The organism is Segatella copri (assembly GCF_003465495.1).
In the GTDB taxonomy this organism is placed as follows: domain Bacteria; phylum Bacteroidota; class Bacteroidia; order Bacteroidales; family Bacteroidaceae; genus Prevotella; species Prevotella copri_G.
In genome coordinates this window covers 1-57,671 of record NZ_QSAV01000018.1, presented here as the reverse complement: position 1 = coordinate 57,671, position 57,671 = coordinate 1, and the positions used below count along the sequence as shown (strand labels likewise).

Sequence of the window (57,671 nt, the reverse complement as noted above, 5' to 3'; positions counted from 1 at the left end):
GTAGCTCAGCCTTGTGAGGTGCTTGTGGTGGATGCCTCCGCTCAGGATGGCTATGTTGCGGTTGCGGTCGAAGATGGTATCATTCTCTATGAGGATATCATCTGGGATAGCGTGGGCACGGAGCGCATCGAAGGTATAATCGGTGTTGAGCTGCTTGAGGTGCACCTTGCCATGAGCGGTAATATCGCCTACGAGATTGACGCTTTTCAAATCGCCCACCACATTGAGATGACCATCGCCCCAGGCTTCTACCTGGTTCATGAAACTGCCGCAGAAATTCTCGAGGAATTTCATGCTGGTGCCCTGGGCATCGATACCCAGGTCGATATAGTTGCGCTTAGGCGAGACGTATCCGTTGATGAGCGTCTGATGCTCCGGACCATCATCGGCAACTGCATGAATATCAATCTGTTCGAGCTCCTTGTTGAAGTTGACACCAGCATGGAGTACACCGAGCGGTCCGTTTTCGAAGGTAAACTCCTTCACGTCTAGCTGGGCGTAGGCATCAGGGTCGTTGAAGAGGCTCTTGATGATAGCCTTGCCCGAAGCCTTGCCGGTGAAATCTACCGAATGGAAATTGATGAGGTTCAGCACGTATGCCACATCCACATCCTTCAGGTCGGCTACGATAGAATCGGTCTTCTCGGGTGTGGCAAGACCGGAAACGATGACGTGCTGCTGGTCGTGGCTCACGGCAAAATGGTCTACCAGCAGGCGCTTCTTGCTGTAGATGATGTCGGCAGGATGAACCTTCCACGGTGTGCCGTCGATTCTGATTTCAGACGGGTGTATGGTTACGTGGGCGGTAGAAACATGATCTTCGTTCTTGAAGAACTGCGCCCTCGTATCGATGATGCCCTGGATAGGGAGTTTTGCCGAATGGTTGTTGTAGAAGAGCTTGGCGAAGAGCTGGTTGTCGGCAGCGGCTGCCTTTACGTGGATGCCCGGTCCGTTATCTCCCCATTTGCCCTGCCTGATCTGCGCATCTACCTTGAGCGAATCGTTGATGGTATGCAGTCGCACTTTGGCTCCATGATAGTCTTTTGCGTCATAGCTGAAGTCAGGCACGCTGGCATAGATGTTGACAGTTTTCTCGGCATCGTTCATGAATCCATCGGCAAAGACGGGCTGCTCTATCTTCAGCGGAATGCCCAGCATGCGCTGCAGTATCTCGGTAGAGGTGATTTCTGCCTGGAAGGTGAAATGATTCTTCGCACTCCTGTCTACCTTGCCGATGCCCGGAAGGGTAGGCAGTTTGCTGGCTACCAGGTTGGTGAAGCTCTTGGTGAGGGTAGCGTAATCGTACTCTCCGTTAACATGGATGCTGGCGAACGGGGCTTCGAGGTCGAAATAGCTGTCCTTGCCCTGGTTCTTGGCGCTTACGGTGATGTCATCGAGACTGTAGGTCTTGTCGGCTACCTTCAGTCCCAGGATGGTTGGCAGCAGATGCTGTACATGGGCAGTAGCTGCATACTGCTTGTGCGGGATGGAGTAGGAGCCTTCTACCTGGATGTTGGCGTTAGGGTCGGCGATGGATGCGAGTCCCTCGAGCAATCCCCGGTTATAGCTGCCGTCTATCTGAATGTTGCGGTAGCTGTACTTGTTGAAATCGAAGCGCGGAATGCTGCCCTTGGCATAGAAATGTTGCTTGTTGCCGTGAGCCGAAAGCGATGCTGCCAGGATGCCGAACTGCCCGTTGTCGAGGATTCGGCCCAGGTTGATGCCCTGGGTGTTGATGCTAGCCTTGAGCTCGGAGCCAGCTTTTTCGGCCTTGATGGCTACTTCGCCCACGCCGGTCTTCAGCTGGCCGCGGGTGCCTGCCTTCTTGCCAGCACCATATACTTCACCTATATAATATATGTCGCCCAGGCGCAGCACTTCTTTCGGAATGCTGATGCGTTTGCCCAGATTTCTGGAAACCTCTCCGATGCCATCGCCTGATATCTTGAGGGCTGAGATGTTTGCCTTCCAGCGCAGAAGGCGGTCCCAATCGCTCACACGGCCGTTAGCCCTGAGCATCAGACTGCCGCTCTGAGTCTTGAATTCGAGGTTATGGATGCGGGCAGATGTACTGGTGCCCGAAAACTGGAGATGAAGCTGCAGGGCATCCTTGAACTTGCGGAGTTCAGGCACGAAGCAAGCAATATCGGCAAGCGTGATGACGGATGGCTTGATGCCGCCCTGAAACTGGAGTGTAGGCTCTACGATATGCTTGTTCTTGATGCGGTAGGTAGCGCGCAGGTCATCAAACTGCAATTGCGAATGAGGGAGCTCGATGCTGAAGTCTCTGAGCAGGGCTTGCTGCTGGTCGGCATCGAGTTTGAATCTCAGATTTCTGAGTTGAAGTCCTGATTTATCTTTCAGCGATATCTTCTTGACAGTCAAATGGATATCCTTGTCTGTGAGATGGCCCAGAATAATGTGGGCAGAGAGGTCGGTGATGCCTAGATGCTGCGGCGAAAAGACGCCCGGCTCAGGCGCAATATCGCGCTGGTTGTAGGCAACGGCACCATGGCGGATAATCAGGCTTCCGATGTGCAGGTCGAGCGGAGTATGGCGGGTGGTATCTTTCGAAGCCAGCGAATCGAGCACGAACTGGATGTTCATCGGGCTCTTGGCATCCTGCTTGTAGATGTTGGCATTGAGCCCGAAGAGCTGGGCAGATGAAACCGAAATCTTGCCATCCTTCAAAGGCAGGAAATCGAGCTTTGCCGATACGCGCGAAGCACAGATCATGCTGTCGCCCTTTTGGTCGAGCATCATCACGTCATCTATGATAATGCGGTTGAAGAAGCCCAGATTCACCTTTCCGATACTTACCTGAGTGCCGAATTTCTGAGCCAGCGCACCGGCTACTTCAGAGCCGATGAAGGCCTGTACTGGTGGCACGTGCAACAGTACGACAAGCAAGAAATAGACAGCAGCCAGCGTCCATATAATGCTATTGATGATATGTTTTAAATGTTTCAGAGTTGCTTTCTCTAGTTTACAAAAATGTTACTAATTTGAATTTTGCGACAAAATTACTGAAAAATCGGCATAAAATCGAATAATTCACACAATTTTTCTTTTTTATATCACTTTTTTTCACTATTTTTGCAGCACGTTAGAAGTTTCAGCATAGAAGAAGATAAAATATATGTTTTATGGCAGATGGCCAGTATAGCGTCTTGATGAGGGCGCTGACGCATATATCTTGAAGTGATTAGTAAATTTATATTTAATATTTTTTTAATGTAGTTATGGCAAATGTAATTAAGTTACGTAAAGGCTTGGACATTAACCTTACGGGTAAGGCTTCCAAGGATGTAACGCTCCAGGTGGCTCAGGCTGGCGAGTATGCGCTGGTTCCTGCGGCTTTCGTGGGTGTGACTCCTAAGGTAGTGGTACGCGAGGGCGAGCATGTCAATGCCGGAGATGCCTTGTTTGTGAACAAGGCTTGCCCGGAGGTGAAGTTTGCCTCGCCAGTGAGCGGAGAAGTAACCGCCATTGAGAGAGGTGAGCGCCGAAAGGTGCTCTGCGTGAAGGTGAAGGCCGACGCAGTACAGACCTCTACGGATTTTGGTAAGAAAAACGTTGATGCGTTAGACGGTGAGGCTGTCAAGCAGGCGCTGCTTGAGGCTGGTCTCTTCGGATACATCAACCAGTTGCCTTATGCTGTGTCCACAACTCCCGACACCAAGCCTAAGGCAATTTTCGTTTCCGCCCTCCGCGACATGCCGCTCGCAGCCGACTTTGAGGTAGAACTCAAAGGCAACGAAGAGGCTTTCCAGACGGGTTTGACAGCCTTGAGCAAGATTGCGAAAACTTATCTCGGTGTTGGCGTTGACCAGCACAGCAATGCGCTCGGCGAGGCTAAGAACGTAGAACTCAATGTATTCGACGGTCCTTGCCCGGCAGGTAATGTAGGCGTACAGGTGAACAACATCGACCCGGTAAACAAGGGCGAGGTGGTTTGGACAGTAGATCCAGCATCGGTTATCTTCTTCGGAAGACTCTTCCTGACAGGTAAGGTTGATTTGCACAAGACTGTAGCTGTGGCTGGTAGTGAAATCAAGACTCCTGGCTATGCTGAAGTATTGGTAGGTACACCTTTAAGCAGTTTTGTAGCCAATCAGCTGAAAGCTGCTGACCATGTGCGACTTATCAATGGTAATCCACTTACCGGTGTAAAGACGACCACAGCCGATTTCGTAGGTGGTCATACATCAGAGATTACAGCCATCCCAGAGGGTGATGACAACGACGAGATGCTGGGTTGGATTCTTCCACGTACCGATCAGTTCTCTACATCGCGTTCATATCTCTCCTGGCTCTTCGGCAAGAAGAAGGAGTATAATCTCGATGCCCGCGTGAAGGGTGGCGAGCGCCACATGATCATGAGCGGCGAGTATGACAAGGTGCTCCCGATGGACATCTATGGTGAGTATCTCATCAAGGCAATCATCGCCGGCGATATCGACAAGCAGGAGCAGCTCGGTATCTACGAGGTAAGTCCTGAAGATTTTGCTGTGGCTGAGTTCGTGGATTCATCTAAGCTCGAATTGCAGAAGATTGTACGCGAGGGCTTGGATACCCTGCGCAAGGAGAACGCTTAGTTTTTAGTACTGTTAATTATTTAAATAATGAGTGCATTAAGAAATTATCTCAATAAGATAAAGCCTAACTTCCAGAAGGGAGGTAAGCTGCATGCCTTCGAGAGCGTGTTTGACGGTTTTGAGAGCTTCCTGTACGTGCCTAATACGACAGCGAAGAGCGGAGCCAGCATCCACGATTCCATCGACTCGAAGCGCATCATGAGCTTTGTGGTAATCGCCCTGATTCCTGCTTTGCTCTTCGGTATGTATAATGTGGGATACCAGAATTTCAAGGCTGCAGGTACACTGGATACTGCCAGCTTCATCGAGGTCTTTGGCTTCGGATTCCTGGCTGTCCTCCCTAAGTTGCTGGTTAGCTACATCGTGGGTCTCGGCATCGAGTTTGCCTGGGCTCAGTGGAAGCACGAGGAAATCCAGGAGGGTTACCTCGTCAGCGGTATCATCATCCCATTGATCATTCCTATCTCTACACCGCTGTGGATGCTCGCCCTGGCGTGCGCCTTCGCAGTTATCTTCTGCAAGGAGATCTTCGGTGGTACCGGTATGAACATCTTCAATGTGGCTGTGGGTGCCCGTATGTTCCTCTTCTTCTCATATCCATTGGCTATGAGTGGTGATAAGGTCTGGGTGGCTAAGGATGCTATCTTCGGTCTGGGTAACACCCTGCCTGATGGCTTCACAGCTGCTACTCCTCTCGGACAGCTGGCTCAGGGCAGCATGCCTTCAGCTAGTCTCTGCGATTCTATCATCGGTTTCATTCCTGGCTGTATCGGTGAGACTTCAGTCATCGCCATCGCCATCGGTGCCATCATCCTTCTCTGGACAGGCATCGCATCATGGAAGACCATGGGCAGCGTATTCGCAGGCGGCATCGTGATGGCGCTTATCTTCCAGGCTCTCGGCATGACACCTATCGCCTGGTATGAGCACATCGTTCTCGGTGGTTTCTGCTTCGGTGCCGTATTCATGGCTACCGACCCTGTAACCTCTGCCCGTACAGAGAAGGGTAAGTACTTCTACGGATTCTTCATCGGTGCCATCGCCGTTATCGTACGTGTGATGAACCCAGGTTATCCAGAGGGTATGATGCTCGCTATCTTCTTTGGCAACATGTTTGCTCCACTCATTGACTACTGTGTAGTTCAGGGCAACATCTCACGCCGTGCTAAACGTGCTATTAAATAATGTAGGAGGAATGTAGATATGAAGACAAATTCAAATAGCTATACTATTATCTATTCGGTTATCATCGTGGTAATCGTGGCATTCCTGCTCGCGTTCGTGTCTTCTTCGCTGAAGGCAACACAGGATGCCAACGTGGCTCTTGATACTCAGAAGCAGATTCTCAACTCGCTGAACCTGCGCGACCTTGACAACGCTACTGCGGCTGCCAAATATAAAGAGGTGGTGAAGGACGAGAAGGAGAAGGACGGCATGAAGTATTACGAGTGCGAGATTGATGGTCAGAAGAAGACCGTTTACTCTGTAAAGGGTATGGGTCTCTGGGGCGGCATTTCAGGCTTCATCGCCGTGGATGCCGACAACAACACCATCTATGGCGTATATTTCAACCACGAAGGCGAGACTGCCGGACTTGGTGCTGAAATCAAGGACAATCTGAAGTGGCAGCAGAAGTTCCAGGGCAAGAAGATTCACAAGGATGGAGTAGAGGGCATCGCTCTGGGCGTTGAGAAAGACGCTCCTGCCGGCGACCCTAACAATGTAGATGCCGTTACCGGTGCTACATTGACATCCGATGGTGTGGATGCAATGCTCAAGGAAGGTCTTGCTAAATTCATTAAATAATTAAGCGAAATTATGGCATTATTTAGTAAACAAAATAAGGAGGCATTCATCAAGCCACTGAACGGCGACAACCCTATCCTCGTTCAGGTGCTTGGTATCTGTAGTGCCCTGGCTGTTACTTCCCAGCTGAAGCCAGCCATTGTGATGGGACTTGCCGTTACTATCATCACGGCATTCTCTAACGTGATTATTTCCATCATCCGCAACACCATCCCTCAGCGCATCCGTATCATCGTCCAGTTGGTGGTAGTTGCTGCCCTGGTTACCATCGTGAGCCAGGTGCTGAAGGCTTTCGCCTACGACGTGAGCGTGCAGCTCTCCGTGTATGTGGGTCTGATCATCACTAACTGTATTCTGATGGGTCGCTTGGAGGCTTTCGCCATGATGAACAAGCCTTGGCCTTCATTCCTCGATGGTGTAGGTAATGGTTTGGGTTACGCCCTCATCCTCGTGATTGTGGGTGCTGTTCGTGAGTTTCTGGGCCGCGGCTCATTGCTCGGTTTCCAGCTGATACCGGAGGGAGCTTACAACTTCGGATATGTTAACAACGGTATGATGACCATGCCAGCCATGGCATTGATTCTCGTTGGATGTGTAATCTGGGTACATCGTGCCTATATTTATAAGGAGGAGAAGTAAGATGGAGCACGCAATAAGTTTGTTTTTCCGTTCGATTTTCGTCGATAACATGATCTTCGCCTACTTCCTGGGTATGTGTTCATACTTGGCAGTATCCAAGAACGTGAAGACCTCTTTGGGCCTGGGCTTGGCAGTAACCTTCGTGTTGCTCATCACCGTGCCTGTAGATTACCTGTTGCAGACCAAGGTGCTCAGCGCCGATGGCATTCTGGGTGTTGACCTCACTTACCTGAGCTTCATCCTCTTCATCGCCGTCATCGCCGGTATCGTGCAGCTGGTAGAGATGATTGTAGAGAAGTTCTCACCATCGCTCTATGCAGCGCTGGGTATCTTTTTGCCATTGATTGCCGTAAACTGTGCCATCATGGGTGCATCGCTCTTCATGCAGCAGCGCATCCTGATGGAGCCTACCAATACTCAGGCTATCACCTCTGTATGGGATAGCATCGTTTATGCCGTAGGTTCCGGTCTGGGTTGGACTCTCGCCATCGTTCTGATGGGAGCCATCCGTGAGAAGATGCAGTATTGCGACGTGCCAAAGCCATTGCAGGGACTTGGCATCACATTTATCACAGTAGGCCTCATGGCAATGGCTATGCTTTGCTTCTCAGGCTTGAAAATCTAAAATAGGAGGACTATAGATATGGGTAATACATCATTTATATTGGCTAGTATCGGAGTTTTCCTCGTGGTGATTCTCCTGCTGGTTATCATCCTGCTCGTGGCTAAGAAGTATCTGAGCCCTAGCGGAAATGTAAATATCGTAATCAATGGCGACAAGACCATCAACGTGCCTCAGGGCAGCAGTTTGATGACTACGCTGAATGAGAACGGCATCTTCCTGCCTTCTGCCTGTGGCGGTAAGGCAAGCTGTGGCCAGTGTAAGGTTCAGGTGCTCGAGGGCGGCGGTGAGATTCTCGATTCAGAGAAGCCTCACTTCACCCGCAAGCAGATTAAGGACCACTGGCGCCTGGGATGCCAGTGCAAGGTGAAGGGCGACCTGAAGATCAAGGTGCCTGAGAGTGTGATGGGCGTGAAAGAGTGGGAGTGCGAGGTTATCTCCAACAAGAACGTTTCATCATTCATCAAGGAGTTCAAGGTGGCTCTGCCTCCAGGCGAGCACATGGACTTCGTTCCGGGTTCTTACGCTCAGATCAAGATTCCTGCATACGACTGCATCGATTACGACAAGGATTTCGACAAGGATCTCATTGGCGAGGAGTACATCGGAGCATGGAAGAAGTTCAACATCTTCTCTCTCAAGGCTCACAATCCAGAGCCTACCGTTCGTGCTTACTCTATGGCGAACTATCCTGACGAGGGTGACATCATCACCCTGACCGTACGTATCGCCACAACTCCATTCTTGCCACGTCCACAGGTAGGATTCCAGAACGTACCAACAGGTATCGCTTCTTCTTACATCTTCTCTCTGAAGCCAGGCGACAAGGTAATGATGAGTGGTCCTTACGGAGACTTCCATCCTAACTTCACATCAGGCAAGGAGATGATCTGGATTGGTGGTGGTGCCGGTATGGCTCCATTGCGTGCGCAGATTATGCACATGACCAAGACCCTGCACACTACCGACCGTGAGCTTCACTTCTTCTACGGAGCGCGTGCATTGGGTGAGGCATTCTTCCTTGAGGACTTCTGGGAGCTTGAGAAGGAATTCCCTAACTTCCACTTCCATCTTTCATTGGACCGCAAGGACCCAGTGGCAGATGCTCAGGGCGTGAAGTACTACGAGGGATTTGCTGTTAACTGCATCCGTGATACCTACTTGAAGGATCACGAGGCACCAGAGGATTGCGAGTACTATCTCTGTGGACCTCCAATGCTGATCAAGACAGTAACAGATTATCTGGATTCTCTCGGAGTAGATCCTGAGAGCATCATGTACGATAACTTCGGATAAAACGATAATTCAATTAAAAGAGCAATGCTTGTTCTCAAAAAAAGAGAGGCAAGTGTTGCTCTTTTTTTATTTTTCTGAATATATACAATATAATAGAGATAATTACGTTTTTATCTTGAAAGTATAGATTTAATTATGAATAAGATAAAGGTAGGTGTATGTTTTTCCCTTTGCAGTCTGGCAGCCCCATCTATGGCACAGTATATGTGGCAAGAGGAGGATGGCACGGAGAAGATAGATCTTCGGGAAGATATACAATATGGTGTTGAGATGCAAGGGTCGTTTTCGAAAGGTAAAACCCCATTGTGGCTTAACGCAAACAAACATGGATTAAGTTCTTTAGAGAAGAATAACGGCTATCTTAGAGGTAGTCTGGTTCGTCCGCTTTCTGCAGATTCTGCTCGCCGCTGGGCTGTAGGATATGGAGTAGATGTGGCAGTACCGGTAAACTATACCAGCAATGTAGTGGTGCAGCAGGCTTATGTGGAGGCCCGCTGGCTTTATGGTGTGCTGACTGCAGGTGCCAAGGAATATCCGATGGAGCTAAAAAACCAGTCGCTCTCCAGTGGTAGCCAGTGTCTGGGTATCAATGCCCGTCCGATACCTCAGGTTCGTCTGGCGCTTCCTGAATATTGGACGCTTCCGTTTGGTAGAGGCTGGCTGCAACTGAAAGGTCATCTGGCTTATGGTATGACTACGGATGATGGCTGGCAGCATGATTTTACGAAACGGCAGACTAAATATTGTGACCACATGCTCTATCACAGCAAGGCTGGTTTCTTGCGTATCGGAAACGAGAATGCTTTCTGTCCGCTCAGCATAGAAATGGGCTTGGAAATGGTTGCTCAGTTTGGTGGCAATGCATATCGTCCAATAGGTGACAGTATGGTACAGATTCCTACCGAGAAAAATCTGAAAGGCTTCTGGCATGCGCTGTCGGCAACGGGCTCTGATGCAGGTGAAGGGGCTTATGCCAATGTTGCCGGCAACCAGTTGGGCAGTTGGCTGATGCGTATCAATTATGACACTGACAGTTGGAAAGCTTCCATCTATGCCGATCATTATTTCGAAGATCACAGCCAGATGTTTCTCCTCGACTATAATGGATATGGTGAGGGCGCAGACTGGAATAAGAAAGTAAAACGCCGTTTCTTCATGTATTCGCTGAAGGACATCATGCTGGGCTTCGAACTGAATCTGAAGTATTCACGCTGGCTGAAAAATGTGGTGCTGGAGTATCTCTATACCAAATATCAGAGTGGTCCGTACAATCATGACCGTACATCGAGTATCGCAGACCATATAGCGGGTACTGATGATTATTATAACCACAGCATCTATCCTGGATGGCAGCATTGGGGCCAGGTGATAGGAAATCCACTCTACCGTTCGCCTATTTATAATAACGACGGATATATTGATATCAGAAACAACCGTTTCATAGCTTATCATCTGGGCTTTGATGGTCAACCTACACAGCGGTTGGGCTATCGTATATTAGGCACCTATCAGAAAGGTTGGGGTACATATAGCAACCCGTTTACAAAAAAGCATCATAATGCAAGTTTTCTGGTAGAGGCCCATTATGATTTCCCGCATCAGTGGCAGTTGAAGGCAGGCTATGCGATGGATTTCGGTAGCGAAAAGATGCTGGGACATAATGCCGGTATGCAGATAACCATCAGCAAAAGAGGCTTGCTGACGAAAAGAAATAATAATCGATAAGATAGAAAATATGAAAAAGATAATAGGGGTGCTTTCCCTTGCTGTTATGATGCTCACTCTAAGCTCATGTGAGGTAGAAACAAGCCAGAATGGTGATTTGGATGGTTTCTGGCATCTGGAGCAGGTAGATACTTTAGCTACAGGGGGTACTTGTAACTTTGCTGATAAGCGCGTGTTCTGGGGCTGCCAGTATAAGTTGATTCAGGTTGCTGATTATGATTACTTTGGTGATGGTAGAGGATTTTATCTGCGTTTTGAGCAAACCTCCGACAGTTTGCTGATTACATCTGTTTATCGTAATAAATGGCATGAAGATTATGGAGGCGATGTGCTTTTAACAGAAATGAATGATTCTTTGCGTAGCTGTGGCATCAATCATCTGAATGAGCATTTTGCCAAGGAGGTAATGACCGGAGGTAAGATGCAACTGAAGAGTAAAACCCTGAGATTGCGGTTCAGAAAATTCTGAAAAAAAGCCCTCGATGCATGTAGCACCGGGGGCTTTTTTGTATGCTCGGTTTCTTACTTCTTCCTTTCTGATTCCTTGATGAAACCATGTCGGTAAGCATAGAGAAGCTCCTTCAGGTCTTCTATCTGCTTACGGAGTTCGCAACCTATATCTGTGTCGGCTACCAGCATTCGGCGGTTCGACATTTCTACAATCTGTGTGGTACTCTTGATGTCGGTACCTCGCTTGATGGCATCTTCCATACTCGTAAATGGCTCGTGCTGGACCAGCTGAAATCCGCGGGAGTGATATACTAAGGTGTAGCCGGCAATGCCAGTCTCGTTGTGGTAGGCTTTAGAGAAACCTCCATCGATAACCATCAGCTTGCCGTTTGCCTTGATAGGGTTCTCGCCCTTGGTTGTGCGAACGGGCACGTGCCCATTGATGATATGGCGGTTAGGACCGGTTACCCCAAACTCATCCATAATATGGTCGATAACCTGTTCGTTATCGCGCAACAGGAAGTAGTATCCCTTCTCTTCTTTATGAGTCTCCTTATCGGTAATGAAATAGCGTTCGAAGGTGGCCATCTTACTCTTGTCGAAGAGCGGACTGTCAGGACCGCACCATAGGTAGATGAAATAATCGATGGCATATTCCTTTTCATTCGGATCAGAATCTGATTGGAAAGCTGTGCGTATCTGCATGCCCGTATGATGCATCAGGGCTCTGCCGCTGAATTTCTTGCCAGGATATATTTCTACCTCTTTTAATGAACCATCTTCGTTGAGCGGACAGGAAGCATGGAAAAGCAGGTTGTTATTGAAGATAGCGTACATGCAACCATGCTGCAGCATAACGTTGATATGCTTGTGCAGCTTCTCGCAGACCATAAACGAATGATGCAGTTTCTGAATCAGAATTTCCTCTTCTTCAGATAGTTTGTCAGGATTGTCCGGATCGATGGTAGGGAAGTGGCATGAGGTCATGTCATACTCTTTTCCGTCAATCTCTACCTTGCCTTTCCTGTAATCGATATGGTCAAAAAGACAACGGTCTTTCATCTTCCATTCCGGATGCTTCTTGAAAAGCTGGCTCTCTAATTTAAACTGGATGACAGCTATAGCCTTGTGCATCTGAGAGGTGAGCCGCTGGGTCTTTTCATCCATTGCCGCTGCACCTCCGCTGAGCTTAGGCAGAAATTCTTTGCAATCATCCTCCTTGTAGGTTTCCATCGCAAAAGTAGCGAGTGGTACGAGGTTGATGCCATAGCCTTCTTCCAATGTCGAGAGGTTGGCGTATCGCAGGGAGAGACGTATCACATTACAGATGCAGGCATCATTGCCGGCAGCTGCTCCCATCCATAGTACATCGTGATTACCCCACTGGATGTCCCAACTGTGGTAGCGGCGCATCTTGTCCAAGATGATGTGGGCTCCTGGACCTCTATCGTAGATATCGCCCAGAATATGGAGCTGGTCGATAGCCAGGCGCTGGATGACGTTGGCTATAGCGATGATGAAATCATCGGCTCTGCCTGTGCTGATAATCGTATCAACAATAACATTGACATAGGCTGTCTTGTCATGATCTTCGGTGTGCTCGTGCAAAAGCTCCTGGATAATATACGAGAAATCGCATGGCAGCGATTTGCGCACCTTGCTTCGGGTATATTTGCTGGAAACATCACGGCATACAGCCACCAACTGGTGCAGGGTGATGTGATACCAGTCGTTGATGTCGGGTTCGTTCTGCTTGACGAGTTCCAGTTTCTGCTCAGGATAGTAAATAAGAGAGCAGAGTTCTCGCTTCTCCTGTTCGCGAAGGGTATTGCCAAAGAGTTCGTTCACCTTACGCTTGATATTTCCTGATGCATTTTTCAGTACATGCAGGAAGGCCTCATACTCACCATGGATGTCGGCAAGAAAATGCTCGGTACCCTTTGGCAGGTTGAGGATGGCTTGCAGGTTGATAATCTCGGTGCTCGCCTCTGCTATAGTAGGGAACGACTGAGAGAGCAACTGCAAATATCTCATGTCTTGTTCTATATTATAATGTTTCATGTTTTTTTCCATTTTCTTAGAGCCTTTTTACTATTTATCTTTTGCAAAGATAGTATAAATAATAGATAAAACAAAGGAAAAAAGTATTTTTTTGAAAAATCTTTCTGCTTTTTCAGATTTTTGCAGTACTTTTGCAGAAGAAATATAATAATTCTTCAAACTAACTATATTTGATTATGAAACAAACTATTCTTGTTACAGGTGGTACAGGCTTCATAGGTAGCCATACTACAGTAGAGTTGCAGCAGGCAGGCTACAATGTTGTTATCGTAGATGATCTCTCAAACTCAAAGATTGAAGTACTCGATGGTATCGAAAAGATTACTGGTATCCGCCCTGCTTTTGAACAGGTTGACTTGCGCGACAAGGCTGCTACCGAGGCAGTATTCCAGAAATATCCAGATATTAAGGGTATCATTCACTTTGCTGCAAGCAAGGCAGTAGGCGAGAGCGTACAGAAACCATTGTTGTATTATCGCAACAATATCGTATCGCTCATCAATCTCCTGGAACTTATGCCAAAGTATCAGGTAAAGGGTATCATCTTCTCTTCTTCTTGTACCGTTTATGGTCAGCCGAAGCCTGAGAATTTGCCTGTAACAGAAGAGGCTCCTCATCAGAAGGCTACTTCACCTTATGGCAATACTAAGGAGATTAATGAGCAGATCATAGCAGATTATATCCATAGTGGTGCAGCCATCAAGAGCATTGTATTGAGATATTTCAATCCTATAGGTGCACATCCTTCTGCTGAGATTGGTGAGTTGCCAAATGGTGTGCCAAACAATCTGATTCCATACGTTACTCAGACAGCTATGGGTATCCGCAAGGAACTCACTATCTTTGGTAATGATTATGATACTCCTGATGGAACCTGTATCCGCGACTATATTTATGTTGTAGACTTGGCTAAGGCACATGTAGCTGCTATGGCACGTGTTCTTGATAAGGAGACTGAGCCTATCGAATATTTCAATATCGGTACAGGTAATGGAAACTCAACTCTCGAAATTGTTGAGACTTTTGAAAAAGCTACAGGTGTGAAACTGAATTGGAAGTATGGTCCACGAAGAGAGGGCGATATTGAGAAAATTTGGGGTGATTGCACCAAGGCGAACAAGGTACTCGGCTGGAAGGCTGAGGCTAAGCTTGAAGATGTGTTGGCTTCTGCTTGGAAATGGCAGCAGAAACTTCGCGCTGATGGCATCATGTAAAATGTTGGTTGTTTTAGAAAATAATGTGAATTGGCTTCTTTTTTCCTCTGAAAGGTTAAAAAAGCTAATTTTTGGGAAACTTATCGTCGGGAAGATGGTAAGTTTCCTTTTTTTTATATATCTTTGCAGAAAGAACTATTGGTTTAACGAAACTTGAAAATATATGAAACGGACTTTACTTTCAATATTAACAATTGCAATGTTAGCACTTTCTGTTCCTTCGGATGCTATGGCCAACGAGGGAAACATAGAATGGACAGACCTTGATGTGGCAGATATCAACTTGAACTATGCTGGGGGCGTGATGCATATCACAGGCGCTAGCGGGCAAGTGGTGAGAATATATAATGTGGCAGGTGTTACTATCAAGACCTTCCGCATAGAAGGTAATGACAAGCGCGTAAACTTGCCATTGGCTGATGGTATCTATATTGTAAAGGTGGGGAATACCTTTACGCGCAAAATTTGCGTAAAGCATTAATAGTACTATAGAGGCCTTAGAATGCCGTTTAACTTTAATCAGAAAGTGAAAGTCTTTCATTTTTCGTTACTTATCATTTCTTGCTGTTTGATGTTCTGTTCTTGCCACGACAGGGTGCCAAACAGCAATTTCCAATTATCGTTAGATGATTATCAGGACTTACGTTCTTCTGCCTATGCTATCAATTCGAGGGCGGTAAGGAATCTGATAGACAGCATCATGCGAAATGATAAAGACCGACATGCTGCTGATTTGCATACCCGTCGCTATTATCAGAATGAAGGTAATCTGCTTTGGATTACACGTCATGGGGTAAATAGTCAGGCTGACTCCCTGGTGACTTGCCTGCGTACTGTAGCGGATATGGGATTTGATAAACGTCGGTTCTATGTGGATGCTATTGCCCGAGATATTGACAGGTTACGAGATTTAAATCTAGATTCAGCTGATAATCAGATAAATCAAGTGATAGCCCGACTGGAGTATCGCTTGACCAAAGCTTACTTCAGATATACGATGGGGCAGAATTTTGGATTTATGAATCCTAGTTTTGTTTTCAATCGTTTAGATACTCTTGCTCCCAATCCTTATGATAGTGTCAAGAGACCCGTTAGGTTCAGAGGTCTGTTTGATGTAAAAATGGCTCATGCAGATGATGCGTTCTATCAGAAGGCTATGCAAATGGTTAGATGCGACTCGGTGGCTTCCTTCCTGAAAGAAGTACAGCCTAAGAATCCTTTCTATTATCAACTGCTGGAGAAATTGAAGGCTGGAGGACTGGGCAAGGCGATGAGAATCAAAATTCTCTGCAACATGGAACGTTGCCGCTGGAGACAGTATGCTAATCCCTGGCAACACGAAAAATATGTGGTTGTCAATATACCATCGTTCCATCTGATGGCTATTGATCATCAGGATACGCTCTCGATGCGCATAGGATGTGGAGCCAGTAAAACCAAAACCCCGATATTGAACAGTCATATCAAACGTATGGAGTTGAATCCTCAATGGTTTGTTCCCCGTAGTATCGTTCTCCATGATATGATACACCGGGTGGGGAATCATGGCTACTTTCGCGCGCGTAACTACTATGTAAGGGAAGTGGCAACAGGTAAGGAGGTTGACTTAAACAGAGTAACTCGATCTATGCTTATTTCTGGTGCTTATGGCATCGCCCAGCGGGGCGGAAAGGGGAATGCTCTGGGAAGAATCATCTTCCGTTTTGATAATAATTTCTCGGTCTTCCTGCATGATACTAACAGTAAGGGCGTGTTTGGACAAGAGGATAGAGGAGTATCGCATGGATGTATCAGAATAGAAAAACCATACGATTTCGCTGTCTTCCTATTGGCTGACAAAAACGAGAAATTGAAGGAAAAGATATACTATTCGATGACAGCAGATTCGCTGGCCAATAAAAAACTTGTTGTGAATAACGTAAAGGTTAATCCTCAAGTTCCTCTCTTCATAACCTATTATACACTCTATCCGTTAGCAGGAGGCAGAATAGCTGAATATTCTGATGTGTATGGATTTGATGCGGTAATATTCGATATGTTGAGAAAATATCTATAAACAACACATTTGTAAAAGCAATGATAAACGATAAAGAACTCTTGGCGATGATTAGGGATCCTAAGACCCAACGCGAAGGCTTTGCTGTACTGGTAAGTCAGTATAGCGAGCCGTTGTATTGGAAGGTTCGCCATATTGTTTTAGATCATGATGATGCTGATGATGTGTTGCAGAATGCCTTTTTTAAGGCTTGGACCAATCTGGATTCGTTTCAGGGAAAGTCTTCGCTCTCAACATGGCTTTACCGTATAGCAATTAACGAAGCGCTTGATTTCTTGAGACGCAAAAAGCAGATGGTAAATGTCAGTACCGAAGACGAGCCGGGCTTGGCTTCACGTCTTCTTGCCGATGACTATTTTGATGGTGACCAGATTCAGGCAGAACTGCAAGAGGCTGTAGCCCTACTGCCTGATGTTCAACGCACAGTTTTCACTCTAAAATATTATGATAATATGAAATATTCAGAGATGAGTAAGGTGCTGTCAACAAGTGAAGGAGCTCTGAAAGCTTCCTATCATCTTGCAGTGAAAAAAATTACAGATTATTTCAATCGTAAGGATTAAACCTTTTCGGTTAGTTTTCGTCTATTTAATAAAGTATAAAAGAAAGGAATGAGGAATATGTTAAAAGAAGACAATATATTGAATAGCCGTTTTGGTAAGAAAAACCATTTCCAGGTGCCGGCTGGTTATTTCGACCAGCTGACGGATAGGGTGATGGCAAATTTGCCGGAGCAGGAACCCCGCATCATTCACATGCAGCCTAGCTTATGGCAGCGTATGCCGATTCGAAAGATTGCGGCGGCTGTTGCTGTATTGGCTGTGATGGGAGGTGGCTCGGTACTGGCGCTGAAATATACGGGAAGCAGTAAGCCTGCTATGGCACATGTGGACCATATGGTTCAGAAAGCTGCTGTGAATAATAATGAAGATGCTACTTTTAATGAGATGGCCGATTATACGATGATGGATAATGAAACTATCTATGCATCGCTGATTGCAGAAAATTAATGGTTGGTATTTCTTTTTGTCTACAGATAAAGATTTTAAAAAAAAGATAAGGTATGAGAAAGATAATGCAACATAGGTTTCTTGCGCTTTTAGCTATGCTGATGATTAGTCTGGTTTCGCTTGCTTCACAGCCTCAGGGTAGAAAACATCATGATGGATTTGATCCTAAAAGGTTTCAGGCTGAACTAGAACAGTTTATTACGACTAATGCCTGTCTTACGCCGAGAGAAGCTGCTAAATTCTTCCCGGTATATAGACAGATGGGTAAGAAAATGCGTATGATATTCGATGAAATGCGCCGATTCCGTCATGTGAATCCGAATGATAATGAGGCATGTGCCGAAGCTATCAGAAGACAGGATGAGTTGGATATTCAGCTGAAACAGTTGCAGCAAGAGTATCATTCTAGATTTATGACCATCTTGCCACCTAATAAGGTGTTCAGTGTCATCAAGGCAGAGGAACGGTTCCATCGGCAGGCATTCAGACGGATGAAGAAATAAATCTCTAAAAAAGTAGAGATAAAACTATTTAATATGTATTTATGTGACTTTTGGTCACATTAATAGGGTCGCGAAGATATTTTTAATAATATTTTCGCGATTTTATTTTGTCCTTTCCGTTATTTGTTGTACTTTTGCACTTTGGAAAATAATAATATAATATAATAAGGTATGTACAGAAGTAATACGTGTGGAGAGTTACGTCTCTCTGATGCCGGCAAGGAAGTGACACTTGCCGGTTGGGTACAGCGCTCAAGAAAGATGGGTGGTATGACATTCGTCGATTTGCGCGACCGTTATGGTATCACACAGTTGGTTTTCAATGAGGCTGATAACAAAGACTTGTGTGATGCAGCTAACAAGCTAGGTCGTGAATTCTGCATTCAAATAAAGGGTGTAGTAAGTGAACGACAGAGCAAGAATCCTAAAATGGATACTGGTGACATCGAAATCCTGGTGAAGGAACTCAATGTCCTCTCTCAGAGTCAGACCCCTCCTTTCACTATCGAAGATAATACTGATGGTGGTGATGATATCCGTATGAAGTATCGTTATCTTGATTTGCGTCGTCCTGCAGTGCGCAAAAATCTGGAGTTGCGTCATCGTATGTGCATCTTGATTCGTAATTTCCTCGATGCACAGAACTTCATGGAGGTTGAAACTCCTATTCTTATTGGTAGTACACCAGAGGGAGCCCGCGACTTTGTTGTTCCTTCCCGTATGAATCCAGGTCAGTTCTACGCTCTTCCACAGAGTCCTCAGACTTTAAAGCAGCTCTTGATGGTTGCTGGCTTCGACCGCTATTTCCAGATTGCCAAGTGCTTCCGTGATGAGGATCTTCGTGCTGACCGTCAGCCAGAGTTTACACAGATTGACTGTGAAATGAGTTTTGTTGATCAGGATGATGTCATCAACCTTTTCGAGGAAATGGCTCGCCATTTGTTTAAGGAGATTCGTGGTGTAGAACTTCCTAAGTTGGAGCAGATGACCTGGCACGATGCTATGCGCCGTTTCGGTAGCGATAAGCCAGACTTGCGCTTCGGTATGGAATTTGTTGAGTTGAAAGATGCTTTCACAGGTAAGGGTAATTTCTCTGTATTCGATGAGGCTAAGTATATTGGCGGTATCTGTGTTCCAGGTTGTGCTGATTATAGCCGTAAGCAGTTGAACGAATTGACCGATTTTGTTAAGCGTCCTCAGGTTGGAGCCAAGGGCTTGGTTTATATTAAGTACAATGCAGATGGTACCGTGAAGAGTAGCATAGATAAGTTCTATTCTCCAGAGGAACTTGCTGAAATCAAGACCGTAATGGGAGCCAAGGATGGTGACCTTGTTTTGATTTTGAGCGGTGATAATGCTAACAAGACACGCATTCAGCTTTGCTCTTTGCGTTTGGAAATGGGTGACCGTCTTGGTCTTCGTGATAAGAACGTATTCAAGTGTCTTTGGATTATCGACTTCCCTCTCTTTGAGTGGAGCGATGAGGAACAGCGCCTGATGGCAACTCATCATCCTTTCACTATGCCAAATCCTGATGATATCCCATTGCTCGATGAGCATCCTGAGCAGGTTCGTGCCAAGGCATACGACTTTGTTTGCAATGGTATCGAAGTAGGTGGAGGTTCTCTCCGTATCCATGATACTCAGTTGCAGGAGAAGATGTTCGAGGTTCTCGGCTTTACTCCAGAGCGTGCTGAGGCCCAGTTCGGTTTCTTGATGAACGCTTTCAAGTATGGTGCACCACCTCATGCAGGTCTTGCTTTCGGTTTGGACCGTTTCGTCAGCATTATGGCTGGTCTCGACAGTATTCGCGATTGTATTGCCTTCCCAAAGAACAACTCAGGTCGAGATGTTATGCTCGATGCTCCTTCAGAACTTGACCCTAAGCAGTTGGATGAATTGGAGATCAAACTTGATTTGAAGGCTGAATAAAAATAGAGAAACGAAGGTATTCACTCCATAAAAGAGTATGCGTAAAATGCCTTGAGAAAAATTCAATGATTTATAATAAGTAATTGATTTTTAGTAAATAAAGTGCTGCGCTTCTTGACGTAAATCAAGAAATGCAGCACTTTTGTTTATAAGTAGTAGTTTTTTCTATTTTTCTAACACTATTTCGAAATAAAAGTTATAAATTTGCAGCAGATATTAAGGTTGAGCTGACGAAATGAGGCTCAATAGACTCATAAAATTCTTAAAACATGGTAGAAAAGAAAGCGACAACTAAGACTGCTGCAAAGAAGCCAGCAGCAAAGAAGGCTCCAGTAGCAAAGAAGGCTCCTGCAGCAAAGAAGGACGTTCTTTACTTGAACGCAGAGAACGCAGGTTTTAGAGCTGGTGATGTATATCAGGCATTGGCAGCTTCAGAAAAGGCTCTCACAGTAGCAGAAATTGCTAAGGCTGCTAAGATCAGTACAGAGGATGTAATCCTTGGTATCGGTTGGCTCTTCAAAGAGGGTAAGATTAAGGATGAGGACAACAAGGTTGCTCTCGCTTAAATAAGGTTTATTTTTCAAAGAGCCGCGGTTGCTTGTAAGTGAGTAACCGCGGTTTTTTCTTTTTCTGTCTTCTCTCTTGAAAGAGGACGAATGTTATGATTATTATATGAAACTTGATCAGGAGATATTCAATGTTCTTTTGGCTGCGGGTGCAAAAGGGTTGAAAGTAGAAAAAATAGCTCGTCATGTATATAATTCCTGTAATTCGATTTTTACACCTCTGAATTACAAGGATGTTCATAGCTATGTTACACAATATCTCACCAGATGCGCTAAAGACCCACAATCGCTTATAGAAAAAGGTAAGGGGTATGGTGTATATCATGTTAATTTTGATTCAAAGGCCGTACAGCAACTGATGCTTAATTTTTCTTCTTCTGTATTAGAAAATAGTAATGAAGGGGAGGACAAGGCTGACGATAGTGCTCCTCAAAGTCTTTTTGATGAGAATATGTTCTAAATTATTTTTTTTATGAGGGGAATGTTGTAGTATGTTCGTATAATATATGTAGACTTTATAATAACTGATAAAAGTTAAACAATAAACATATAAACGAATAAACTATGGCTAGTAGATATTTATTAGGTTTTGACGTAGGCTCAAGTTCTGTAAAGGCTTCGCTTACTGATGTTGACAATGGAGAAATCGTAGCTTCAGCATTCTATCCGGATCATGAAGCACCCATTATGGCTGTAAAGACCGGTTGGGCAGAGCAGGATCCTCAGATGTGGTGGGATAATGCTAAGCTGGCGCTTAAGAAAATCATGGCAGAATCTGGTGCCAAGGGTGAAGATATCCTTGCTATTGGTATCTCGTACCAGATGCATGGCTTGGTTTGTGTTGATAAGAATCAGCAAGTTTTGCGTCCTAGTATCATCTGGTGCGACTCTCGTGCCGTACCTTACGGCGAGAAGGCTTTTCATGATTTAGGTGAGAACTTCTGCTTGCGTAATCTGCTCAATTCTCCTGGAAACTTTACTGCATCTAAACTTGCATGGGTAAAGGATAATGAACCGGAACTGTTTGATAAGATTGATAAGATTATGCTTCCTGGTGATTATCTGGCAATGAAACTTTCAGGTGAAGTTAAGACTACTATCAGTGGTCTTTCTGAAGGTATGATGTGGGACTTCAACCAGAAAAAGCCTGCTAAATTCCTGCTTGATTACTTTGGCTTCGATGAAAGCATTCTGGCTGATATTGTTCCTACTTTCTCTGTACAGAGTGTAGTAAGTAAAGCGGCAGCTGAAGAACTTGGTCTGAAAGAAGGTACACCAATATCTTATCGTGCGGGTGACCAGCCAAATAATGCTGTGAGTCTGAATGTGTTCAATCCGGGTGAAATAGCAAGTACTGCAGGTACATCAGGAGTTGTATATGGTGTATTGGGTGATGTTAACTATGATCCAAAGAGCCGTGTCAATACTTTTGCTCATGCTAATTATACTACAGACCTTGACCGTCTTGGTGTATTGTTGTGTATCAATGGAACTGGTATCTTGAATGCGTGGGTTCATCGAAATATCACTCCAGATGTAAGCTATGCGGATATGAATGATCTTGCAGCTTCTGTACCAATAGGTAGTGATGGTGTTAAGATTATCCCATTTGGTAATGGAGCTGAGCGTGTATTAGAGAATAAGGAAGTTGGTTGTTCTATTCGTGGCATCAGCTTTAATAAGCATAATCGTGCTCATATTGTTCGTGCAGCACAAGAGGGGATCGTCTTCAGTTTCTGCTATGGAATGGAAATCATGCAGCAGATGGGTATGGATATCAAGAATATTCATGCAGGTAAGGCTAATATGTTCCTCAGTCCGTTGTTCCGAGATACCTTGGCGGGTGTGAGTGGTGCTACTATCGAACTTTATGAGACAGATGGTAGTGCAGGTGCAGCTAAGGGTGCTGGTATTGGTGCCGGTATCTATAAGGATCATAATGAGGCTTTTGCTTCATTGAAGAAACTTGCAGTCATAGATCCTGATGAGGCTAACCGTTCTGCTTATCTCGAGGCTTATTCTGCATGGAAAGAAGAGCTGAAAAAACTTTAAACGTTTGTAATTTACTTTAGACAAACTTTTTTTATAATATCAGATAAAGGGTGGGAGAAGTCTCACCCTTTATTTTTCTTTTTTCCGATTCTTTTGACTTTTGGGGGAGCTTCCATCTTATTTAAGGATTGGATTTAAATATCTGTAGTTGATTTTCTGAGTATCTATCCACTTATGTTTTGTCATGATGAACCGCTTTAGAAGATAGATAAGTGATTATACAATGAAAAAATCCCCCAGCCCGCTTGAGAAAGCAGGATGGGGGATTGGTATTTTGAATCAAAACAGTTTAATTCTTGAAACTGTGGATTGGAGCCGGAATACGACCGGCACGGTTTACGAATGCTTCGCAACTGAATGGGTTTACAGGCATGATTGGAGCATGACCGAGCAAACCGCCAAAATCTACATTGTCGCCTACCTTCATGCCCACAACTGGGATGATACGTACGGCAGTAGTCTTTTGGTTAACCATACCGATGGCAGCCTCGTCGGCAATGACACCGGAAATGGTGGTGGCTGGAGTATCGCCAGGGATGGCAATCATATCCAAACCTACTGAGCAGACACAAGTCATCGCCTCAAGCTTCTCGATGGTCAGCGCACCTGCCTCTACAGCGTTGATCATACCCTGGTCTTCGCTGACAGGGATGAAGGCACCGCTCAAACCACCTACATAAGAAGAAGCCATGATACCGCCCTTCTTAACCTGGTCGTTCAGGAGTGCAAGAGCTGCTGTGGTACCAGGAGCACCGGCATGCTCAAGACCGATGAGCTCGAGAATATCGGCTACACTATCACCGATAGCTGGGGTAGGAGCCAATGAAAGGTCGATGATGCCGAAAGGTACGTTCAGACGGCGTGAAGCCTCCTTGGCTACCAACTGACCTACACGGGTAATCTTGAAGGCGGTGCGCTTGATGGTTTCGCAAAGAACCTCGAAGCTTTCGCCCTTTACCTTCTCCAATGCATATTTTACAACGCCAGGACCGCTGACACCGACACTCACTACCGCATCGGCCTCAGAAACACCATGAAAGGCACCAGCCATGAACGGATTGTCGTCTGGCGCATTGCAGAGAACAACGAGTTTGGCGCAACCCAGAGAACCTCTGTCCTTGGTTGCCTTGGCTGTATCCTTTACGATTTCGCCCATCAGTCGGACGGCGTCCATGTTGATACCGGTCTTGGTAGAACCCACATTGACTGAGCTGCAGACGAAATCGGTCTGTGCCATCGCCTGAGGGATAGAACGGATAAGGAGCTCATCGCTCTTGCTCATACCCTTGCTTACGATGGCAGAATAGCCGCCCAGGAAGTTGACACCGAGCTCCTTGGCACACTGGTCGAGGGTCTTGGCAATCTTCACGTAATCGTCGGTAGTCTTGCAGGCAGAACCGCCTACCAGCGAGATAGGAGTGATGGAGATACGCTTGTTGACGATAGGCACACCAAACTCCTTGGAGATTTCTTCGCCGGTCTTCACAAGGTTCTTTGCCAGACGTGTAATCTTATTATGAATGTTCTGACAGAGCTCATCGAGATCGGTAGATGCGCAATCCAAAAGGTTGATACCCATGGTGATGGTACGCACATCGAAATTCTCCTGCTCTATCATCTTATTGGTTTCGATAACCTCAGATATATTGATCATATTGTTTGCTTTTTAAATTCTGTGCATCATATTGAAAATTTCCTCGCGCTGGCATTTGATCTGCACGCCCATAGCCTTACCAACATTGGTGAGTTCATCGGCTACTTCCTCGAAAGTTTTCTGCATCTTGCCCATGTCTACGATCATCATCATGTTGAAATATTCCTGTACGATGGTTTGAGAGATATCCAAGATGTTGATACTGTTCTCTGCCAAATAGGTACATACCTTGGCGATGATACCAACGGTATCCTTGCCCACTACTGTAATAATCGTTCTGTTCATGTATTTATTCCTTATTTTAAATTGGTAAGTTTTCGGCTGCAAATTTACAACTATTTTGTTAGACTACCAAATAAAAAGTCAGAAAACTTGTAAAATCACTAACGCTTTGCAAGTTTTCTGACTCATTTTTACCTTTCTTGTTTCCTTATCTTACTTGATACCTCTTTCGTTGAGTGCCTTAGAATATTTGGCTGCATTCTGCAGGTGCTCATCGTAAGTGCGGGCAAAATTATGAGTGCCGCTGAAATCCTCCTTGGCACACATGTAGAGGTAATTGTGATGCACATGGTTGAGGACGGCATCGATACCTGCTACGCTCGGAATACGGATAGGCCCCGGTGGCAAACCTGGGTTCTTGTAGGTATTATACGGGCTCTTGATAGACAGGAGGTTGTTGTAGATGCGCTTGAGGTCGAATCGCTGCCAGGCATATTTAATGGTAGGATCGGCCTGCAATGGCATACCCTCTGGATATTCGGCATTGCGAAGCATCAGACGGTTATAATACATGCCGGCTATCATCGGTTTCTCACCGTTGTTGGCTGTTTCTTCGTCCACGATGCTGGCAAGGGTGATGATCTCAACCGGTGTCAGCTTCATAGCCTTTGCCTTTTCGGTGCGCTCAAAGTTCCAGAACTTGTCGCTTTCTTTCTTCATGCGCTCCAGAAATTTATCTACCGAGATGTTCCAGTAGAGATCGTAGGTGTTAGGTACGAACATGCAGGCGATGGTGGCAGTATCGTAACCATATTTCTGACAGACGCTCTCGTCGCGCAGGGCATGGTAGAGGTCGTTGCTGCCAAACATCATCTTCTTGCCAATCTCATCAGAGAGTTTGTCGAGCGTGCGTACCGAAGGGATGGTAAGGCTAACCGGTTCCTGCAAACCGTTCTTCATGTGGCGCCATGTCTTGAGGGCACCATCGCCCGGAGCAATGGCGTATCTGCCGGTGCGGATATGATCGGCATAGCCGGAATGGAGAGTCAGGGTCTTGAATGCCTGGAACGGAATGCTCTTGGCAAATGGGCGGAGCTTGTTGTATACAGAGTCGATGTTATCATCGCTGTCGATGTAAACATACTCGGTGTTGCTGCTCTTCGAGAAGGAAGAGAAACAGTAGATGTAGCCTACGATGGCGATGACTGCGATGCAGCCTATAGCACCATACAGATAGAGCTTAGAAAATGATTTTTTCTTTTTCATATTCTTCTTGTTTGTTATTTTTCGGGTGCAAAAGTACAGTAAAAATGGGAAATAGCAAAGTATAGGAATTTAAAATAGGTTAATTGTCATCTTTCTTTATCCGTTGTGTCTGCTTTTTTGTTACCTTTGCACTTGACATTGAGAATCAACATGTGTATCGGTGCTTTCGGGCACATTATTATAAAAGGATTATGAAAATGAAGTTTTCGATAGCGTATGCTGCCAAGTGGGGTCATGCCCTGCATGTAGAATTAACTTTTGCCGCTGCTGACGGCTATCAAGATACGATGGACTTGCCGATGACCACCCGGGACGGTTATCACTGGGAGGTGGAAATGGCGTCAAGGCAGAACCGCCATCACCCTTTCGTAGCTGTAGCTTACTGCTACTGCGTGAAAGATGCTGAGGGAAAGGTGCTGCGTAGGGAATCGCTCGCTTCTGCCCGCCAATATGTTTTTGATGAGAGTAAGAATTTCTATTTTCAGGACTATTGGCTGGAGGAGGATAATCCTTACGTGGAAAAAAATGCCTTCGTATTGCAGCAGGTAAAGTTTACTGATGTCAAGCCAGCGCGTCTGCCTCTCTTCGACCGTACTATCATCTTCAAGATTCATGCCCCGAAACTCTATGAGGGTGAGGCTGTAGCTCTGTTGGGAAATCATCCTACGCTGGGCAAATGGAATCCGGCTCATTTCCTGAAGATGCAGAACAATCATGGCAAGGACTGGGAAATATCTGTGAATGTGCAGGCTATCGATGAGCCGATAGAATATAAATATGTGGTGATTGATGCACAGACCCAGAAACTGAAGAGATGGGAATTTGGGGATAACAGAATCTTTGGCATTTCGGGTAATGAACAGGCTGGTGGACAGGGAACTCCTCAGGGTGAAATCCGCGTATACCATCAGGATGTTTATGTGCTACACGGCGGTGAGTTCCGCATCAAGAGGGTTCCGGTTCATGCCCAGTTCAATTTCGATACCTATATCTTCGATCTTGACGGAACCCTGATTTCTTCTCTCCACGACCTGGCTGCAAGCTGCAATTATGCGCTGAAGCTGAACGGAATGCCTGAACGTACGCTGGAGGAAGTACGTATGTTTGTAGGAAACGGGGTGAAGAAACTGATGGAACGTGCCGTGCCGGGAGGATTGGAGAACGAGAAGTTTGAGAAAACCCTACAGGATTTCCGCAAGCATTATATGGTGCACAATATGGATAATACGAAACCTTATCCGGACGTGATGGAGATGCTGGAGGAACTGAAGAATAGGGGAAAGAACATTGCGGTGGTAAGCAACAAGTTTTATGCAGCTACCCGGGAAATATGCCGCCATTTCTTCGGCGACCTGGTAGATGTGGCGATAGGAGAGCGGGAGAATATCAAGAAAAAACCGGCTCCAGATACCGTAAACGAAGCCTTGCGGCAGCTGCATGCGGATAGAGAAAGGGCGGTATATATCGGCGACAGCGACGTGGATGTGATGACGGCAAAGAACAGCGGAATGCCTTGTATCTCAGTGCTGTGGGGATTCAGAGATCACGATTTTCTGCTGGCACATGGAGCTTCTATCCTGGTATCATCACCCTTGCAGATATTATAAGAAAGGTAGGATAAAATGATTTGGAAGACCATCATAGAGAATGGTCTTCCAGATATTTCTTGATAAATTCAAAGTAGGTTTCTGATATCGGAATGCTCTGGTCGCCATAGGTAATGTGCTGCTGGTCTACCATATCAAACTTTGTCATGTTGGCAAGGAACGAACGGTGTACACGCTTGAATTTTTCTCTTGGCAGCCTTTCTTCCAACTGTTTGAGGTTGCCCAGGGTTCTGATGTTAGGCCTGCCCTCAAGATGGAAACGGATGTAGTCTTTGTCGCAGTCAACAAACAGAATATCATCTATCGGGATTCTTACGCATTTGTAATCTCGTTTTACCACCAGGAAACCGTCGCGCTTGATAGGGTTGTAGTTATCGTCCTGCATGTAGCGTTCGAAGACTTTCTGGCATGATCCCATAAAGTCATCGTAGGTGATGGGCTTGAGCAGATAGTCGAATGCATTCACTTTGTAGGCTTCGATGGCATACTCCTTGAATGCGGTGGTGAAGACAATCTTCACGTTCTTGGGTACAACCTTTGCAAATTCCAAACCGCTGATCTGCTGCATGTGGATGGCGAGAAAAAGTATGTCGAGATGGTTGTGATGGATGCCGTCTACAGCATCTATCGCACTTTTGTAGGCTCCGATCAAATGCAGGGTCGGAGTTTTTTCTATATACTGTTCCAGGAGTTGCAAAGCTTCCGGATCTTCATCTATGATGGCGCAATTTAAAATCATAATTTTACTGTTTTAGTGATTTTATTCTCGATTTTCGTAAAAACGAAAAATGTGTTTGTTTATTGTTTCAAGCTGCAGATTTTTTCAGATAAAAATCTATTTTCATGATTTTACCTTAAATTTGTTTAATCTATTTGGCTATTTGAGGAAAAAACCGTAATTTTGGAGATTGATAAGTCAGACTATAACTATAGAATATGAAATACAATAAGAAACAACATACCAAATTGTACTGTCGGAGCAAGTGCTTTTTCCTTGCCTTGACTTTGGCTATGGCATCGGTTGATGCCTCAGCCCAGAAGATTTCGCTAGGCTCTTGCATCACCCGTGACGGAGGTCAGTTTAAAGGCGAAATGGTGAGCGGAAAGCCGCAGGGAAAAGGTACTACCATCTATAAGAATGGGGATACCTACGAAGGCTTTTATATGAAAGGTAAGCGCGAAGGTTATGGCGTTTATACCTTCAGTGATGGCGAAAAGTATGAGGGACAGTGGATGCAGGACCAGCAGCATGGTAAAGGCACCTACTATTTCCAGAACAACAACAAATATGTAGGCCTCTGGTTCCGCGATTACCAGCATGGTCATGGCGTCATGTTCTATTATAATGGTGATAAATATGACGGCGACTGGTATAAGGACAAGCGTCAGGGACGCGGCGTTTATAGTTATGCCAATGGCGCACAGTATAAAGGCCAGTGGATGAACGATATGAAGAATGGAAACGGCTTCTTCAATTGGGGAGACGGAACTACTTATGACGGTCAGTGGCTAGACAACCAGCGCTCAGGAAAAGGTACTTTCAAATATGCTGATGGCGATGTGTATATCGGCGACTGGAAGGATGATATCCAGGACGGAAAGGGTATCTATAAATTTCATAATGGCGACATTTATGAAGGCGATTATGTGCAGGGAGAACGCACGGGTATAGGCATCTTCCGCTCTGCAAAGGGCGACAAGTATAACGGACAGTTTAAGGATGGCCTGCGTACCGGTCAGGGTACCTTCATCTGGAAGAATGGCGATATCTATGTAGGCGACTGGATGGATGATCTGCAGAACGGCAGGGGCAAACTGACCAAGAAGAACGGTGACGTGTTTGAAGGTGAGTTCAAAAACGGTCTGGTAGATGGTAATGTCGTGATTCATTATGCTGATGGCAGAAGATTCAAGGGTGCCTATCACAAAGGTAAGCGCCAGGGACCTTGCATAGAAGAAGATAAAAACGGTAAGCGTTTCGAAGGAACCTACCGTAACGATGTGCGTGACGGAAGATTTGTAGAAAAAGACCGCAACGGACAGGTTACAGCCAAGGGAGCCTACGAAAACGGCAAACGATTTGAAGACTAATCTCTTCAGAAAATTAGAAAAATACAAAGAAATTATAAATAACGAGATAGAGAACCTTTATATTTTAAATAATGAGAAAAAGAACATATTATAATGTTGAATATCGAATGTTCAATGTTCTGTTTTCAAGTCTCAAAGTTAAAAGTAAATGTTCAAATCTCAAAGCTTAACTATAATTATGGTAGTAGATACTTTAGACAATCTGGAGAAATATGTTTCTCTCAATCCGCTCTTCGCTGATGTAGTGAAGTTTATCAAAGATAATGACCTCTCTAAATTGGAGGACGGTAAGCATTTTATCAAGGAGGGTAACCTCTTTGTTAACATAACGACAGCTCACGGAAAAAGCGAGGAAGATGCTGTTTTTGAAACACATCGCAAGATGATTGATATTCAGATTCCTCTTGACAACGAGGAGACTTATGGCTATACTCCTCTTGCTGATCTTCCTGAAGTGGAATATAACGAGGCTAAGGATGTAACCAAGTATCCTGGTGTGAAAGCGCAGACGCTCGTTACCTGCAAGCCAGGTCAGTTTGCTATCTTCTGGCCACAAGATGGTCATCAGCCATGCATCGGTAGTGGTGATATCCACAAGGCTATCTTCAAGATTAAGAATTAAAGAAGAAATCTTCAAGATAAAATTAAAGAAGAATAATATAGAGTAACCATCTAAAATCATGATATATGGCAACAGAAAAGAAAACTACAGCCCAGAAGGCTGCAACTAAAAAGGCAACTGCAAAGAAACCAGTTGCAAAAAAGGCAGCGAAGGCTGTGGTAAAGCATATCGGACTCGTGAAGAACGACCCATATCTGGCAGACTATGAGGATGCCATCAAGGGCCGACACGACCATGCACTCTGGAAACTCGGTCAGCTGACTAATAACGGCAAACAGACATTGAGCGATTTTGCCAATGGATACGAGTATTTCGGACTGCATAAGACTGCCCGTGGATGGGTGTTCCGTGAGTGGGCACCTAATGCTACAGACATCTATCTGATAGGTGACTTCAACAACTGGCAGGAAACCGAAAAGTATCGTGCTAAAAGAGTAAAGAATACCGGCAACTGGGAACTCAAACTTCCGGAGAAAGCGATGAAACATGGCGATCTCTTCAAGATGAAAGTTCATTGGGAAGGTGGTGAAGGCGAGCGTATTCCTGCATGGGCACAGCGCGTAGTACAGGACGACCAGACCAAGATTTTCTCTGCTCAGGTTTGGAATCCGGAACCATATAAATGGAAGAAGAAAACCTTCAGACCAAATGTGGCACCTCTGCTCATCTATGAATGCCATATCGGTATGGCACAGGATGCTGAGAAGGTTGGCACTTACACAGAATTTAAGGAGAATGTGTTGCCACGTATCATCAAGGATGGTTACAACTGCATTCAGATTATGGCTATCCAGGAGCATCCGTATTATGGCTCCTTCGGCTATCATGTAAGCAGTTTCTTTGCTGCAAGTAGCCGCTTCGGAACTCCTGAAGAGTTGAAGAATCTCATTGATACAGCTCACCAGAATGGTATTGCCGTCATCATGGACATCGTTCACTCTCATGCCGTAAAGAATGAGGTGGAAGGACTGGGTAATCTCGCTGGCGATCCTAACCAGTATTTCTATCCTGGCGACCGTCATGAGCATCCGGCTTGGGACAGTCTCTGCTTCGACTATGGAAAGGATGAAGTCATCCACTTCCTGTTGAGCAACTGCAAGTATTGGCTCAATGAGTTCCATTTCGACGGATTCCGTTTTGATGGTGTAACATCCATGCTCTATTACAGTCATGGTCTGGGTGAGGCATTCTGCAACTACGGCGATTATTTCAATGGTCACGAGGATGATAATGCCATCTGCTATCTTACCCTTGCCAACTGTCTGATTCACGAGGTTAACAAGCATGCCATTACGATTGCCGAAGAGGTGAGCGGAATGCCGGGCCTGGCTGCCAAGTTTGAGGATGGCGGTTATGGTTTTGACTATCGCATGGCGATGAATATTCCAGATTATTGGATCAAGACCATCAAGGAACTGAAGGATGAAGACTGGAAACCATCCAGCATCTTCTGGGAGGTAAAGAACCGCCGTTCGGATGAGAAAACCATCTCTTATTGTGAGAGTCATGACCAGGCATTGGTGGGCGATAAAACCATCATCTTCCGTCTGATTGATGCCGATATGTATTGGCATTTCAAGAAGGGCGATGAAAACGAAATGGCTCATCGTGGTATTGCTCTGCATAAGATGATCCGTCTGGTTACCGCCTCTACAATCAATGGCGGTTATCTCAACTTCATGGGTAATGAGTTCGGTCACCCAGAGTGGATTGATTTCCCTCGCGAGGGTAATGGCTGGAGCCATAAATACGCCCGAAGACAGTGGAATCTGGTAGATAATCATGAACTCTGCTACCACTATCTTGGAGATTTCGACCGAGAAATGCTCAAGACGATTACAAGCGAAAAGAATTTTAACAAGACACCAGTTGTAGAAATCTGGCATAATGATGGCGATCAGGTTCTCGCCTTTATGCGTGGCGATCTGCTCTTCGTGTTTAACTTCTCGCCAACCCGCTCTTTCACCGACTATGGCTTCCTGGTTCCAACCGGTTCCTACAGTGTAGTGCTTGATTCTGACAGCAAGGATTTCGGCGGTAATGGCTTGAATGATGACACGATGACGCATCTGACTAATTACGATCCACTTTATGTGAAAGACCGTAAGGAGTGGCTGAAACTTTATCTGCCAGCTCGTACAGCTTTGGTGCTGAAGAAAAATTAATAGATTGATTTATGAAAAATAAAAGGAGTAGTACTGCGAAGATGCAAATCGCCTGTGCTATCATCTTTATCACATTTACCTACGTCTACCTGGCATTTTACCAGGCAGACGTACTGGCAGTGGCTCAGCATGTTTTCTCAGGCGGTTTGACCAACTACAGTTACACGCTGGCTCCACTGCTTATCACGCTCGTACTCTATCTGCTGCAAGTGGGAGTGTACGCAGTAACCCGTGTGAAACGCCGTTTCCACGGGCTTACTTATTTCCCTTCGTTCCTCATCCTGACGATGATTACCGATATCCCCGTTGATATCGACCGTTATCATTCGCTGGGGGCGTGGTGGATTATCTTGCCACTCTGTCTGATTCTATGGGGCGGATTGATATGGATAGCCCGCCAGTTGGAGCCGATAGAAACAGAGCCTCACAGCAACGGCTGGTTCTCCCGCTATATGTGGGTGAATCTGCTCCAGATGCTGGTGATGATATTGCTTGTCAACTTTGTTGCTAGCAATGATCGGCTGTTTCATGAACGTATGCGCATGGAACATCTGATGAAAGAAAAACAGTATGAAAAAGCTTTGGAAGTAGGTGAAAAATCTCTGAAAACAGATTCTTCGCTGACAATGCTCCGTATAGCCTGTCTCAACGAAACAGGCGAGCTGGGCAGCCGTCTCTTTACTTATCCGCTGGTAGGTGGAAGTAAGGCGATGATGCCGGATAGCGTAACCGTGAAGGCTATGATGTGGAAGGCGCCAAAATGGATGCAGAAACCTTCGGCATGGATGGTTAAACATCATCTCAAGTATCGTCTGCCTGTTGACTATCAGCTTTGTGCACTCTTGCTGGACAAGCAACTAGACAAGTTCGTAGCAGAGGTGCAGAAACATTACAAAGTAACTTCGGGCAAACTGCCTGTTCATTATAAGGAAGCGTTGGTTCTTTATACGCATCGCCGCAGTAATCCAAGTATCGTTTATCACGATAATGTGATGGATACAGACTTTGAGGATTTCCAGCAGATGGATCACAAATATGCTAATGAGACAGAAAAGCAGAATGCTCTTCGGGATACTTATGGAAATACCTACTGGTATTATTATGAGTATGGAAACAAATGAAAGTTTTAATTTAGGAGATTAATATGAAAATACAGATATTCAGAAACTTATGGGTTTTACAGATAGCTTTTCTTCTGTTGGCGCCATTAGGGTTGCAGGCACAGAAGAAGGAGATTTCTGCAGCCAAAGATCTGGTAAAGGCTGGCAAGGATTTGGCGAAGGCCGAATCCAGTATGCGCAAACTCCTGACGGATTCTGCCAACCGGAATAACAAGAAAATTTGGAATATTCTCTTTGATGCTGTGAAGAAGCAGTATGAACAGGGTAATGAGAAACTCTACCTCAAACAGGCGTATGATACAGCCCAGCTCTTCAATGCAACCCGACAGCTCTTCGTTATAGCCCAAGGACTTGATTCCGTTGAGATGATTCCTAACAAGAAAGGAAAATGTGAGTATGATTTCCGCAAGTCTCATTCTGAATATTTGAACAGAATCCGGCCGAACCTCTATAACGGAGGAACCTGGTTTATCAGGAAGCAGAAATATAAGGAGGCTTATCAGTTCTTTGACCAGTACATAGCGTGCAGTACAGCACCGATGTTCCAATCGTATAAGTATGCTCAAAAAGACAAATATCTTTCTTCGGCTGCTTATTGGGCTGTTTATGCCGGATATAAGATGCAAGATACCAAAGCTACGCTTCATCATTCTTATGAGGCGCTGAAAGATACGGCTCATTATAACTATATGTTACAGTATCTGGCAGAGACTTATAAACTGGAGAAGGATACTGCGCGCTATCTCTCGACCTTGAAGGAAGGTTTTGAGCGGGATCCGAAATTCCCGTTCTTCTTCCCGCGTCTGGTAGAGTTTTATTCGCAGGAGAACCAGCTCGATTCTGCGCTCGCCGTGGCAGATAAGGCGCTGGCGATAGCTCCCGACAATGATATCTATCTCTTTACCAAGGGAACCATTCTCCTGAATATGGGTGATTTCAAGCAATGCATCGAAGTGAGCAAAAAGGCACTTGCTGTGAACGATTCTTTGGCTGGTGCTTATTATAATATAGGTTTGGCTTATTTCAATCAGGCGGTTGAAATGGATAAGAATTCGCAGCAATCCCGCAAAACGCATCAGGTGATAGACGGACTTTACAAGAGTGCAATGCCTTATCTGCAGAAGTACAGAACGATGGCGCCTGATATGCAGGACCAGTGGGCTTTGCCGCTATATACCATCTATCTGAACCTGAACATGGGTAAGGAGTTTGATGAGATTGACAAACTACTCAATCAGAAAAAGAAATAATGCCTCATGATGAGGAATTTATGAAAACTTCTCTTGAAAAGAAAACTTCTCTTTAATAAAAGAATACTTCTCTTTAGAAATTGATTATTAGAAATTTATGATAGACAGAATTTTAGATAAACTGGGCATTGAGCTCAATGATATGCAGCAGAATTCCATGCAGGCAATCTTGCACGGGAACAAGGATGTGGTGATACTTTCGCCAACAGGTAGTGGCAAGACACTGGCTTATCTTCTGCCTCTTACCCAACTTATAGATGCTACTGATGACGAGGCACAGGCGGTGGTGGTAACTCCTGGTCGGGAACTCGCTTTGCAGTCGGCTAACGTATTGAAGAATATGGGCAGCGGTTTGCGTGCGATGGCTTGCTATGGTGGTCGTGCTACGATGGATGAGCATCGCGTGATGAAACAGGTTCGTCCTCAGATTGTATTTGGAACTCCAGGCCGTCTCAATGATCATCTGGATAAGGGAAATCTTTCTCCATATCACATCAAATACCTGATTATTGATGAGTTTGACAAGTGTCTGGAGATGGGTTTCCAGGACGAAATGAGCCGACTGATCAAGTCTTTGCCTGGCTTGCGTCGACATTTCCTGCTTTCTGCTACCGAGGCGGAGGAGATTCCTCATTTCGTACACATGGGTAGGGTAGAAAAGATAGATTACCGTGTGGATGAAGATCAGGTTCCTGACCGTGTACATATATATAAGGTGGATAGTCCGGTAAAGGATAAACTGGAGAGTCTGTCACTTTTGCTACGCAGTTTAGGCGATCAGAGTACCATTGTATTCCTCAATTATCGCGACAGTGTAGAGCGCACCAATAAATATCTGGTGGAGCAGGGATTTTCAACCTCTTTCTTCCATGGTGGATTGGAACAGAAAGAACGCGAGGCTTCTCTCTATCGTTTCAGCAACGGTAGTGCCAATATCTTGGTGAGTACGGATCTGGCTTCGCGCGGACTTGATATTCCAGATATAGATAATATTATCCATTATCACATGCCGGAAAGTGAAGATGGTTATATCCATCGTGTAGGGCGTACGGCAAGATGGGAAGCCCAGGGCAGGGCTTTCTTCCTGTTAGGTCCTGAAGAGCATATTCCGGAATATGTGGATGCTGAAATTGAGGATTACGAGATGCCTGCTGCTGATCAGCTTCCTGCGCCAGCCAAACCTAAGATGGCTACTATATATATAGGTAAAGGCAAAAAGGATAAAATCAGCAAGGGTGACATCTTAGGCTTCCTTTGCAAGAAGGGTGGGCTGCAGTCGGCTGAAATTGGTAAGATTGATGTTAATGACCGTTATGCTTATGCTGCCATTTCCCGAACGAAGTTGCGCAGCGTACTGAATAATGTAAAGGGCGAAAAGATAAAAGGTGTCAAAACGATAGTGGAAGAGGTAAGGTAGTTGACAAACTGCTGCTATCTTTTCTCTGTTGCTTGCTAATGTATAATAAATGTAAAAATAGACATAAATATGCAGTTATTATACTAAAATGACTAACAAAATGAAAGAAATCTGCGCAAAACGCTAAAAATGTGCAGAAAAGTTTGGTAGTTTCAAATAAAAAGTGTAATTTCGCAGTCGTAAATACAATCCAAAGGTTTACTATGTATCCTATATGGGTGTATTGTGCACTAATTTTTCCTGCTAACAGGATTATATCGTATAAAACTTAAATAATTATACAAAGATGAAGAAGTACAATTTTAACGCAGGTCCATCAATGCTTCCACGCGAAGTGATTGAGAACACAGCAAAGCAGATTTTGGATTTTAATGGTTCAGGTCTTTCATTGATGGAAATCAGCCACCGTGCTAAGGATTTCCAGCCAGTAGTTGATGAGGCAGTCTCCTTATTCAAGGAGCTTCTTGACATTCCTGAGGGTTATTCCGTAATCTTCCTTGGTGGTGGTGCGTCATTGCAGTTTATGCAGATTCCAGCAAACTTCCTCATCAAGAAGGCTGCCTACATTAATTCTGGCACTTGGGCTAAGAAGGCAATGAAAGAGGCAAAGCATTTTGGTGAGGTCGTGGAGATCGCATCATCGTCCGACGCCAATTTCACTTTCTATCCACAGGTTCCTAACACTGTACCAGCCGATTGTGATTACTTGCATTTGACAAGCAACAATACTATATATGGTACTGAACTCCGTGTAGATCCAGATGTAAACGTACCATTGATTTCTGATATGTCTTCAGATATCATGAGCCGTCCAGTAGATGTTTCTAAGTATACTGCCATCTATGCAGGTGCTCAGAAGAATCTTTCTATGGCAGGTGTTACCGTTATCATCGTTAAGGATGATATGCTTGGCAAGGCTCCTCGCGAGCTTCCTACAATGCTCGATTATCGTACTCACGTTGAGAAGGGCAGTATGTTCAATACTCCTCCTGTTGTTCCTATCTATACCTTGATGGAGAATCTCCGCTGGTTGAAGGCTAATGGTGGTGTTGAGGCTGCTGATAAGCGTGCTCACGAACGTGCTGAAGTTCTTTATGCTGAAATCGACCGCAACAAACTCTTCAAGGGTACAGTGGAAGAGGCTTCACGCTCATTGATGAACATCTGTTTCGTGATGAACGATGAGTACAAGGAGTTGGAGAAGCCATTCCTCGACTTCGCTATAGAGCGTGGCATGGTAGGTATCAAGGGTCACCGCTCAGTGGGTGGTTTCCGTGCCAGCTGCTACAATGCACAGACCATGGAGGGTGTTCAGGCACTCGTCAAGGCCATGCAGGATTTTGAAGCACAACATTAATTTTTGAATTTGTATGAAAGTATTAGTTGCAACAGAAAAGCCATTCGCAGCGGCTGCTGTGGAAGGCATTAAGAAAGAAATAGAGGGAGCAGGCAACGAATTGGTGCTGCTCGAAAAATATACAGAGAAGGCTCAGCTTCTCGATGCAGTGAAGGATGTGGACGCGATGATTATCCGCTCTGACAAGGCTGATGCCGAGGTGCTCGATGCAGCAAAGAACCTGAAGATTATCGTTCGTGCTGGTGCAGGTTATGATAACATCGACCTTGCTGCTGCTACTGCTCATAATGTAGTGGCTGAGAATACTCCTGGTCAGAACTCTAATGCAGTAGCTGAATTGGTATTCGGCTTGTTGGTCTTTACTGTACGTAATTTCTACAACGGAAAGGCTGGCAGCGAGTTGAAGGGTAAGAAACTGGGTATTCTTGCTTTCGGTAATGTTGGTCGAAATGTGGCTCGCATTGCCAAGGGATTTGGCATGGAAGTAGCTGCTTACGATGCATTCTGCCCAGCTGATGTTATCGAGGCTGCCGGTGTGCATGCTGTAAAGTCACAGGATGAGTTGTTCCAGACTTGCGACATCGTTTCTCTTCATATCCCTGCTACTCCAGAGACTATCAAGAGCATCGACTACAAGACCGTAAACCAGTTGCCTAAGGGTGGCATCCTCATCAATACAGCGCGTAAGGAGGTTATCAATGAGCTTGAGCTCCTGAAACTTCTTGCTGAGCGTGAGGACTTGAAGTTCATCACTGATATCAAGCCTGATGCTGATGCAGACTTTGCCAAGTTCGAGGGTCGCTACTTCTCAACTCCTAAGAAGATGGGTGCACAGACTGCAGAAGCAAATATCAATGCCGGTATTGCTGCAGCTAAGCAGATCAATGCGTTCTTTAAGGATGGATGCACTAAGTTCCAGGTAAATAAGTAATTATTCTTCCCATACATATAGCTCATGAAGGGTGCTTTTTCACAGAAGCACTCTTGATGGGCTTTTCATGTTTTTATTAAACTAGTCAATTTAAAAGAAATATTATGGCAATAGTAAAACCTTTTAAGGGAGTAAGACCTCCTAAAAATCTCGTCGAGCAAGTTGAGTCTCGTCCTTACGATGTTCTCAATTCTGAGGAAGCTCGTGCCGAGGCAGGCGATAACGAGAAGAGCCTTTATCATATTATTAAACCTGAAATCAATTTCGAACCAGGAACTTCTGAGTACGATCCTCGCGTTTATGAAAGCGCTGCCGAGAACTTCAGAAAGTTCCAGGAGAATGGCTGGTTAAAACAGGATGATAAGGAACAGTATTATATCTATGCACAGACGATGAACGGCAAGACTCAGTATGGTCTTGTGGTAGGTGCGTATGTAAACGACTATATGACGGGTGTCATCAAGAAACATGAGCTGACACGCCGCGATAAGGAAGAAGACCGTATGAAGCATGTGCGTGTATGCAATGCCAATATCGAACCAGTATTCTTCGCTTATCCTAATAATGATGTGCTTAACGAACTCCTGATGCGTTATGCAGCAACAACGCCGGAGTATGATTTCATTGCTCCAATTGATGGCTTCCGTCATCAGTTCTGGGTTGTAAGCGATGATCAGGATATTGCCACAATTACAGCGGAATTTGCCAAGATGCCTAGCCTTTATATTGCTGACGGTCATCACCGTTCTGCAGCAGCAGCTTTGGTAGGTGCAGAAAAAGCTAAGCAGAATCCTAATCATACAGGTAAAGAGGAATATAACTACTTTATGGCAGTTTGTTTCCAGGCAAGTCAGCTTACTATTCTCGATTATAACCGAGTTGTGAAGGATTTGAACGGTCTGACTTCTGATCAGTTCCTCGATGCTTTGACAAAGAATTTCGAGGTGATAGATATTGATGCAATCAATGTGAATGTATCTGGTGATGAAGAGGGCATACCTTGCTATGAAAAGATGGCTATTGATGATGCTATCAGCCAGTTTGGCTTGGATATTCTGAAACCAGCAGCTCTCCATTCTTTCCTCCTCTATCTGGACGGTAAATGGTACGGTTTGTTTGCCAAGCCAGGAACTTACGACGATGCAGATCCTATCGGCGTGCTCGATGTGGATATTTCATCTCGTCTGATTCTTGATGAAATTCTGGGTATCAAGGATTTACGTTCTGATAAGCGCATCGATTTTGTGGGCGGTCTTCGCGGTCTCGGTGAGTTGAAACGTCGTGTGGATAGCGGTGAGATGAAGATGGCACTTGCTTTGCATCCGGTTACTATGCAGCAGATTATGGATATCGCTGACAGTGGTAAGATTATGCCACCTAAGGCAACATGGTTTGAACCTAAGTTGCGTAGCGGTTTGATTATTCACAAGTTGGATTAATGATAGACGAATTTAAGACTATATCAGATACGATAGGCGAGGGATATTACACCGAGAAAAGGAGTAAGTTTCTCGCCTTTGCTCACCATGTTACAACTGTTGACGAGGTGAAGGAAATTGTTGCCGGGTACCGTAAGAAATATTACGATGCCCGACATTGTTGTTATGCATATATGCTAGGTCCTGAACGGACAGAGTTCCGTGCCAATGATGATGGCGAACCTTCTTCTACGGCAGGAAAACCAATCCTCGGTCAAATCACGAAATCAGAATTGACGGATATTTTAATTGTCGTCATCCGATATTTCGGAGGAGTGAAATTGGGAACCAGCGGACTCATAGTTGCTTATCGTGAAGCTGCCATTGATGCTTTGGCTCATTGTGAGGAGGTTACGCAACAGATAGAGGAAATAGTAACCTATGATTTTACTTATCCGATGATGAATGATGTGATGAGGATAGTCAAAGATATGAATCCGCGTATCCTGGATCAGACTTTCGATAATACTTGCAGTATCAAACTCTCTATCAGAAAGAGCGAGGCTGAGCAGTTACGTTCCCGTCTGAAAAAGCTGTCGTTTGAATAGCAGATAACTGACAGACAGATGAATAACTGCTGGGTAAATAAAAAGAGGGTGTGTCATAAGCCTGGATAACATATCTGTAATATTTCAACAACATATCAGTAATATTCCAACAAAAAGAGGGTGAATCATTAATTTATGATACACCCTCTTTTTGATGGTTATTTCTTTTGAATTTATCCCTTTTCTTCCAATTCCTTCTGCAATCGGATGATTTCATCGCGATATTGGGCAGCTTGCATGAAGTCGAGGTCTTTGGCAGCTTGCTTCATCAATGCCGTAGTATTGGCAATGCTCTTCTCCAATTCTTCCTTGCTCATACTGCGCACAATAGGGTCGGCAACGAAGGCTGCACTTTCCGGTTCCACGTAAACGCGAGGCTTGGAACCCTCGGCTCCCATCGGAACAATCTTTGCTCCTTCTTCCTTGCTGGTAGGCAGAGCTGAGGTTATTGCTTTCACAATCTGTTTTGGAGTAATGCCATGGTCGGCATTGTATTTCAACTGGATGCTTCGGCGGCGAGCAGTTTCATCTATTGTTTTCTGCATGCTGTCTGTGATGTTGTCTGCATACATGATTACCTTTCCGTTCACGTTTCGGGCAGCACGGCCTGCCGTCTGGGTCAGAGAACGGTGACTGCGAAGGAAGCCTTCCTTGTCTGCATCGAGAATAGCTACGAGCGAAACTTCCGGCAAGTCGAGTCCTTCTCGTAACAGGTTGACGCCCACCAGTACATCGTATACTCCTGCACGGAGATCGTTCATGATCTTTACTCGGTCTAAGGTTGCCACATCACTGTGGATATAGGCAGCCTTTACGTTGTGGTTGAGCAGGAACTCGGTGAGTTCTTCTGCCATGCGCTTTGTAAGAGTCGTAATCAGAACTCGCTCGTTGCGGTGTGTTCTTGTTAATATTTCGTCCAGAAGATCATCTATCTGATTCTCACTTGGACGGACTTCGATTTCCGGGTCCAGGAGTCCTGTAGGACGAATCAACTGTTCTACAACCACGCCTTCGGCTTCTCTCAATTCATAGTCTGCCGGAGTTGCACTTACGTAGATGGCCTGCGGAATGAGATCATGAAATTCCTCGAATTTCAGCGGACGGTTATCGAAGGCTGCAGGCAAGCGGAAACCATATTCTACCAGGTTCTTCTTTCGTGCCCGGTCGCCTCCATACATGGCTCCAATCTGCGGGATGCTCACATGGCTCTCATCAACCACAAGCAGGAAATCTTTAGGGAAGAAATCGAGCAGGCAATACGGGCGTTCGCCTTCGTGTCTGCCATCGAAATAACGGGAATAGTTCTCGATGCCCGAACAGTGGCCCAATTCCTTGATCATTTCCATATCATATTCTACACGTTCCTTGATGCGCTGTGCTTTGATTCCATCTCCAATACTCTTGAAGAATTCTACCTGTTTAACCAGGTCGTCCTGAATTCTGCGAATGGCACTTTCCTGCTGTTCTTTTGTTGTTACGAAAAGGTTGGCTGGATAAATCTCGTAATCTTCGAACGAGGCAAGGCGGTGATAAGTGAGCGAATCCACTTCTTCGATACTGTCAATCTCATCGTCCCACCATGTTACGCGCAAAACATGATCGCTGTAAGCCATAAAGATGTCAACCGTTTCGCCTTTCACTCTAAAGTTGCCACGTTGCAGTTCTATGTCATTTCTAACGTAAAGTGCATCAACGAGTTTCCTCAGAAATTCATTTCTGTCGAGTCGCTGCCCGCGATGAATCTTGATGATGTTCTCCTGCATCGCCACAGGTCCGCCCATACCATAGATGCACGATACGGATGAGACAACGATGACATCCTTTCTGCCCGAGAGAAGGGCAGAAACAGCACCGAGTCGCAACTTGTCTATTTCATCATTGATGGCGAGGTCTTTTTCTATATATGTATCTGTTGTAGGCAGATAAGCTTCCGGCTGATAATAGTCGTAGTATGAAACATAATATTCTACAGCGTTCTCAGGGAAGAAACCCTTCATCTCCTGATACAGTTGGGCTGCAAGAGTCTTGTTGTGGCTCAAGATGAGCGTAGGCTTCCCCACGTTGGCAATCACGTTTGCCACCGTAAAGGTTTTACCCGAGCCGGTTACACCCAACAACACCTGTGCAGGGTCTCCTTCAAGCACCCCCTCTGTGAGTTGCCTGATGGCTTGCGGCTGGTCGCCAGTCGGCTTATATTTTGATGTAATCTTAAAATCCATTTTCTTCCTGATTTCTTCTCAAAAGTTCTGTTTCAAGGTGCAAAATTACAAAAAAAACGCCATTAATCGTTATAAAGATTAATTTTTTACGAAAAAATGTATCTTTTCTTTTGATAATAAGTAAATTATGAGTAACTTTGCAGTTCAAAATGAGAATTATGAAAAAATTGACTCTTATTGCATCGTGTGTTGCATTGCTCTTGTCGAGCTGTGCCCACGAATATAACCAGGTATTTAAATCAGGCGATTATACTTATAAGTATGAGTACGCCAAGCAGAGCTATGCCCAGGGCAAGTATTCCCGTGCCATTCCTCTTTTGCAGGAACTGGTAACGATGAAGAAAGGTTCTACCGAGGGTGAGGAATGTTTGTACATGCTGGCTATGGCCGAGTATGGTATGAAGGATTATGAGACTGCTGCAGAGTATTTCAAGAAATATTACTCTTCTTATCCTAAAGGTAAGTTTGCTGAAAATGCAAAGTACTTTGTAGGAGAGAGTCTGTATCAGAATGCTCCAGAGCCTCGTCTTGACCAGAGTACCACGATTACTGCCATCGCAGCCTTTCAGGAGTTTCTGGATCTTTATCCAGATGCCCGACTCAAGCAGCAGGCTACAAACCGCCTTTTTGCTCTTCAGGACCTCTTGGTTGAGAAGGAGTATAAGAGTGCCAAGCTCTATTTTGATATGGGCACCTATTTCGGCAACTGTACCAGCGGAGGCAACAATTATGAGGCTTGTATCGTAACTGCACAGAATGCGCTTAAGGATTATCCTTACAGCAACCGACGCGAGGAGTTTGCATCGCTCATCATGAAAGGTAAATACGAACTGGCAAAGATGAGTGTCGAGAAAAAGCAGCTGGAGCGCTATCAGGATGCTGAGGATGAGTGTTATGGCTTTATCAACGAATATCCTGATTCAAAGGACCGTGCACTTGCCGAGAAGTATATTGAGAAATGCAAGCAGTACGAGAAAGAGCATCCGGAGTCAGCTCTCGACCAGCTTGGCAATAATGCCAATTAAAAAAAGCATATATATAATAAGGTAAAAACAATATAATAATAATAGTACTATAATTATGGATTTCAAAAAATCAAAGGCACCAGTAAACACAGTAACTCGCAACATTATGGATCTCTGCGATGATACCCATAATATCTACGAGAGCGTAGCTATCATTGCAAAGCGCGCTAATCAGATTTCTATCGAAATCAAGCAGGAGTTGAGCAAGAAACTTCAGGAGTTTGCTTCTTATAACGATTCTTTGGAGGAAGTTTTTGAGAACCGCGAACAGATTGAAATCTCTCGCTACTACGAGAAGTTGCCAAAGCCAACTTTGCTCGCTACAGAAGAGTTTATTGAGAATAATATTTATTGGCGCGATCCTACCAAGACATCTGCACCAATGGTTCACGAGAGCGAAATTTAATATTCCAGAGCTATATGATACAGCGTAAACAGACATTATTTCTGCTCTTTGCTGTCATCGCCATTGCTATCTGTCTTTTCCTTCCTATCGCCAGCATCGCAGCTAAGACGATGGGAGGAGACACTATGGTTTATAACCTCGGAGTGGTAGGGGAGGCAGGAATGCAGATTTCAACTACTTGCGTTCCTCTGTTCCTTCTGCTCGCCGTTTCAGCCATCATAGCATTGGTAAACATCTTTTTGTACAAGAATCTGAAGCTTCAGAAATCACTCTGTTCACTTGCCATGCTTTTTGCAGGTTTATGGTATGTAGATTATATCGTGATGTTCATGGGCTTGATTCCTGTTCCTGAAGCAGAAGGAACGATGAAGTTTCAGTTTGCCGCTTGCCTTCCTTTGGTAGCAATCATATTCGAATGGATGGCAATGAAAGGTGTGAACGATGACATCAAACTCTTGAGAGCAGCAGACCGAATCAGATAAAAAATGCTAAAAAAGTATTTGAATATCGATAAAAGTTTGCTCAATTCAAATAAAAGTAGTAATTTTGCACCCGCTGTCACGAGATGGCAGCATAAAATTCAAACCTCATTATAAATTAAATTAAAATTAAGATTTAAAAATGGCAACAAAAATCAGATTGCAGCGCGGCGGTCGTAAGAGCTATGCTTTCTACAGCATCGTAATCGCTGACGTTAGAGCACCACGTGATGGTAAATTTACTGAGAAGATTGGTACTTTCAACCCTAACACCAATCCAGCTACTGTAGATTTGAATTTCGAGCGCGCACTCTACTGGGTAGAGACTGGTGCACAGCCAACAGACACAGTTCGCAACATCCTCAAGGGCGAGGGCGTTTACTTGATGAAGCACCTCAAGGGTGGCGTTAAGAAGGGCGCATTCGACGATGCTGAGGCTCAGAAGCGTTTCGACGCTTGGAAGAATAGCAAGGACGCTAAGATTTCTGCTGTTCGCGAGGGCGATGCTAAGGCAAAGAAGGAAGCTGCTGCTAAGGAGCTCGAGGCTGAGAAGAAGATGAACGAGGCAATCGCTAAGAAGGTAGCTGACAAGAAGGCTGCTGCAGCTGCTGCTGAGGCAGAGGCTAAGGCTGCTGAGGAAGCTCCTGCAGAGGAGGCTCCAGCTGAGGCTTAATCTTCGACAGAATCTTCTTTTGAGATTTTAAAGTATAAAGGTTGAATTTCTCTTTCGGGAAATCCAACCTTTTTTTGTTTCTTTTGATTATGGGTGATAAAAAGGAAAATAGTTATTCGCATATTCTGAAATATACAGGATTGTTTGGCAGTGTGCAAGGATTGGGAATTCTTGTAGGAGTTTTGCGCAATAAATTTACGGCGCTCTTCCTCGGACCTTCTGGAATGGGACTGCTGTCTCTTTTTAGCTCAACGATTTCTGTTCTCAGTTCTGCATGTAATTTCGGTATTCCCGCAAGTGGTGTTAAATTTATTTCTGAAAAGGAACATGCTGCAGATGAATCGCAGTCTGAAAAGGCTGATATCGCCGGGGCGGTTCTTCTTGTCCGCACCTATAGTCTGCTTGCTGCATTTTTCGGAGCCATCGTCTGTGTGCTGCTGGGTCCGTTACTCAATGGGTTTACTTTTTCCTGGGGCAATCATACGCTACATTTCATTCTCCTGGCACCAACCATTTTCTTCACGATTCTGGCTGGAGGTGAAACAGCCATTCTGAAAGCTACCGGACAGTTGCGTGCGTTGGCGATGCAGGCAAGTCTTCTGGCTATTCTTCTGCTTTTGGTTTCGGTTCCGGTTTATTGGATATTTGGTGAGAGAGGTATTCTGCCCGTTCTGTTTATTTTGGCATTTATGCAATGGGCTCTGAATTTTCGATATTCCCGACGAGTTGTACGGTGGGGCGTAAATATGCGAAAAATGACGCTAGTTGCAGGTTTCCCACTTTTGCGACTTGGCGGGGCATTTGTACTTTCGGGTTTGATGAATAGCGGATGCGAATTTCTGATTCGTGCCTTTTTGAACCAACAAGGCGATCTGGAAGTTGTCGGACTTTTCAATGCCGGTATAACGATTGTCTTTGTTTATGCGGGAATGGTGTTCTCGGTCATGGATCAGGATTTTTATCCCCGTCTCTCCGGCATTTCGGGTTCCAGAAAAAACGAGGAGTCTGTTAAAGAGCGCAATCTCTGTGTGAACCGCCAGCTTGAAATGAATGTCCTGTTGCTGGGGCCTATCGTTGCAGCTATCATTTTAGGTCTGCCTCTCATTATTCCGATATTATACAATGCCCAGTTTATGGGGATGCTCCAGATGACTCAGCTTGCTGCTGTTGCCATGTTGTTCAAGGCGGTTTATCTTCCAATAGAATATCTCCCGCTGTCAAGGGGAGATTCCAAACTTTTTCTCATTCAGGAAAGTTTTTGTGTAATCTTGCTGATAATCTGTGAAATAGCTGGTTATCAGTTAGATGGATTGAGAGGAGTAGGAGGGGGTATTGCCGTTGCTTATGCCATAGAGACCTTAGCAGTATTGGCTTTCAGCAGAGCCGTTTATGGTTATCGTTTATCCGCTCTTGGTTTCAGATTCTGTATCTTTCAACTTCTGATTCTGCTCTTGATGTTGTTCCTGGTTTTCATGATCAGTTATCGTGATTGGCTTTACTGGCTGATTGGCGTAATCATTGCACTTATGAGCACATCGTTTAGTTTTAGGAAAATTCGAAAACTGGTTAGATAAAAATAGAAATACTGTAGGATAAATTATTTTCTCCGTAAGATAAAAGAATATCTCTGAAAGATAAAAAAATATCTTTCGGAGATATTTTTTTATTCCAGTAAGATATAAAGATTATTCCAGTAGGATAAATAAAGAAAAAGCCTTGAGAATCAGTTGATTCTCAAGGCTTTTATATGTTTTTTTGTATCTCAAAGAAATTACTTCTTGTTGATAGCGAGGTCGATAGCTACAGCGATAGCAACAGTAGCACCTACCATAGGGTTGTTACCCATACCGAGGAAGCCCATCATCTCTACGTGAGCAGGAACTGAAGAAGAACCTGCGAACTGAGCGTCTGAGTGCATACGACCCATAGTATCAGTCATGCCGTAAGAAGCAGGACCTGCAGCCATGTTATCTGGGTGCAAAGTACGGCCTGTACCACCACCAGAAGCTACTGAGAAGTATGGCTTACCAGCAGCCACACGCTCCTTCTTGTATGTACCAGCTACTGGGTGCTGGAAACGTGTAGGGTTTGTAGAGTTACCTGTGATAGATACGTCTACATCCTCGCTCCAGTTGATAGCAACACCCTCGCGAACGTCGTCAGCGCCATAGCAGTTAACCTTAGCACGTGGACCGTCGCTGTAAGCGATGCGGTTAACAACCTTCAACTCACCTGTATAGTAGTCGAACTTTGTCTGTACGTATGTGAAACCGTTGATGCGGCTGATGATCTGAGCAGCATCCTTACCAAGACCGTTCAAGATAACGCGCAATGGGTTCTTGCGAACCTTGTTTGCCATCTCAGCAATCTTGATAGCACCCTCAGCAGCAGCGAAAGACTCGTGACCAGCCAAGAAAGCGAAGCACTGAGTCTCCTCACGGAGCAAACGAGCAGCCAAGTTACCGTGACCGAGACCAACCTTACGGTCGTCAGCTACAGAACCTGGGATGCAGAAAGCCTGCAAACCGATACCGATAGCCTCAGCTGCGTCAGCAGCAGTCTTAGCACCTTTCTTGATAGCGATAGCAGCACCAGCTACATACGCCCACTTAGCGTTCTCGAAGCAGATACGCTGAGTATCTTCACACATCTGATAAGGGTCAACACCTGCGTCCTCGCAGATTTGATTAGCCTCTTCCAAGCTCTGAATACCGTTAGCATTAAGAGCAGCAAGAACCTGCTTCTCGCGACGTTCCTGACTTTCGTAACTTACTTTTCTAATCATATCTGTATCTCCTTATTATTCTTTACGTGGATCAATTGCTTTAACAACACCCTGCTCAGCAGTTGTACGACCGTAGCTACCTGTGAACTTCTTGACAGCCTCGTTAGCGTCCATACCGTTCTTGATAGCTTCCATCATCTTGCCGAGGTGAACATACTCATAACCACAAACCTGGCTGTCCTTATCGAGGAACTGCTTTGTGATGTAACCCTCTGTCAACTCGAGGTAACGTGTACCCTTAGCTACAGTACCATAGAGAGTACCAGTCTGTGAACGAAGACCCTTACCCAAGTCCTCAAGACCTGCACCGATAACGAGACCGCCCTCAGAGAAAGCGCTCTGGCTACGACCGTAAACAATCTGGAGGAAGAGCTCGCGCATAGCTGTATTGATAGCATCGCATACGAGGTCAGTGTTCAAAGCCTCAAGAATAGTCTTGCCTGGGAGAATCTCAGAAGCCATAGCAGCTGAGTGAGTCATACCAGTACAACCGATAGTCTCAACAAGAGCCTCCTGAATAACGCCTTCCTTGATGTTCAAAGAGAGCTTGCAAGCACCCTGCTGAGGAGCACACCAACCCACACCGTGAGTATAACCAGAGATGTCTTTGATCTCTTTTGCCTGAATCCATTTTCCCTCTTCAGGAATTGGAGCTGGTCCGTGGTTAGGACCCTTAGCGACAACGCACATGTTGTCTACTTCTTTAGAATAGATCATATTCGCTAAATTTTATATTAATGAATATTATAAGTATAAAGTTCTGTACTTAATTCATATTGTTTTGCTGAAACATCGGTGCCATCACCTCAATTCCGAGCACAAAAGTACAAAAAAAATCCGGAAAATACCTAAAATTGGGTATTCTTTTTAACTCTTTAACCTAATATTTAGATTTTTTCTTGGGTTTATGCACAATTTCATGTATCTTTGCAAACTGAAAATTGCAATTTTGTAGATTATGATCGAAGTAAAGATAAACGATGCCAAGCTTCAGCATGCTGCCGAGGCGGGCATGGATGAATTTGTAAAGGCTTTCGTGGACGCTATCCGCGAAGCGATTGGTGGTGAACTGACTGCCGAAACCATGGCGCAGCTCAACAGCGACCAGATTACTCTTCTGGCTTGGGATATCCTACATGAGGAGATGATGGATGGCGGAATGGTTCAGCTCATACATAACGGTTACGGTGCTTTCCTCTGGAAGAACCCAACCGACAAGGCGTTTAAAAACTGGGGATTGACAGAACTCGCCAAACTCATCAAAAAGAGTCATTTCCTGTATAAAACAAACCATGAGGAGATTGAGCGCGATCTGACCGATGAGGAGTTTATGGCGCTCTACGAAAAATTTCCTGAGTTTGATGATTTTGACGATGAGTTCGTTGAGAACGAAGAAGAGTGGACCAGCAAGGTTGCCTTCTACATCGATGATCATATCGACAATTTCTGCGAAATTGTCAAAAGTTAATAGTTGATAGTTAATAGCGGCTTCGCCGTATAGCAGGCTTGCCCTATAAACTATAAACTTTAAACTATAAACTTATAATACATTATTATATATATATGAACAAGCAAGAACAGGAACTCCGTAAGAAGAGTCCGATACAGATACGCAACAAGAAGGCTTCGTTCGAGTACTTCTTCGTTGACACATATACCGCAGGCATTGTGCTTACGGGTACAGAGATTAAGTCAATCCGTGGCGGAAAGGCTTCGCTGGTAGATTGTTATTGCGATTTCTATCAGGGCGAACTTTGGGTCAAGGGAATGAACATCTCTCCTTATTTTTATGGTTCTTTCAGCAATCATGAGGCTCGCCGCGACCGCAAGCTTCTTCTCACCAAGCGCGAATTGCGCCGTCTTGAAGAGGACAGCAAGCAGCCTGGTTTCACCATTGTTCCAACCCTCATCTTTATCGATAATCACGGTAGAGCCAAGGTGGATATTGCCCTCTGTAAGGGAAAGAAGGAGTATGACAAGCGCCAGACTCTGAAAGAAAAGGAAGACAGAAGAGAGATGGATAGAGCAATCAAGCACTTTTAGACAATGAAGAATTTAAGAGAGATTGTAAAGGAGAAAATTCTGATTCTCGATGGTGCCATGGGTACTGAGATTCAGAAGTATAATCTTACAGAAGAAGACTTCAGAGGAGAGCGGTTCCGCGATTTGCCGGGTATGATGAAAGGCAACAACGACATGCTCAACATTACTCGTCCTGATGTGATATCTGATATTTACCGACGCTACCTGGAGGCTGGCGCCGATATTATTACCGCGAATACTTTTTCGTGCCAGCGCATTTCGCAGGCTGATTATCACCTGGAGAACTGTGCCCGCGAAATGGCATTCGAGGGTGCCCGACTGGCACGTATCGAATGCGATAAGTTTTCTACGCCTGATAAGCCACGCTTCGTTGCAGGAGATGTGGGACCAACCAACAAGACTTGCTCCATGAGTCCGGACGTCAGCAATCCTGCCGCCCGCGAGATTACCTACGATGAGCTTTTCACCGATGTATGCGAACAGGTGGACGGACTTATCGAAGGCGGTGCTGACGTGATTCTCATCGAAACCATCTTTGATACACTCAACTGCAAGGCGATGATAGATGCAGCGCTCACCATGATGAAGAAACATGGAGTAGAGTTGCCTGTCATGATCAGTCTTACGGTAAGTGATCTGGCGGGCAGAACGCTCAGCGGTCAGACTGTAGATGCTTTCCTGGCTTCGCTTTCTCCTTATCCTATCTTCTCTGTCGGCATGAACTGCGCCTTTGGTGCTCCTCAGATGAAACCTTTCATCGAGCACATGGCTCAGGTTGCACCTTATTATATTAGTGCGCATCCTAATGCTGGTTTGCCTAACGAAATGGGCGAATATGACGAGACTGCCGAATCGATGGCTCCGCAAATAGCCGAATTCATCGATGAAGGTATCGTGAACATCATTGGCGGATGCTGCGGTACAAGTCCTGAATTCATCGCACATTACGCCCGTATCGCTGAGGGTAAGAAGCCGCATCAAGTGGTGGAGAAACCTAAGTATATGTGGCTCTCGGGATTAGATTTTCTGCAGGTCGATGATTCCGTACATTTGCCGGTTGACGCCAGCCGATTCGTCAATGTGGGCGAACGCTGTAACGTAGCAGGTAGCAGGAAGTTCCTGCGTTTGATTAACGAAAAGAATTATGAAGAAGCCATCGGTATTGCCAGAAAGCAAGTGGCTGATGGAGCAGCTGTCGTTGACGTGAATATGGACGATGGTTTGCTTGATGCGAAAGCCGAGATGGTTAACTTCCTGAATATGATTGCAGCCGAACCAGATATTGCGAAGGTTCCGGTGATGATCGACTCTTCCAAATGGGACGTCATAGTGGCTGGCTTGAAGTGCTGCCAGGGCAAGTGTATTGTCAATTCCATCAGTTTGAAGGAGGGTGAGGAAGTATTCCTTTCTCATGCCCGCGATGTGTTACGCTATGGCGCAGCCGTCGTTGTGATGTGTTTTGATGAAATAGGACAGGCTACCACTTTCGAGCGCCGCATCGAGATAGCAGAACGTGCTTATCATCTTCTGGTAGACAAGTTGGGTATGAATCCGCTCGATATCATCTTCGACCCGAACGTACTTGCCATAGCTACCGGTATGGAAGAGCATGATAATTATGCCGTTGAGTTCATCCGTGCAACGGAGTGGATTCATCAGAATCTGCCTGGCGCACATGTCAGCGGAGGTGTCAGTAACCTCTCGTTCTCATTCCGTGGCAATACTTATATCCGTGAGGCTATCCATTGTGTTTTCCTGCATCATGCCCAGCAGGTAGGTATGGACTTTGGTATTGTAAATGCCAAAGCCAGAATGGATTACAATAAAATTCCTGAAGAACAGCTTCATCTCATCGAGGATGTGGTGCTGAATAGGAGAAAAGGTGCAGCTGATGAACTCATCGAGCTTGCGGCAGAGATAAAAGCCCAGGCTGATGCTGCCAAGGCTGCAGCTAAGGCAGGCGGTGTTGCTCCTAAGAAACCGGCTGCTCCTGAATGGCGACAGGAGAGTGTGGAAGAACGTCTGAAGTATGCGCTGCGCAAGGGAATCACCGATTTCCTGCAGCAGGATATTGACGAAGCACTTGCCAAATATCCTCATGCAGTAAACGTTATTGAGGGTCCTCTGATGGACGGCATGAACCTGGTAGGTGAACTTTTTGGAAAAGGCGAAATGTTCTTGCCGCAGGTTGTCAAGACGGCTCGCACGATGAAATCGGCAGTTTCTATCCTTCAGCCTCATATTGAGGCAGAAAAACAGGGTGGAGCAACAACTGCCGGCAAGATTCTGATGGCAACTGTGAAGGGCGATGTTCATGATATCGGAAAGAACATCGTCTGCGTGGTTATGTCATGTAACAATTACGAAATCATCGACTTAGGTGTGATGGTTCCAGCCGAACAGATTGTACAGAAAGCTATCGATGAAAAGGTAGATGCAATCGGTTTGAGTGGACTTATCACCCCTTCGCTTGAAGAAATGGTTCATGTGGCCCGAGAAATGCAGAACGCTGGTTTGCGCATTCCTATCATGGTAGGTGGGGCAACGACGAGCGAACTGCATGTGGCTCTGAAGATTGCACCTGAATATGACGGACCGGTCATCTGGGTGAAGGACGCATCGCTCAATGCCGGAATCTGTGCCCGATTCCTCAACGAGGCTGAATGCCCTAAGTTTGAGGCGGAACTGAAGGAACGCTACGAGAAACTTCGCCAGAACTATCATGAAGAGCAGGCAAAGATAGCCTCGCTCTCAGAGGCTAGAAAGAACAAGCTGGAGCTGTTCTGACAAGATAAAGAATACAACGTTTTTAGGATAATTATATGATTAAAACTGTGATTTTTGATATGGGTGGTGTCATCATCACCCTCGACGAGAGTGAGGCAGGCAAACGTTTCATTGAGTTGGGTATGAAGGAGTTTGCGGAGAAGATGGACCCTTATAAGCAGGTTGGCTTAAACGGCCAGCTGGAAGAGGGCAAGATTTCCGAGGAGGAATACCGTCGGGAAGTGTGCAAGAAGATTGGCCGCGAGGTAACCTTCGAGGAACTGCAGCATTGCTGGCTGGGCTACATGAAGGAAATTCCAGAACGCAATCTGATTACTCTCCGCAATCTTAAGAAGCAGGGCTACCGTTTAATCTTGCTCAGCAATACCAACCCTTATGTTTCTGCTTGGGTAGACAGCGAGGCCTTCTCTGCCGACGGTCATCCTATCGGCGATTATTTCGATGCGATGTATCGTTCTTATGAAGTAAAGTATATGAAGCCGGATGAGAATTTCTTCCGTTATGTCCTTTCTCAGGAGAAGATTATGCCAGAGGAGTGCCTGTTTATTGATGATGGTCCCCGTAACTGCTGTGCAGCCTCTGAACTGGGACTGTTTACTTATTGTCCGCAGAATGGCGAAGACTGGTGCGATAAGATTTACGAGCATTTGAAGTAATTATTTGTGGTGATTATTTGCACTAAAATGCAAATAATTGCCATTTTATTTTGTGCTCTGCAATAAAAAATGTACTTTTGCAGTTGCTAATTAAATACATAATACAATGATTAAGAAGAAAAGATGGCATTGCTTGCCAGGTCAGCCTCTTACAGAGCTCGACAAGCAGGTAATGTTTTGGGAAAACAAGGGTAAACTTGTTCCTACCCGTGACTTGATTAAAACTCCAGAACAGATAGAAGGCATCCGCAAGAGTGGTGTCGTAAACACCGGTTGTCTTGATGCGGTAGCAGAGATGATCCGTCCGGGAATCAACACCCAGGAGATTGATGATCTCTGCATGCAGTATTGTAAGGATCATAATGCCATTCCTGCGTGTCTCAATTACGAAGGCTATCCTAAGAGCGTTTGTACCTCTATCAACGAAGTGGTTTGCCATGGTATTCCTAAGGAAGAGGATGTGCTCGAAGAGGGCGATATCATCAATGTGGACATGACAACCATCGTAGATGGCTATTACGCTGACGCCAGCCGTATGTTCATCGTTGGCGGCAAGACTACTCCTGAAAAGGAGCAGCTGGTTCGCGTAGCCAAGGAATGCCTGGAAATCGGTATGGAGGTTGCCAAGCCATACTCGTTCGTAGGTGATATCGGTCATGCTATCGAGAAGCATTGCAAGAAGTATGGTTATGGTGTGGTTCGCGATCTTTGCGGTCATGGCGTAGGTTGCCAGTTCCATGAAGAGCCTGAGGTTCTTCACTATGGTCATAGAGGCACGGGCATGCTGCTCGTTCCGGGCATGGTGTTCACTATCGAGCCAATGATCAACATGGGCACCTGGCAGGTATTCCTCGATGCCGACGATCCATACGGATGGGAAGTAATCACCGGTGATGAGAAGCCATCTGCGCAGTGGGAGCACACGCTTGTGATGACAGAGACAGGTGTGGAGGTTTTGACATATTAACGTTAAATGTTAAGAAATGAAGGATATATATATATTAGGTATAGAGAGCAGCTGCGACGATACCTCTGCCGCAGTGCTCAAGAATGGTGTGCTGCTGAGCAATGTAACCGCCTCTCAGGAGGTTCACAAAGCTTACGGCGGTGTTGTTCCGGAGTTGGCTTCCCGTGCCCACCAGCAGAATGTGGTTCCTGTCGTTGACCAGGCCATCGCGCGTGCCGGCATCAAGAAGGAAGATCTTTCTGCCGTAGCCTTCACCCGTGGTCCGGGTCTGATGGGCTCGCTTCTCGTGGGTGTGAGCTTTGCCAAGGGATTCGCCCGTTCGCTCAATATTCCGATGATAGATGTAAACCATCTGCAGGGTCATGTGATGGCTCATTTCATCAAGGAGAGCGATGATGACCAGAGCGCACCTCCATTCCCGTTCATCTGTCTTCTCGTGAGCGGTGGAAATTCGCAGATCGTAAAGGTGAATGCCTACAACGATATGGAAGTACTGGGACAGACCATCGACGATGCGGCTGGCGAGGCTATTGACAAGTGCGCCAAGGTGCTGGAGTGGGGGTATCCTGGTGGTCCTGTCGTAGATAAGTATGCACGCCAGGGCAATCCGAAGGCTTTCAGTTTCTCTGAGCCTCATATTCCGGGTTTGAACTACAGTTTCTCCGGTTTCAAAACCAGTTTCCTCTACAGCCTGCGCAAATGGGTGGCTGCTGATCCTGATTTTGTAGAGAAGAACAAGTACGATCTGGCTGCCAGCATAGAGTTTACCATCGTTGATATTCTGATGAAGAAACTCCGCATGGCTGTCAAGCAGACCGGCATCAAGCATGTGGCTGTAGCTGGAGGTGTGAGTGCCAATAATGGTTTGCGCAACGCTTTCCACGATCATGCCAAGCGCTTCGGCTGGACTATCTACATCCCTAAGTTCAGCTATACTACCGATAATGCGGCGATGATAGGCTGCGTGGGAACCTTCAAGTATCGTGATGGTGAGTTTGCAACCATCGACTTGCCAGCCTATAGTAAAGTAACATTTAAGTAATTAACAAAACAAGATGGAATTTGAAACAAAGATATTGAGCAAGGGCATCCAGGAGATGCTCTACAATAGTGACAAGACAGTAGGCACAGCAGAGAGCTGCACAGGCGGTCGTATCGCCGAGGCGCTGATTTCTGTGCCAGGTGCCAGCAATTACTTCAAGGGTGGTGTAATAAGCTACACCAACGAGGTAAAGGAGAATCTTTTGGGCGTGAGCCATGAGGTTCTGGAGGAGCAGACTGCCGTTTGCGAAGAAGTGGCTAGGGAGATGGTGCTTGGCACAATCAAGACCCTGAATGTAGACTTCGCCATTTCAGCAACGGGTGTGGCTGGTCCAACGGGTGGAACTCCAGCCATTCCTGTGGGTACCATCTATGTAGGTTATGGCGATAAGAACGATGTTCGCGTAGTAAAACTCACCGAAGATTTCGGACGCGACATCAACCTTGCAATTGCCACAAATACAGCGCTTAAAGGCATGCTCGAATTCTTGAAAGAACATGCTGAAGAACTTAAAAAAGAGGCTTAAATTGCTAATTTAAGGCTATCAAATATTAATAATCCTTAAAAGACAGCGTTCTTTTAGGGATTATTTTGTTATTACCAAATTATTTTGTAATTTTGCACTCTGTTTGGAATAGGTATCAATTAACGAATTACAAAATTAAAGATAGAAATGTCTAAGATTTGTCAAATTACAGGTAAGAAGGCACAGTTAGGTTGCAATGTGTCTCACTCAAAGCACCGTACAAAGAGAAGCTTTGATGTTAACCTCTTCAGCAAGAAATTCTACTATGTAGAAGAGGGTTGCTGGATCAGCCTCAAGATCAGTGCTGCTGGTCTTCGTCTTATTAATAAGGTAGGTCTCGATGCTGCTTTGAATCAGGCAGTAAAGAAGGGCTACGTAGATTGGAAGGACATTAAAGTTATAGGAGAATAAATATCATGGCAAAGAAAGCAAAAGGTAATAGAGTACAGGTTATCCTCGAGTGCACTGAACACAAGAACAGTGGTATGCCAGGTACAAGCCGTTACGTGACTACAAAGAATCGTAAGAATACTCCTGAGCGTCTTGAGTTGATGAAGTACAACCCAATCCTTAAGAAGATGACTCTTCACAAGGAGATTAAGTAAGCTTAGCTTACAAGTTTAATAATTTTATCAATTTAAATAGACTATGGCAAAGAAAGCGGTCGCTACCCTCCACGAAGGTAACATGGATGGTCGCGCATATACAAAGGTTATCAAGATGGTTAAGAGCCCTAAGACTGGTGCATACGTTTTCGATGAGAAGATGGTACCAAACGAGGCTGTTAAGGATTTCTTCAAGGATTAATTTCCTTGCAGATGAGCATCGTTGAATTTAGATTACATCAAAATTCAAATATAAAGATAAAGGTCGCTACCCAATTAGGGGAGCGACCTTTTTTCGTGTGTCGGTGCTGGGGGTAACTCCCCACATCTATTCTATTAGCCGTAGCTTACTCCAGTCCATCGCCGCCGTCAGGAGCGGTAGTGCCGCTGTCGCCGCCGCTAGGGGTAGAGCCGCCGCCTCCGTCGTTGTCCTTGCCGTCGCCCGGCACAGAGCCCTCGTCGGTAGTGTTGCCGTAGGTGTCATACTCCTCTATGCGGCATTTCTTGCGCAGCTCAGCGTTGCTCCAAGTCTTGGTGTTACGCACGATGAGGTGTACGCCCTCCACGCTCGCTGCCGATACCTTGTCCTTGGTATCCTCGGCACGTGATGTCATACCGATGGAGAAGAGACCCAGGTCGGAGAGACGTACGCTCTTGCCATCGAGGATGAGCTCCTGCAGGCAGTCGAGCGTATCCATCAATACGCCGTGTACGGTGCCACGGCTGTAAGGAGAGTTGTGTTCCGAGATGTGAGTTACAAACTCCTCGAAGTTCATCTCACGGTCAGTTACAGCAGTTGCGTAATACATCTGCTTGTTCTTGTTAGGTCCGCTCTGAGGAGTGCGAGTTACTTTACGATACTTCAATGTTCCTTTTGTTGCCATAGTTCTTTTTGTTTTAAAGTGATTGAAAAATAGTTTATACCCCCATGCATGATGTTACTCCGAGGGTAGTGCCGAGCGCCGTCAAGATTGTGAGTACAATCTGAAAAATCTGTTTCCAAGTTTCTTTCTTCATAATTTTCTAGTTTTTTTAGTGATTAATAATGTTCTTGATTACAGGTGCAAAGGTACTACATTTTTCCTACACCACCAAAAATCACCTTGCAGAGTTATGTGAAATTCCATTAACATTTCTGCCATATTGTGTTAAAGAAAATAACTCGCTCTAATTTGGACTTTGATTGAAAATCAAGAAGT

At 45.3% G+C, this 57,671-nt stretch carries 55 protein-coding genes and 1 pseudogene (1 of these 56 running past the window's edge); 45 read left to right on the top strand and 11 right to left on the bottom strand.

Annotated features, from left to right (window positions below; genetic code table 11):
* A protein-coding gene (locus DWV53_RS07085; protein ID WP_118152618.1) for a translocation/assembly module TamB domain-containing protein crosses the window boundary here: on the bottom strand, positions 1-2,889 show its 5' portion. Its footprint begins 1,311 nt before the window's first position; the window shows 2,889 of its 4,200 coding nt (coding positions 1-2,889); it begins with the start codon at positions 2,887-2,889; its stop codon lies off the left edge, out of view.
* A 353-nt stretch (positions 2,890-3,242) separates the two neighbouring features.
* Between DWV53_RS07085 and DWV53_RS07080 the strand changes: the two genes are divergently transcribed.
* The 8 genes from DWV53_RS07080 (at position 3,243) to DWV53_RS07045 (ending at position 11,155) form a co-directional block, all read left to right on the top strand.
* Positions 3,243-4,598: a Na(+)-translocating NADH-quinone reductase subunit A gene (locus DWV53_RS07080; RefSeq protein WP_118152610.1), complete on the top strand. Its 1,356-nt coding sequence runs from the start codon at positions 3,243-3,245 to the stop codon at positions 4,596-4,598.
* 27 nt (positions 4,599-4,625) lie between these two features.
* The gene (locus tag DWV53_RS07075; protein ID WP_118152608.1) at positions 4,626-5,783 is read left to right on the top strand and encodes an NADH:ubiquinone reductase (Na(+)-transporting) subunit B; all 1,158 of its coding nucleotides are present in this window, start codon (positions 4,626-4,628) and stop codon (positions 5,781-5,783) included.
* Between the two features lie 18 nt (positions 5,784-5,801).
* A complete protein-coding gene (locus tag DWV53_RS07070; RefSeq protein WP_089542478.1) occupies positions 5,802-6,404 on the top strand; it encodes an FMN-binding protein in 603 nt (200 codons plus the stop codon).
* Positions 6,405-6,416: 12 nt separating this feature from the next.
* Positions 6,417-7,043 (top strand): NADH:ubiquinone reductase (Na(+)-transporting) subunit D, encoded by a 627-nt coding sequence (locus DWV53_RS07065; RefSeq protein WP_006848995.1) that lies wholly within the window; start codon positions 6,417-6,419, stop codon positions 7,041-7,043.
* A 1-nt stretch (position 7,044) separates the two neighbouring features.
* On the top strand, positions 7,045-7,668 hold the full coding sequence (gene nqrE, locus DWV53_RS07060; RefSeq protein WP_006848996.1) for an NADH:ubiquinone reductase (Na(+)-transporting) subunit E: 624 nt from the start codon (positions 7,045-7,047) through the stop codon (positions 7,666-7,668).
* An 18-nt stretch (positions 7,669-7,686) separates the two neighbouring features.
* Complete coding sequence (nqrF, locus tag DWV53_RS07055) at positions 7,687-8,961, top strand: NADH:ubiquinone reductase (Na(+)-transporting) subunit F (RefSeq protein ID WP_118152606.1); 1,275 nt, start codon at positions 7,687-7,689, stop codon at positions 8,959-8,961.
* A 135-nt stretch (positions 8,962-9,096) separates the two neighbouring features.
* Entirely contained in the window at positions 9,097-10,686 is a 1,590-nt protein-coding gene (locus DWV53_RS07050; protein WP_118152604.1) for a capsule assembly Wzi family protein, read from the top strand.
* 10 nt (positions 10,687-10,696) lie between these two features.
* Positions 10,697-11,155 (top strand): lipocalin-like domain-containing protein, encoded by a 459-nt coding sequence (locus tag DWV53_RS07045; RefSeq protein ID WP_117727982.1) that lies wholly within the window; start codon positions 10,697-10,699, stop codon positions 11,153-11,155.
* Positions 11,156-11,208: 53 nt separating this feature from the next.
* On the opposite strand, the gene DWV53_RS07040 is transcribed toward DWV53_RS07045, so the two are convergent.
* The gene (locus tag DWV53_RS07040; RefSeq protein WP_118152616.1) at positions 11,209-13,197 is read right to left on the bottom strand and encodes a fructose-1,6-bisphosphatase; all 1,989 of its coding nucleotides are present in this window, start codon (positions 13,195-13,197) and stop codon (positions 11,209-11,211) included.
* A gap of 176 nt (positions 13,198-13,373) precedes the next feature.
* Here DWV53_RS07040 and galE point away from each other — a divergent pair, with 176 nt between their 5' ends.
* From galE to DWV53_RS06990, 10 genes are all read left to right on the top strand, one after another.
* The gene (gene galE, locus DWV53_RS07035; protein ID WP_006849003.1) at positions 13,374-14,411 is read left to right on the top strand and encodes a UDP-glucose 4-epimerase GalE; all 1,038 of its coding nucleotides are present in this window, start codon (positions 13,374-13,376) and stop codon (positions 14,409-14,411) included.
* Between the two features lie 199 nt (positions 14,412-14,610).
* Positions 14,611-14,892 carry a T9SS type A sorting domain-containing protein gene (locus DWV53_RS07030; protein ID WP_181992437.1) on the top strand — a complete coding sequence of 94 codons (282 nt, stop codon included), beginning with the start codon at positions 14,611-14,613 and terminating at the stop codon, positions 14,890-14,892.
* A 114-nt stretch (positions 14,893-15,006) separates the two neighbouring features.
* Entirely contained in the window at positions 15,007-16,467 is a 1,461-nt protein-coding gene (locus DWV53_RS07025) for a L,D-transpeptidase family protein (protein WP_367379680.1), read from the top strand.
* A 20-nt stretch (positions 16,468-16,487) separates the two neighbouring features.
* Positions 16,488-17,030, top strand: coding sequence for an RNA polymerase sigma factor (locus DWV53_RS07020; RefSeq protein ID WP_118152598.1), 543 nt, complete (start codon positions 16,488-16,490; stop codon positions 17,028-17,030).
* Positions 17,031-17,078: 48 nt separating this feature from the next.
* A complete protein-coding gene (locus DWV53_RS07015; protein WP_006849007.1) occupies positions 17,079-17,477 on the top strand; it encodes a hypothetical protein in 399 nt (132 codons plus the stop codon).
* Positions 17,478-17,530: 53 nt separating this feature from the next.
* Positions 17,531-17,980, top strand: coding sequence for a hypothetical protein (locus tag DWV53_RS07010; RefSeq protein ID WP_117586734.1), 450 nt, complete (start codon positions 17,531-17,533; stop codon positions 17,978-17,980).
* 171 nt (positions 17,981-18,151) lie between these two features.
* Entirely contained in the window at positions 18,152-19,912 is a 1,761-nt protein-coding gene (gene aspS, locus DWV53_RS07005) for an aspartate--tRNA ligase (RefSeq protein WP_118152596.1), read from the top strand.
* A 269-nt stretch (positions 19,913-20,181) separates the two neighbouring features.
* The gene (locus DWV53_RS07000) at positions 20,182-20,478 is read left to right on the top strand and encodes a winged helix-turn-helix domain-containing protein (RefSeq protein ID WP_022121836.1); all 297 of its coding nucleotides are present in this window, start codon (positions 20,182-20,184) and stop codon (positions 20,476-20,478) included.
* Positions 20,479-20,584: 106 nt separating this feature from the next.
* Positions 20,585-20,938, top strand: a complete 354-nt coding sequence (locus DWV53_RS06995) for a hypothetical protein (protein WP_118152594.1) — start codon at positions 20,585-20,587, stop codon at positions 20,936-20,938.
* Positions 20,939-21,042: 104 nt separating this feature from the next.
* Positions 21,043-22,530 carry a xylulokinase gene (locus tag DWV53_RS06990; RefSeq protein ID WP_118152592.1) on the top strand — a complete coding sequence of 496 codons (1,488 nt, stop codon included), beginning with the start codon at positions 21,043-21,045 and terminating at the stop codon, positions 22,528-22,530.
* A gap of 289 nt (positions 22,531-22,819) precedes the next feature.
* On the opposite strand, the gene DWV53_RS06985 is transcribed toward DWV53_RS06990, so the two are convergent.
* The 3 genes from DWV53_RS06985 to mltG all read right to left on the bottom strand — a co-directional run bounded on the left by DWV53_RS06985 (position 22,820) and on the right by mltG (position 25,672).
* Positions 22,820-24,184, bottom strand: a complete 1,365-nt coding sequence (locus tag DWV53_RS06985; protein WP_118152590.1) for a PFL family protein — start codon at positions 24,182-24,184, stop codon at positions 22,820-22,822.
* Positions 24,185-24,196: 12 nt separating this feature from the next.
* Positions 24,197-24,469: an ACT domain-containing protein gene (locus DWV53_RS06980; protein ID WP_006849014.1), complete on the bottom strand. Its 273-nt coding sequence runs from the start codon at positions 24,467-24,469 to the stop codon at positions 24,197-24,199.
* Between the two features lie 150 nt (positions 24,470-24,619).
* Positions 24,620-25,672 (bottom strand): endolytic transglycosylase MltG, encoded by a 1,053-nt coding sequence (mltG, locus tag DWV53_RS06975; RefSeq protein ID WP_118152588.1) that lies wholly within the window; start codon positions 25,670-25,672, stop codon positions 24,620-24,622.
* 191 nt (positions 25,673-25,863) lie between these two features.
* Between mltG and DWV53_RS16105 the strand changes: the two are divergent.
* Together DWV53_RS16105 and DWV53_RS16100 are read left to right on the top strand one after the other, a co-directional pair.
* A pseudogene (locus DWV53_RS16105) lies at positions 25,864-26,517 on the top strand (carbohydrate-binding module family 20 domain-containing protein); the annotation flags it as partial.
* Between the two features lie 99 nt (positions 26,518-26,616).
* Positions 26,617-27,279, top strand: a complete 663-nt coding sequence (locus DWV53_RS16100; RefSeq protein ID WP_228114681.1) for an HAD family hydrolase — start codon at positions 26,617-26,619, stop codon at positions 27,277-27,279.
* A 31-nt stretch (positions 27,280-27,310) separates the two neighbouring features.
* On the opposite strand, the gene DWV53_RS06965 is transcribed toward DWV53_RS16100, so the two are convergent.
* On the bottom strand, positions 27,311-28,018 hold the full coding sequence (locus tag DWV53_RS06965; RefSeq protein ID WP_118152584.1) for a LytR/AlgR family response regulator transcription factor: 708 nt from the start codon (positions 28,016-28,018) through the stop codon (positions 27,311-27,313).
* A gap of 272 nt (positions 28,019-28,290) precedes the next feature.
* Here DWV53_RS06965 and DWV53_RS06960 point away from each other — a divergent pair, with 272 nt between their 5' ends.
* The 10 genes from DWV53_RS06960 to DWV53_RS06915 all read left to right on the top strand — a co-directional run bounded on the left by DWV53_RS06960 (position 28,291) and on the right by DWV53_RS06915 (position 40,259).
* A complete protein-coding gene (locus DWV53_RS06960; RefSeq protein WP_118152614.1) occupies positions 28,291-29,370 on the top strand; it encodes a phosphatidylinositol-4-phosphate 5-kinase in 1,080 nt (359 codons plus the stop codon).
* A 178-nt stretch (positions 29,371-29,548) separates the two neighbouring features.
* Positions 29,549-29,992 carry a YhcH/YjgK/YiaL family protein gene (locus DWV53_RS06955; RefSeq protein ID WP_118152582.1) on the top strand — a complete coding sequence of 148 codons (444 nt, stop codon included), beginning with the start codon at positions 29,549-29,551 and terminating at the stop codon, positions 29,990-29,992.
* A 65-nt stretch (positions 29,993-30,057) separates the two neighbouring features.
* Positions 30,058-32,157, top strand: a complete 2,100-nt coding sequence (locus DWV53_RS06950) for an alpha amylase C-terminal domain-containing protein (RefSeq protein ID WP_118152580.1) — start codon at positions 30,058-30,060, stop codon at positions 32,155-32,157.
* Positions 32,158-32,168: 11 nt separating this feature from the next.
* Positions 32,169-33,278 carry a DUF6057 family protein gene (locus DWV53_RS06945; protein ID WP_118139437.1) on the top strand — a complete coding sequence of 370 codons (1,110 nt, stop codon included), beginning with the start codon at positions 32,169-32,171 and terminating at the stop codon, positions 33,276-33,278.
* A 23-nt stretch (positions 33,279-33,301) separates the two neighbouring features.
* Entirely contained in the window at positions 33,302-34,528 is a 1,227-nt protein-coding gene (locus DWV53_RS06940; protein ID WP_118152578.1) for a tetratricopeptide repeat protein, read from the top strand.
* Positions 34,529-34,625: 97 nt separating this feature from the next.
* Positions 34,626-35,945 (top strand): DEAD/DEAH box helicase, encoded by a 1,320-nt coding sequence (locus DWV53_RS06935; protein ID WP_118152576.1) that lies wholly within the window; start codon positions 34,626-34,628, stop codon positions 35,943-35,945.
* Between the two features lie 286 nt (positions 35,946-36,231).
* Positions 36,232-37,302 (top strand): 3-phosphoserine/phosphohydroxythreonine transaminase, encoded by a 1,071-nt coding sequence (gene serC / locus DWV53_RS06930; protein WP_118152575.1) that lies wholly within the window; start codon positions 36,232-36,234, stop codon positions 37,300-37,302.
* Positions 37,303-37,315: 13 nt separating this feature from the next.
* Entirely contained in the window at positions 37,316-38,233 is a 918-nt protein-coding gene (locus DWV53_RS06925; RefSeq protein WP_118152573.1) for an NAD(P)-dependent oxidoreductase, read from the top strand.
* A 104-nt stretch (positions 38,234-38,337) separates the two neighbouring features.
* Positions 38,338-39,672, top strand: coding sequence for a DUF1015 domain-containing protein (locus DWV53_RS06920; RefSeq protein WP_118152571.1), 1,335 nt, complete (start codon positions 38,338-38,340; stop codon positions 39,670-39,672).
* Entirely contained in the window at positions 39,672-40,259 is a 588-nt protein-coding gene (locus tag DWV53_RS06915) for an IMPACT family protein (protein WP_006849028.1), read from the top strand. Before DWV53_RS06920 ends, DWV53_RS06915 begins: the two co-directional genes overlap by 1 nt.
* 173 nt (positions 40,260-40,432) lie before the next feature.
* Here DWV53_RS06915 and uvrB read toward each other — a convergent pair whose 3' ends face one another.
* Positions 40,433-42,478, bottom strand: coding sequence for an excinuclease ABC subunit UvrB (gene uvrB / locus DWV53_RS06910; protein ID WP_117693657.1), 2,046 nt, complete (start codon positions 42,476-42,478; stop codon positions 40,433-40,435).
* A 158-nt stretch (positions 42,479-42,636) separates the two neighbouring features.
* Between uvrB and DWV53_RS06905 the strand changes: the two genes are divergently transcribed.
* From DWV53_RS06905 to DWV53_RS06885, 5 genes are all read left to right on the top strand, one after another.
* Complete coding sequence (locus DWV53_RS06905; RefSeq protein ID WP_118080054.1) at positions 42,637-43,503, top strand: outer membrane protein assembly factor BamD; 867 nt, start codon at positions 42,637-42,639, stop codon at positions 43,501-43,503.
* Between the two features lie 55 nt (positions 43,504-43,558).
* Positions 43,559-43,909 (top strand): DNA-directed RNA polymerase subunit omega, encoded by a 351-nt coding sequence (locus tag DWV53_RS06900; protein WP_006849031.1) that lies wholly within the window; start codon positions 43,559-43,561, stop codon positions 43,907-43,909.
* Between the two features lie 14 nt (positions 43,910-43,923).
* Positions 43,924-44,391 (top strand): DUF4293 domain-containing protein, encoded by a 468-nt coding sequence (locus tag DWV53_RS06895; protein ID WP_006849032.1) that lies wholly within the window; start codon positions 43,924-43,926, stop codon positions 44,389-44,391.
* Positions 44,392-44,530: 139 nt separating this feature from the next.
* Positions 44,531-45,061, top strand: coding sequence for a 30S ribosomal protein S16 (locus DWV53_RS06890; protein ID WP_022121818.1), 531 nt, complete (start codon positions 44,531-44,533; stop codon positions 45,059-45,061).
* 89 nt (positions 45,062-45,150) lie between these two features.
* Complete coding sequence (locus tag DWV53_RS06885; protein ID WP_147468752.1) at positions 45,151-46,635, top strand: oligosaccharide flippase family protein; 1,485 nt, start codon at positions 45,151-45,153, stop codon at positions 46,633-46,635.
* A gap of 197 nt (positions 46,636-46,832) precedes the next feature.
* Here the strand turns inward: DWV53_RS06885 and DWV53_RS06880 are convergent, their stop codons facing one another.
* Together DWV53_RS06880 and DWV53_RS06875 are read right to left on the bottom strand one after the other, a co-directional pair.
* Entirely contained in the window at positions 46,833-47,846 is a 1,014-nt protein-coding gene (locus tag DWV53_RS06880) for a GGGtGRT protein (RefSeq protein ID WP_118152567.1), read from the bottom strand.
* A 15-nt stretch (positions 47,847-47,861) separates the two neighbouring features.
* Entirely contained in the window at positions 47,862-48,563 is a 702-nt protein-coding gene (locus DWV53_RS06875; RefSeq protein ID WP_006849036.1) for an iron-sulfur cluster assembly scaffold protein, read from the bottom strand.
* 241 nt (positions 48,564-48,804) lie between these two features.
* On the opposite strand from DWV53_RS06875, the gene DWV53_RS06870 reads away from it, so the two are divergent.
* The 10 genes from DWV53_RS06870 (at position 48,805) to DWV53_RS06825 (ending at position 56,674) form a co-directional block, all read left to right on the top strand.
* Complete coding sequence (locus DWV53_RS06870; protein WP_006849037.1) at positions 48,805-49,314, top strand: DMP19 family protein; 510 nt, start codon at positions 48,805-48,807, stop codon at positions 49,312-49,314.
* 95 nt (positions 49,315-49,409) lie between these two features.
* A complete protein-coding gene (smpB, locus tag DWV53_RS06865) occupies positions 49,410-49,889 on the top strand; it encodes an SsrA-binding protein SmpB (protein WP_006849038.1) in 480 nt (159 codons plus the stop codon).
* A gap of 3 nt (positions 49,890-49,892) precedes the next feature.
* Positions 49,893-52,676, top strand: a complete 2,784-nt coding sequence (gene metH / locus DWV53_RS06860) for a methionine synthase (RefSeq protein WP_118152565.1) — start codon at positions 49,893-49,895, stop codon at positions 52,674-52,676.
* Between the two features lie 35 nt (positions 52,677-52,711).
* Positions 52,712-53,332 (top strand): HAD family hydrolase, encoded by a 621-nt coding sequence (locus DWV53_RS06855; protein ID WP_118152564.1) that lies wholly within the window; start codon positions 52,712-52,714, stop codon positions 53,330-53,332.
* A 106-nt stretch (positions 53,333-53,438) separates the two neighbouring features.
* A complete protein-coding gene (gene map, locus DWV53_RS06850; protein WP_006849041.1) occupies positions 53,439-54,299 on the top strand; it encodes a type I methionyl aminopeptidase in 861 nt (286 codons plus the stop codon).
* Positions 54,300-54,315: 16 nt separating this feature from the next.
* Positions 54,316-55,341 carry a tRNA (adenosine(37)-N6)-threonylcarbamoyltransferase complex transferase subunit TsaD gene (gene tsaD, locus DWV53_RS06845; RefSeq protein ID WP_006849042.1) on the top strand — a complete coding sequence of 342 codons (1,026 nt, stop codon included), beginning with the start codon at positions 54,316-54,318 and terminating at the stop codon, positions 55,339-55,341.
* 13 nt (positions 55,342-55,354) lie between these two features.
* Complete coding sequence (locus DWV53_RS06840) at positions 55,355-55,867, top strand: CinA family protein (protein WP_118152562.1); 513 nt, start codon at positions 55,355-55,357, stop codon at positions 55,865-55,867.
* A gap of 147 nt (positions 55,868-56,014) precedes the next feature.
* On the top strand, positions 56,015-56,278 hold the full coding sequence (rpmB, locus tag DWV53_RS06835; protein WP_006849044.1) for a 50S ribosomal protein L28: 264 nt from the start codon (positions 56,015-56,017) through the stop codon (positions 56,276-56,278).
* Positions 56,279-56,283: 5 nt separating this feature from the next.
* Positions 56,284-56,472 (top strand): 50S ribosomal protein L33, encoded by a 189-nt coding sequence (gene rpmG / locus DWV53_RS06830; RefSeq protein WP_006849045.1) that lies wholly within the window; start codon positions 56,284-56,286, stop codon positions 56,470-56,472.
* A 43-nt stretch (positions 56,473-56,515) separates the two neighbouring features.
* Complete coding sequence (locus DWV53_RS06825) at positions 56,516-56,674, top strand: DUF4295 domain-containing protein (protein ID WP_006849046.1); 159 nt, start codon at positions 56,516-56,518, stop codon at positions 56,672-56,674.
* 145 nt (positions 56,675-56,819) lie between these two features.
* Here DWV53_RS06825 and DWV53_RS06820 read toward each other — a convergent pair whose 3' ends face one another.
* Together DWV53_RS06820 and DWV53_RS15715 are read right to left on the bottom strand one after the other, a co-directional pair.
* The gene (locus DWV53_RS06820) at positions 56,820-57,356 is read right to left on the bottom strand and encodes an HU family DNA-binding protein (RefSeq protein ID WP_118152560.1); all 537 of its coding nucleotides are present in this window, start codon (positions 57,354-57,356) and stop codon (positions 56,820-56,822) included.
* A gap of 34 nt (positions 57,357-57,390) precedes the next feature.
* Positions 57,391-57,489: a smalltalk protein gene (locus DWV53_RS15715; protein WP_153080643.1), complete on the bottom strand. Its 99-nt coding sequence runs from the start codon at positions 57,487-57,489 to the stop codon at positions 57,391-57,393.
* Between the last annotated feature and the right edge of the window lie 182 nt (positions 57,490-57,671).

Excerpts from the sequence above, each read along its gene's own strand:
- DWV53_RS06950 (WP_118152580.1), top strand. The coding sequence starts at position 30,058 with ATGGCAACAGAAAAGAAAACTACAGCCCAGAAGGCTGCAACTAAAAAG.
- smpB (WP_006849038.1), top strand. The coding sequence starts at position 49,410 with ATGAACAAGCAAGAACAGGAACTCCGTAAGAAGAGTCCGATACAGATA.
- DWV53_RS07080 (WP_118152610.1), top strand. The coding sequence starts at position 3,243 with ATGGCAAATGTAATTAAGTTACGTAAAGGCTTGGACATTAACCTTACG.
- DWV53_RS06965 (WP_118152584.1), bottom strand. The coding sequence starts at position 28,018 with ATGATTTTAAATTGCGCCATCATAGATGAAGATCCGGAAGCTTTGCAA.
- DWV53_RS07040 (WP_118152616.1), bottom strand. The coding sequence starts at position 13,197 with ATGAAACATTATAATATAGAACAAGACATGAGATATTTGCAGTTGCTC.
- DWV53_RS06920 (WP_118152571.1), top strand. The coding sequence starts at position 38,338 with ATGGCAATAGTAAAACCTTTTAAGGGAGTAAGACCTCCTAAAAATCTC.
- DWV53_RS06995 (WP_118152594.1), top strand. The coding sequence starts at position 20,585 with ATGAAACTTGATCAGGAGATATTCAATGTTCTTTTGGCTGCGGGTGCA.
- map (WP_006849041.1), top strand. The coding sequence starts at position 53,439 with ATGATTAAGAAGAAAAGATGGCATTGCTTGCCAGGTCAGCCTCTTACA.
- galE (WP_006849003.1), top strand. The coding sequence starts at position 13,374 with ATGAAACAAACTATTCTTGTTACAGGTGGTACAGGCTTCATAGGTAGC.
- DWV53_RS06945 (WP_118139437.1), top strand. The coding sequence starts at position 32,169 with ATGAAAAATAAAAGGAGTAGTACTGCGAAGATGCAAATCGCCTGTGCT.
- DWV53_RS06880 (WP_118152567.1), bottom strand. The coding sequence starts at position 47,846 with ATGATTAGAAAAGTAAGTTACGAAAGTCAGGAACGTCGCGAGAAGCAG.
- DWV53_RS06840 (WP_118152562.1), top strand. The coding sequence starts at position 55,355 with ATGGAATTTGAAACAAAGATATTGAGCAAGGGCATCCAGGAGATGCTC.
- DWV53_RS07070 (WP_089542478.1), top strand. The coding sequence starts at position 5,802 with ATGAAGACAAATTCAAATAGCTATACTATTATCTATTCGGTTATCATC.
- DWV53_RS06895 (WP_006849032.1), top strand. The coding sequence starts at position 43,924 with ATGATACAGCGTAAACAGACATTATTTCTGCTCTTTGCTGTCATCGCC.
- DWV53_RS07075 (WP_118152608.1), top strand. The coding sequence starts at position 4,626 with ATGAGTGCATTAAGAAATTATCTCAATAAGATAAAGCCTAACTTCCAG.
- uvrB (WP_117693657.1), bottom strand. The coding sequence starts at position 42,478 with ATGGATTTTAAGATTACATCAAAATATAAGCCGACTGGCGACCAGCCG.
- DWV53_RS06960 (WP_118152614.1), top strand. The coding sequence starts at position 28,291 with ATGGCATCGGTTGATGCCTCAGCCCAGAAGATTTCGCTAGGCTCTTGC.
- DWV53_RS15715 (WP_153080643.1), bottom strand. The coding sequence starts at position 57,489 with ATGAAGAAAGAAACTTGGAAACAGATTTTTCAGATTGTACTCACAATC.
- tsaD (WP_006849042.1), top strand. The coding sequence starts at position 54,316 with ATGAAGGATATATATATATTAGGTATAGAGAGCAGCTGCGACGATACC.
- DWV53_RS07030 (WP_181992437.1), top strand. The coding sequence starts at position 14,611 with ATGTTAGCACTTTCTGTTCCTTCGGATGCTATGGCCAACGAGGGAAAC.
- DWV53_RS06935 (WP_118152576.1), top strand. The coding sequence starts at position 34,626 with ATGATAGACAGAATTTTAGATAAACTGGGCATTGAGCTCAATGATATG.
- aspS (WP_118152596.1), top strand. The coding sequence starts at position 18,152 with ATGTACAGAAGTAATACGTGTGGAGAGTTACGTCTCTCTGATGCCGGC.
- DWV53_RS06885 (WP_147468752.1), top strand. The coding sequence starts at position 45,151 with ATGGGTGATAAAAAGGAAAATAGTTATTCGCATATTCTGAAATATACA.
- DWV53_RS07020 (WP_118152598.1), top strand. The coding sequence starts at position 16,488 with ATGATAAACGATAAAGAACTCTTGGCGATGATTAGGGATCCTAAGACC.
- DWV53_RS06990 (WP_118152592.1), top strand. The coding sequence starts at position 21,043 with ATGGCTAGTAGATATTTATTAGGTTTTGACGTAGGCTCAAGTTCTGTA.
- DWV53_RS06985 (WP_118152590.1), bottom strand. The coding sequence starts at position 24,184 with ATGATCAATATATCTGAGGTTATCGAAACCAATAAGATGATAGAGCAG.
- DWV53_RS06870 (WP_006849037.1), top strand. The coding sequence starts at position 48,805 with ATGATCGAAGTAAAGATAAACGATGCCAAGCTTCAGCATGCTGCCGAG.
- DWV53_RS06825 (WP_006849046.1), top strand. The coding sequence starts at position 56,516 with ATGGCAAAGAAAGCGGTCGCTACCCTCCACGAAGGTAACATGGATGGT.
- DWV53_RS06925 (WP_118152573.1), top strand. The coding sequence starts at position 37,316 with ATGAAAGTATTAGTTGCAACAGAAAAGCCATTCGCAGCGGCTGCTGTG.
- nqrE (WP_006848996.1), top strand. The coding sequence starts at position 7,045 with ATGGAGCACGCAATAAGTTTGTTTTTCCGTTCGATTTTCGTCGATAAC.
- rpmB (WP_006849044.1), top strand. The coding sequence starts at position 56,015 with ATGTCTAAGATTTGTCAAATTACAGGTAAGAAGGCACAGTTAGGTTGC.
- DWV53_RS07045 (WP_117727982.1), top strand. The coding sequence starts at position 10,697 with ATGAAAAAGATAATAGGGGTGCTTTCCCTTGCTGTTATGATGCTCACT.
- DWV53_RS06980 (WP_006849014.1), bottom strand. The coding sequence starts at position 24,469 with ATGAACAGAACGATTATTACAGTAGTGGGCAAGGATACCGTTGGTATC.
- DWV53_RS07000 (WP_022121836.1), top strand. The coding sequence starts at position 20,182 with ATGGTAGAAAAGAAAGCGACAACTAAGACTGCTGCAAAGAAGCCAGCA.
- rpmG (WP_006849045.1), top strand. The coding sequence starts at position 56,284 with ATGGCAAAGAAAGCAAAAGGTAATAGAGTACAGGTTATCCTCGAGTGC.
- mltG (WP_118152588.1), bottom strand. The coding sequence starts at position 25,672 with ATGAAAAAGAAAAAATCATTTTCTAAGCTCTATCTGTATGGTGCTATA.
- DWV53_RS06915 (WP_006849028.1), top strand. The coding sequence starts at position 39,672 with ATGATAGACGAATTTAAGACTATATCAGATACGATAGGCGAGGGATAT.
- DWV53_RS07010 (WP_117586734.1), top strand. The coding sequence starts at position 17,531 with ATGAGAAAGATAATGCAACATAGGTTTCTTGCGCTTTTAGCTATGCTG.
- DWV53_RS06940 (WP_118152578.1), top strand. The coding sequence starts at position 33,302 with ATGAAAATACAGATATTCAGAAACTTATGGGTTTTACAGATAGCTTTT.
- DWV53_RS06905 (WP_118080054.1), top strand. The coding sequence starts at position 42,637 with ATGAAAAAATTGACTCTTATTGCATCGTGTGTTGCATTGCTCTTGTCG.
- DWV53_RS07065 (WP_006848995.1), top strand. The coding sequence starts at position 6,417 with ATGGCATTATTTAGTAAACAAAATAAGGAGGCATTCATCAAGCCACTG.
- DWV53_RS06900 (WP_006849031.1), top strand. The coding sequence starts at position 43,559 with ATGGATTTCAAAAAATCAAAGGCACCAGTAAACACAGTAACTCGCAAC.
- DWV53_RS07050 (WP_118152604.1), top strand. The coding sequence starts at position 9,097 with ATGAATAAGATAAAGGTAGGTGTATGTTTTTCCCTTTGCAGTCTGGCA.
- DWV53_RS06890 (WP_022121818.1), top strand. The coding sequence starts at position 44,531 with ATGGCAACAAAAATCAGATTGCAGCGCGGCGGTCGTAAGAGCTATGCT.
- DWV53_RS06955 (WP_118152582.1), top strand. The coding sequence starts at position 29,549 with ATGGTAGTAGATACTTTAGACAATCTGGAGAAATATGTTTCTCTCAAT.
- DWV53_RS06855 (WP_118152564.1), top strand. The coding sequence starts at position 52,712 with ATGATTAAAACTGTGATTTTTGATATGGGTGGTGTCATCATCACCCTC.
- DWV53_RS06875 (WP_006849036.1), bottom strand. The coding sequence starts at position 48,563 with ATGATCTATTCTAAAGAAGTAGACAACATGTGCGTTGTCGCTAAGGGT.
- metH (WP_118152565.1), top strand. The coding sequence starts at position 49,893 with ATGAAGAATTTAAGAGAGATTGTAAAGGAGAAAATTCTGATTCTCGAT.
- serC (WP_118152575.1), top strand. The coding sequence starts at position 36,232 with ATGAAGAAGTACAATTTTAACGCAGGTCCATCAATGCTTCCACGCGAA.
- DWV53_RS07015 (WP_006849007.1), top strand. The coding sequence starts at position 17,079 with ATGAGGAATATGTTAAAAGAAGACAATATATTGAATAGCCGTTTTGGT.
- nqrF (WP_118152606.1), top strand. The coding sequence starts at position 7,687 with ATGGGTAATACATCATTTATATTGGCTAGTATCGGAGTTTTCCTCGTG.
- DWV53_RS06820 (WP_118152560.1), bottom strand. The coding sequence starts at position 57,356 with ATGGCAACAAAAGGAACATTGAAGTATCGTAAAGTAACTCGCACTCCT.